This is a genomic window from Methylobacterium sp. J-076 (assembly GCF_022829405.1).
Taxonomy (GTDB): Bacteria; Pseudomonadota; Alphaproteobacteria; order Rhizobiales; family Beijerinckiaceae; genus Methylobacterium.
In genome coordinates this window covers 1-50,354 of record NZ_JAKSXW010000050.1, presented here as the reverse complement: position 1 = coordinate 50,354, position 50,354 = coordinate 1, and the positions used below count along the sequence as shown (strand labels likewise).

The window sequence follows — 50,354 nt, the reverse complement described above, 5'->3', positions numbered from 1 at the left end:
GCACCGGCGGTGCGGCGGCTGCCGGGGGTCGCGGCGGCGTCCCGGGCGAGGCGGCGTAGGTCGAGGCGGGGGCGCTGGGCCATGGCAATGCCCTAGCAGAGCGGGGATTGCCAGGGCGTGCAGCCGATCGCTCGAATGCCGAGGGCGACGGCAAGCTCACGTTAGGATCCGGCCGAGGACGGCAGACTACGGCTGCAAACGGCAACCATACGGTAACGGTACGGTAACGTGTACGGCAAGGAGAAGGCTATCACACCACACGCACTGAAGTGACCCGGCGTTAACCGAGCGGGTTCACAAGCCTCGCCGATCGAGCCCGAGGGTGTCAGGCTGCCCAGCCCGAACCACCCCTATCAGGTGCGCCAATGGCCGACGAGGTCTCCTTCACCATTATCCTGGCGGCCCCCCTCGCCTCCCGCCTGACTGCCGCCGCGGCCGAGCATGGCTGGTCCAGCGAAAGCCTCGCGGCCGAGTGCGTGGCCCAACGCCTGGAGGTGGCGATCCGCCACCGCGTTCTGATCGAGCGCGCCGAACGGATCGACGCCGCCCTGCTCGATATGGCCCAGGCCGTGGGCGAACTCGGTGCGCCCTCCGGCGCCATCGACCTCACCAAGGTCTGTCGTTTTCGAGCCAAAGACGGTACCGGGGCCCCGGCGGCGTGACCGCCTCGCTGCACCGGCTCGGGGCCGGCTCGGCGGCCGGGCTGTATTACACCAACGACGGCCAGCGTGAGGCGCGCCCGGACCGACGCGACGACTATTATGCCAAGGATGGCGATGGCATGTGGTGGAGTTCTGGTGGGACGGTCGTGCGCCACGGCGCGCCGATCGCCGCCAGCTCGTTCCGCGACCTGTGTGCCGGATATCATCCCGGCACCGGCAAGCCGCTAGTGCGTGGCGCTGGCCCGGGCCACTGGGCCGGTCAGGACCTCACCCTAACCCCCGGGAAATCCGTTTCCGTGCTGTGGATGGCGGGCACGCCCGAGCAGCGCGCCGCGATCGAGGCGGCGCACCGCGCCGCGGTCGAGCGGGCGCTCACCTTTGTCGCGGCGGAGGTATTGGTCACCGTCCGGACCGGTGCGGGGGGCGTCGAACGACACCGGCCGAGCGATCTGATCGTCGGCCGCTTCGATCATTACACGACGCGTGAAGGTGATCCAAACATTCATACGCATTGTGTATTTATCAATGTTGCCGGTGCGCCGAAACATTCCGGATCCGGTCGATACAAATCTCAGACGCACCTGACCATCGAGGTCGAGCAACTCTACGCCTACCAGATCGCCGTCGGTGCCGCCTATCGTGCCGCCCTGGCGGAGAACCTGCGGGAGCGGTTCGGCCTGCGCTACCGCGAGGCCGGGCGCGGGCAATGGGAGGTCGCCGGGCCGCCTGAGGCGCTGCTGGCGGCCTTCTCCAAGCGCTCGGAGCAGATCCTCGACTATGCCGGCGCCGGGGCCACATCCGCCCAGCGCGAGGTCGCCGCGCTCGCCACCCGCCGGGGCAAGCACGAGCTGCCGACCGGTGCGGAGCTGGAGGCGCGCTGGCGCGAAGAACTCGCCGCCTGCGCGCTCGATCCGTGGGACGCCGCGCGCCATCCCGAGGACACGCGCGCGGCCGCGCGCGATGCGGAACGCGAACCCCCGTTCGACCCGCCCGAGATCCCCGGCGACGGCCCGGTCGCGCGCGCCGCCTCGGCCCTGTTCCGGCACGAGAGCGTCGTGACGCGCAAGGATCTGCTCCAGCGCGCCCTGGAACTCGCGGGGGTGCAGGGGCTCGGGGTCGAGGTGGTGGAGGCGGAACTCGCCGACTTGGAGCGGGACGGCACGCTGCTGCCGCTGGCGGCCGCCGAGATGGTGCCGGGGGCGAGCGCGTGCTGGACCAGCCCGGGCATCGCAACCTGCGAGGCAGCGATGCTGCGCGCCGCCGATCGCCCGTTGGACCGGCGCTGGATCGCCCCCGAGGCGGTGACGACGGCTCTGGCCCGGGACGGCCGCCTCAGCGCGGAACAGGCCGAAGCCGTGCGCCATGCCGCCGGCCCGGATGGGGTATCGCTGCTCCAGGCCGGTGCGGGCACCGGGAAAACGACGACGGCCGCGGTCCTGGTCGCGGCCGCGCACGACTCCGGGATGCGCGTGATCGGCCTGGCGCCCTCCTGGGTCGCGGCCGACGAACTCGGACGCTCGACCGGGATCCCCACACAGGCGATCGCCCGCTGGCGCCACGACCGCGCCCGGGCGACCCGCTCGGATGCCGAGTCCCAAACCAACCCCGCGGCGCTCGACCGCGACACCCTGGTCCTGGTCGACGAGGCCGGCATGGTGTCGAGCCGCGACCTGGAGGCGGTGCTGAGCGCGGCGCAGGCGGCCGGTGCGAAGGTCGTGCTGATCGGCGATCGACGGCAACTCGCCTCGGTCGGGGGCGCGAGTGCGCTGCGGGCGGTGGCCGAGGTGGTTGGGCGCTCCGCGGTGCTCGGCGAGGTCCGCCGTCAGACGGTGGCGTGGCAGCGCGCCGCCTCGGTGGTGATGGCGCGCGGCGATGCCGAGGCAGGTCTGCGCGCCTACGCGGCGGAGGGACAGGTCGAGCTGGTCGCGGGGGCCGAGGCGGCGCAGGCGCGCGTGATCGCGACTTGGACCGAGCAGCGCGTGAGCTACGGCGACGACGTGCTGATCGTCACCCGGCGCAACGCCGACGCGGCGACGCTGAACGCCCGGGCGCGGGCTGCGCTGCGGGCCGAGGGCCGGCTCGGGCCGGACCTGATCGCTCCGCCGGCGCGCGACCGCGAGGATCGGCTAGTGCCACTCGCGCTCGCGCTCGGCGATACTCTCCGGTTCGGCGAGAGCCTGCCGCACCTCGGCCTGCGCAACGGTACCCGCGCCCGGATCGAGGCGCTGGTCACGGACTCGGATGGCGGTGCGCGCCTGCATCTGGCGCTGGAGGACGGGCGGGTGATCGAGGCGGCGTGGGACGAGCTCCGGCGCGTCCCCCGGTTCGGCCGTCGGCCGGCCCATCCCAAGGTCGTCCACGCCTACGCCGGCACATCTTACGCGGCGCAGGGCCGGACCTGTTCCGCGGCGGTGGTGTACCTCGGGGCCGGCACCGACGCGCGCGAGGTCTATGTCGGCCTGACCCGGCACCGGCACGCGGCGCGGGTGGTGGTCGAGCGTGACCGGCTCGACGCCCTGTGTCGGCAACGCCAAGCGGATCCACGCATGCCGGCCAACGACACGATGGTCCTGGAGCGACTGTTCCGGGAAGCGCGTGGCTACCGCGAGAAGGCCAACGTGGTCGACTACGCCGCCGACCGGGTGGCGTTCGTGCGCGACGGGGTGCTCGGGCTGCCCGAGCGTGTCGCCCCGGGGATCGACGTCGGCCGGGCGGTACGCGCGGCCCGGGCGCTGCGCGAGGCGGCAGCGTGGCTCGGGGTCGGCCATATGATCGTGCCGGCCTTTCGCCTGATCGACGCCTTTGGGCGCCGGCTCGGCCGCGCGCCGGCCCCGGCGGTTCGACGCCTAGTGGCGCAGCTCGCGCGCCATCTCGGTCGCCCCGATCCGGAACGCGGTCGCGAGCCCGGGATCGAGCGGTGATCGTCAGCCCGCGGGCATGACCGATCGCCTCACGGGCGTGCTGATCTCAGCCGCCTGGGATCACCCGTAGGGCCCGCGGAACAGGTCACCCAGCGCTTTGCGTCGGAACAGAGTGGTCCAGCGGCGGCGACGGTGCTCGGGCCGATCGTGGATCATGTGGCAGCGCTGACAGAACGCGGCGAGATTGGCGTTCGCGTTGTTGGCGGTGTCGTGGTCGCGGTGGGCCGCGGCCAGCACCACCCGGGTCCGACGCACGCTCCCGAGGATGTCGACCGCCCCGGGCGCGACGCGCACCCGCCGCCCTCGCCCGTCACGCCAGGCGGCGACCGCCTCGTCCCACCAGCGGCCATCGCCGAGGTGGACCACGGTTCGCCCGTGCGGTCGCCTACAACCCTCGCAAGCGCCCCGGGCACGCCCGAACCGGATCGCGGCCGAGAGCTGCGGCCAGTCGATCGGGTAGAAGAAGCGGTGCTCGCGCCGGATCGGCATGGTGCGGTTCGACGCTCGGATCGGATGCGTGAGCGTAGAGCGAAATGGATCGTCCTCCCAGGGCCTGCGCGGGGATGGCGTTCGGTCAGTAGAAAGCTGATGGGCTTCTGGTCGAAGAAGCCCAAGCCTCCTCCCGAGGAGAGAGGGGCGTTCGTCAGACCGTACGAGCTCAGACCCTCAGCGCATGGCTCGGCCCGTGCCACGACCCACGCGGATTCGCGTTCGGTCTGATCGGTCGAGGTCACTCGCTGCCCGTCGGCAGCATTTTGACGGGTCCGTTTCCCCCGATTCTGACAGGATTAGAACTTCAGTACTCGTGCGCTTCGCGGATTTGCACCCTCCCCCACTGCTCAGCGTGGCCCGGTGAACCTCAGCACCCGAGAGTTCTCTGCCCGGCTTACGCGCCAGCCGCATCCAGGCCTGCCACTCGGGTGAGACGATGCGCACGACGTTGGTGTCGTTCCTGAAGCCCGTCACCCGCCGCTCCTCGACGGTGACTAGCCCGAGCTTCTTAGCCTCGCGCAGGGCGTTGCGGACGGTGGTCTCGGCCACGCCCGCGATCGCCGCGAGCTGCCCCACGGCCAGTCGGCAATCGCCTCGTTTTGAGGTTTCCGTGGCGACCAGGGCCAGCACCGCCTGCTCGGCCACGGTGAACTGCGCCGCGAGCCCCGGCGGAAGCCGCCCCGAGGCGGCCCAGCGGCGGCGGCGCTTCAGAGAGGAGTCCGTGCGAGGGCGCGAGCCGATATCTCTCTTGGGAGGTTTTGCTCTGTCCTGGGTCGGGGATGAGATTGCAGCGTCGGTGCTGGGTCGCGAGCTCGCCGGTAGCCTGCGAGCCGCAGGCGCGTCCGTGCGCGCCTCGATCAGCCCAGACAGCGCTTCGGCCTCAGCTTCCGTGACCTTCCCCTCCCCGAAGGCGCGCCACAGCAGCGCCGTCACTTGCGGCAGGGTGATTCGGCTCGACGCCTCAATGGCGCGGCGGATCTCGTCTACAAACACGTCTCTCGGCCCTCATCGGGCCGCAACAGGTCGTTCCGGGCCACCGCAGGGGCGTCCGGTCCACAGGGCAAAGCCTCATCGTCGCGAGAATTGGCGTTCCCGCTTGACGCCCGGGGGCGTCTCATGGCTTGTGGGGAGTGCGTTGTGGCCCCACAGGCCCTTTTCGATTTCGACGGCCCTCCAGTTTGGCGACTGGGGGGCCGTTGGCTTTTCAGAGGTCGACTTGCGGCGGCGTGGTCTCCTGATGCTGCCGACGACTCGCACAGAGAGCGCGTCAGCCGGACATGGCATGTCGGCTGGGTCGCACGGCTAAGTCAATGTTGCCGGTTCACTCACTGCGCTTGATACGCATTCCATGCAACCACATTTCCACACAAGCTAGCTTGTGTTTTTTCATTCATGTTGACGTTCCGGCAGTTTGGATGGTGTAGATGTAGGATTGTCGGTAGCTGTGCCGGACAACCTGTGTGGGGTCACACTGATGAAGGTGGTTGCGTTGCTAGCCTGGAAGGGTGGGGTCGGCAAAAGCACCCTAACGATCAACCTTGCCGCCGCAGCGATTGAGGACGGTCATAAGGTCGGCATTATCGATCTCGACCCGCAGTCGTCGTTGTCTGAGTGGTCAGACCGGCGGGAAGCCGAGCAGCCGTTCGTATCTGACGCCAAGCCCCGCGCGGTGGCGCAGATTGTTGAGGCCGGGCGCGGGCTCGGCCTAGATCTAATGTTGATCGACACCCCGCCCAACGCGACAGATGAGGTGGAAGCCGCCCTGGCGGTAGCAGATGCTGTCGTGATACCGACCGGCGTCGCCCTGTTCGATCTGAAGGCCGTCACCCGCACGGTGCGTGCTGCCACACAGGCCAACAAGCCAACTTGCGTGGTGCTCAACAGGGTCGGAAATCGCAGTGACCGCGAGGCGGCCCGGATCCGCCGCGAGCTGAATCACATCGGTATGCCGATTTTGCGATCTGTAATCCACGATCTGAAGGTGTTCCCGCGGTCAGCCGACGCCGGCCAGACCGCGATTGAGGTCGAGCCGGAAGGGAAGGGGGCCCTCGACGTACGAGCTGTGTGGAAGCATGTTTCAAAACAAGCTAGCCTGCGTGCTAAGACACGGACACGCAAGAATGCGAGTGAGATTGTGTGATGGCTAAGCCGAACCCCCTGTCGATGGCTGCGCAGGTGGCCGAGTCGTTGAAAGCCCCAGAAAAGGCAAAGGCTGTACCGCCGGTCGTACCGGCAGTAGCGGAGCCGGTTCCGGCCAAGACTACGCGCGAGGGAAAGCGGTTCCTCGGCTACTATGTTGAGCCGCAGCGACACGATGAAATCAAGCAGGCTGCGTTAGATGAAGGCATTCAAATCCAGGAGCTTCTCCGCCAAGCTGTAGATGCCTGGATGGAGGCAAATGGCACTGAAGCCGTAGCGACTGTAGAACGGCGACGCGCACGGCGGGCCGGGAAGCAGTAAGGGAAAAGAATAGTCGACCTTTCTCCCACCCGTCACGATAACCCGACCGCTTGAATAGAACCGTTTTTGAGCGGCTTTTCGGCCACCCGCTAAGCCATTGCGAAATTTAAGGCTGGATCGCGCGAAAACGTGCGCTTATAATTTAAGCATGAAAACCGGCTATGCCCGTGTCTCCACCGACGAGCAGACTCTAGCCTTGCAGCATGACGCGTTGCAGGCGAACGGGTGCGATGTCGTCTATGACGACCAGGGCGTTTCCGGCACCGCCATGAAGCGGCCCGGCCTCGCCGCCGCCCTGGCAGCGGCCAAGGCCGGTGACATGCTGACCGTCTGGCGGATCGACCGCCTCGGCCGCACCACGGCCGGGCTTGCCCTGCTTCTGGACGAGCTGCACGGGCGCGGCGTCGAGTTTCACTCGATCATGGACGGGATGGATACCCGCACGGCCGCAGGCAAGGCGCTGTATGGCATCATGAGCGTCCTGGCCCAGCTAGAGCGCGACCTGATTTCCGAACGCACCAAGGCTGGGCTGAAAGCCGCCAAGCGGCGCGGCAAGCGGGCAGGGCGTCCGCCTTCCTTCACACTGGAGAAGCGAGAGCTTGCCGTCCGTCTGATTGAGGATGGCAAGGGCAGGGCGGAGATTGCCCGCTTGGTCGGCGTCGCGCCTGCGACGCTACGTCGGCACATCAACGCCACTGGCGCGAGGCTATAGCCAGCCATGGAGAGAGCCGAGAACATCAACCCGAGTATCCTGGCATGGGCGCGGCAGTCGGCTGGCCTGTCCCTTGAGGACGCGGCCAGCAAGATCGGCATCCAGCCGAGCGCGGTCAGCTCCGCCGCCGAGAAGTTGCAGGCCCTTGAAAGCGGCGAGCGGTTTCCGACCCGCAACCAGCTCGCCAAGATCGCGAGTGTCTATCGCCGCCCGGTTGTGACCTTCTATCTCAAACAGCCCCCGGCCCAGGCTTCGCGGGGCGAGGACTTCCGCACCCTGCCTTTCGACGTGCCGCCGCGCGAGAGCGCCAAGCTGGACGCGCTGCTCCGGGACATCCGGGCGCGGCAGGAGATGGTCAAAAGCATCCTCGAAGATGAGGACGAGGCCGCACCGCTTGATTTCGTCGGCTCCGCCACCGTCCAGCAGGGCGTTCAGGCTGTCATCGACAGCATCGCCGCAAAGCTGGAAATCCGGCTTGATACGCTGAGCCGCCGCAACGGCTCGGCCGACGACCTGTTCAAGGATCTTCGTAGCCGGTCCGAACACATCGGCGTGTTTGTCCTCCTAGTCGGGGACCTAGGATCGCATCACCACACGATCAGCGAGCGCGTGTTCCGAGGCTTCGCCATTGCGGATCGCGTTGCGCCGTTCGTGGTCATCAACGATCAGGACGCCAAAGCCGCTCGTGCCTTCACGCTCCTGCATGAGCTGGCGCATATCTGGTTGGGCCAAACCGGCGTCAGCGGCATGGTCGGAGAAGGCGAGGCCAAGACGCCCCAAGGTGCCATCGAGCTGTTCTGCAACGATGTCGCCGGGCGGTTCCTGCTGCCCGACCAGGCGTTCGCCGCCGGACCGGACTTCACCCCGGCCGATCTGCCGCGCGCCATGGCTGCCATCGCCAGAATGGCAGAGGCTTGGCGCGTCAGTGAGCCTATGGTTGCCTATCGCATGCACCGCATGAAGTGGATCAGCGGTCCGGCCTATCGCGACCTTGCCAGCCAGTACGCCGCTCGCTGGCAAGGCCAGAAGGCGCGTGCCAAGGACGACGCCAAGGAGTCCGAAGGCGGCCCCAGCTACTACACCGTCAAGCAGTTCAAGCTAGGTGCTGCGCTTGTCGGGCTGGTGCAGCGGTCCGTCCGCGATAACCTCCTGTCACACACTAAGGCCGCGAAAGTCTTGGGTGTCAGTCCAGGCGTCGTCGAGCCACTTATCAAACGATACGAATATGCCAGGGGTGCCATGGTGCCCGGCATCGGGAGGGACTGATTGCTCTACCTCCTTGATGCGAACGTGTTGATCCGAGCGGATGAAGAATATTACGGCTTCGACCTCGTACCGCAGTTCTGGGATTGGCTGCTTGGCCAATGCCAGGCGGGGCATGTCAAAATGCCACTCGAAATCTGGCAGGAAGTCTGTGGCTCGCGGACCCAGCTCGGCCAGTGGATCAACGACAAGGACGTAAAGGCCGCACTGATCCTGGATGAGGAAGCCGACCCCGCGATACTGAACGACGTTCTTGATAGCGGCTATGGCCCGAACCTCACCGACACCGAAATTGAGAAGATCGGTCAGGATATGTTTTTGGTCGCCTACGGCCTTGCCGCGCCCAATCGCACGATCGTGACAAAGGAAGTTTCTGCTCCCTCTAAGAAGCGGGCCAACCGCAAGGTGCCGGATGTCTGCAACTCGTTCGGCCAGGTTTGGATCAAAGACTTCGACCTCTATCGCACCCTCGGCTTTAAGGCGTAATTCGCACCGGCAATCTGCACCGAAGAAGCCCAACGACTTCAACGTGTGCGGCATGGTGCGGAAGTCTTGAGTTTAGCATCGGCCCTGTTGCGCGCTCTGCCGAACAGCGAAACAATGGCATAAGATAGCTCGGTCGATTAGTCGTTCTTTCGCCAGATCTCTTCGGCGAGCAGCGTCGCGAACGATACCCAGGCCACCAGTGGAATGCCAAGCTGGCCTGCGGTCTTATCGACCTGACCGGCCGTTGCCACGTAACCGACTGCGCTTGCGCCTAGGGCGGCCGATGTGACGGTGGCCCATCCCGTCGATCGCTGACCAAAGAAGACTTCGCTCCAGCCGGCGATACCGATTTGGTTCGCGGCCCAGAACGCCAAAGCCGTCGTCCGCTCAGGCGATCCCTCAGCGCGAAGCAGTCGATAACCGCCATAGGCGAGCGACGCCTGGATGCCCGTCCAGGCAACCGGGTAGACCGGCGACGGCGGTGTGTAGTCTGGCTTTGAAAGGTGTCGATACCAGCGCCTTGTCCGGGGGTGGTCAGGCGTCGGGCTAGCGCGCCGCCCGATGAGTAGGGCTGCCGTGACAGCGCCGACCGCCAGGGCCGCAGCCTGGAGTGGCGATAGGCCTCCCGTTCGAGCGTGTGATGCCATGCGGGTACTCCTCAACGGGTGTCGATCATCCATGTGGGACGAGCGCGGGCATCCACCCAGGGCATCGACTGGGCAGTGACGAGTTTTTGTTCGGAAAGGTCGGCGGCTCGCTATCAACCAGTTCCGCCGAACAAATCGCCTATCGCCTTACGGGCACGAAGGGTCACCCGCCTGCACCGCTGATGCTCCGGCCGATCGTGGTTCATGTGACACCGTTGGCAGAACGCCACGAGGTTGGCGTCTGTGTTGTCGGCTGTATCGTGGTTGCGATGTGCCGTCGCCAGCACTACGCGCGTCACCTTCACCAGTCCCGGCTCCATGCTCTCGGGAAGGGATAAGGCGCGACGCACGAAGCGACCTCGATCATCACGCCACCGCTCTGCTTCGGCATCCCACCATCTGCCGTCGCCTAGGTGCTGCACATCCTCCATGTGCGGCCGGCCGCATCCCTCGCACCGACCCTCTGCCCGCACGAAGCGGATCATGGCCGAGAGTTGCTTCCAGTCGATCGGGTAGAAGTAGCGATGCTCGCGACGGATCGGCATCAGTGACCCGCGTCCTGCATCAGGCCAGCCTTCACCCGCTTGGCGATCCGGGCAAGGGTCGAGCGGCTGCATCCGGTGGCGGCCTGGATCTGGCTCCAGGGCGAACCGGCTTTCAGCATGGCCGCGATGCCCTCATTCCGCTTCGTATCCTCCTGGCGGCCTCTGTATAGGCCCGCAGCCTTTGCCCGGGCCTGCCCTTGCGCCTGGCGACGGCGCCGATCGTCGTAATCCTTGCGGGCGACCGCCGCGAGGACATCGAGTAGCATGCCATTGATTGCCTGAAAGACCCGACCCGTGAACTCGTCGGCCGGCGTCGCCAGGCTCCAAGAGGTCGGCAGGTCGAGCGCCACGATCCGCACGCGCTTGGCGTCGATCTCCGCCCGGAGCTTCGTCCAATCGTCTGAGGTTAGGCGGGACAGGCGGTCGACCTGCTCGATCAGCAGCACGTCCCCCGGTCGGCAGTCCTTCAGAAGGCGGAAAAGTTCCGGCCGGGCCAGCGTCGCCCCGCTCTCGTTCTCGACATAGGCCGCCGCGATCGCCAGGCCGCGCTCATGCGCGAAGGCGTCGAGCTGCGCCCGCGCCCGGGTCGCGTCCTGTTCGGAGGTGGAAGCGCGCAAATAGGCGCGGACGAACATGAAACCCGCCAACCGGTTCGATTAGAATAGGTATCATGATAGTGGTTCGATTTGAATGGTCAAGCTGATTATATGAGACTGCTAATCGTCCAGTTCGATTGAGGCATACCCAAATCGAACCATGAGGATCGACTGCCTCGGGTGGGCAGCAGCTATGTTCGGTTGGGTTGGTCGCTATGATTCCGAGCAGCAGCGCGCAGGTTGTCCGCTCTCACGGGCCTCTTGGATCGGCGGACAGGGTACGTCGCCGAAGGAACAGAAGACGCAGCAGTCGCCTGCATTCGGGCGCAGGAGCGCACCGCATCCGGTGCACTCGTAGAAGAACTGGCATGCGTCGGTCGGCATCGTTTCCGTCGCCTGATGGCCGCAGCGGGGGCATGTGAGAGTGGACTGAAGCTGCATCCGCTTCACCGCATGGCCCTGAGCACCGCGGGCTCAAGGTAGGGTTCCCATACAAGCGCCAAGGCAACCAGCGCCGTCCCCATCCCGAGCAAGACAGCCGTGCGCCGTGATGGTCCGGTGCTGGCATATGGACCAGCCATGGCGCAGGCCGTTGCCCGGCGGCGGAAGAACAGCGCCCAGCCCACAAGGAGGGCCAGAGCGGCCCCGCCGAGCAGGAGCGGCCGTATGCTCGCCAACATCGTCAACCCGCCGAACACAGCCCCCGTCGCGCCGAGACCGGCGAGCGCCATCGGCAGGGCGCAGCAGGATGATGCCGCAAGCGCCCCCAGCCCGGCGACCGTGCCCAGCCCGGCAAACCAGCTCCCCGCAGGAACCGGCAGGCTGTCCCGCGGACGTGGGGCGGATCTCGCAGAGGCCGCTATGGATGGTGTGTCGGTCATGATCGTGCCACTCTGCATCCCGTAGCCACTACGGGATCAAGAGGAAAATGGTCACGGGTCCGCGCGGCCTCTCCATCGGGCAGCTTGCGGCGGCAGCCGGGGTCAATCTGGAGACGGTCCGCTACTACGAGCGCATCGGGCTCATGCCACCGCCTGCCCGCACCGGAGGCGGTCACCGGGCCTACGATTCGGCCCACGTCCAGCGCTTGGCGTTCATCCGTCACGCTCGCGCGTTGGGTTTCGGGATCGAGGATATCCGGGCCTTGCTGACGTTGGCCGCGCCCGGTCACCGATCCTGTGCCGAGGTCCGGGACATTGCCAGTGCGCACCTATCCGAGGTCCGCACCAAACTCGCCCATCTCGCACGGCTTGAGAGCATCCTGAGCAACACGATCGACCAGTGCAGCGGTACGCCGACGCCTGCCTGCCCGGTCCTCGATATGCTCGATGCTCCGATGTGATAGCCCAACCCTTTTGAAGGTCCGAATTAGGTTAGAGCAGCCGAGAATAGCGGTCCGTTAAAGGCGCATCCATAACGAACCGATGGTGCGAGTTGCGATCCGCATACCCTAATCGAGCCGTTTTGAGCGCACCCTTCTGCGCGATCGGGACTGTGTTCTGTCAAAGGCTTGTCGGGCAGGCTGCAACCGCGCGAAACCGTACCATTTTGCGCGATCAATATGTTGTGCTGGTCGCATAACGGATGCAGCGGACCGTAAGAGCCAGGACTAGAAGCGTTATGCGGCCTCAACCGGTAGCCCAGCAGCCTTCCACTCCGGAAAACCGTCCTCCAGCCGGTGCACCGTGAAGCCGCGCGCGCGGAGGACCGCGACCGTCTCGAACGACAGAACGCAGTACGGCCCCCGGCAGTAGGCAACCACCTCACGATCCGGCGGCAGCTCGTTTAATCGCTGCTCCAGTTCCGGCCAGGGGATGTTGAGCGCGCGCGGCAAATGCCCCAACCGGAACTCGCTTTCCGGGCGCACATCCAGCACCGTTACCAGCTCGCTTTCCAGGCGCTCGGTCAACTCGGACCGGGAGACCGGCTCCATCGCATCGCGGGCGCGGAAGTAGGCGGTCATCACCCGCTCGACCTCCGCCATATTGCGCTCGCCAACCTGGCTGAGAGCTTTCAGCAACGCGATCACCTCACCTTCCCCAGCCAGGCGGTAGAGCACACGCTTGCCGTCGCGGCGCGTCGCGACCAGGGAGGCCCGCCGCAGGATTTGCAGGTGCCGAGAGGCGTTGGCGAACGTCAGCGAGGCCCTTGCGGCCAACTCCTCCACGCTGCGCTCGCCCTGGCCCAGGTGCTCTAGGAGTTCCAATCGGTTCGCGTGACCGAGCGCCTGCGCGATTTCGGCCAGGCTGGCGAAGATCGCCTGTTTCGGTCCCACACTTGACACGACACCTCTCAACGTCAGAACATTCAGCAGAACGATTGAATGAGTTTGAGCCTCTCAAGGGAGGAGTGATCTGCCCCCAGTGAAGTGGTCCGCCCTGAGGTATGGCTTTCGGGCCAGGTGGAGTTGACCCGGTTTGTGGTCCACGACCTATGCAATTTCTCGGGCTGTGACAGCTTGGTTGGCGAAGGCTCGGGGCGTCAAGCCGCCCAGGGCTGTATGGGGTCGATCTTCGTTGTAGTGGCACCTCCAGTCCTCGATGCGTTCACGGGCATCGGCTAGCGATAGGAACCACGAAGCGTTCAAGCACTCTGCCCGTAGGCGGCCGTTGAACGACTCGATGTAGGCGTTGTCGGTCGGCTTACCCGGTCGGGAGAAGTCGATCTCAACCCCGTTCAGATAAGCCCATTGGTCGAGCATGCGCCCGGCGAATTCCGGCCCATAGCACATCAGGAAGATGGCTCGACGGTTCGGGGGCGGCGCGCGAAGCCATGCTGAGCGCAGCGCGCCGCCTTGGGCGGTCATGGCCGACCGGCAGGTCTCTAGAGTGACGGTGTTCGAAGCCTCATTCCGGAGACGGATCGACCATGACCAGACCACAGCTTACGCCGCCGGCCGGCGTTCTCGTAGCCATCGACGTCGCCAAGGCCCGCAACGAGGTCCTGATCGAGGTGCCCGGCTCCGGCCGACGACGCCGGTTGAGCGTCCTCAACACCCGCGCCGAGCACGACCGTCTGATCGCGCTGCTATCGGACCTCGGTCAGCCGGTGACCTGCGGCTTCGAGGCCACCGGCAACTATCACCGCCCGATCGCCTGGCGCCTGCTCCAGGCCGGCTTTGCCGTGCGCCTGATCTCCTCCGTAGGGCTCGCCCGCACCCGCGAGGCCCTGCACAACGGCTGGGACAAGAACGACCCGAAGGACGCCCAGGTCATGCTGCACATGATCCGCATCGGCGCCTCGCAGGTGTACCACGACCCGCTCGCCGCCGGCATCAACGACGTGCAGGAACTGTCCAAGACGCACGACGCCGTCTCAAAGGCCAAGACCGAGGTGCTGCATCGGATCCTGACCCACTACCTGCCGCTGTACTTCCCGGAGGTCGACCGCTTCCGCCACAACAGCCGCTCGGACTGGTTCTTCGCCTTCCTCGACCGCTTCCCCACGCCCGCCTGCATCACCGCGCTGAGCAAGGAGGCCTTCATCGCCGCCGCCTGGGATGTCGTCGGGCGCAAGGTCGCCAAGGCGCAACTGCTCGGCGACATCTACGAGACGGCCCGCAGCTCGATTGGCCTGCCGGTGCCGCCTGACGCTCCGGCGGTGAGCATGTTCCGGCTCGTCATCGGCGAGGCGCGCGGGCTGATCCAGCAGCGCGACGCCATCGAGGCCACGGCCGACGCCCTCCTGACGGACAGCTCCGACTACAAGCTGCTGCGCCGCATCCCCGGCATCGGCCCGATCAACGCCCTGACCATCCTGGCTGAGGCCGGCGACCTGCGCCGCTTCGGCCATCACCGGCAGTTCCTGAAGTTCTGCGGGCTCGATCTGGCCACCCAGCAATCCGGCACCTTCCGTGGCCAGACCAAGCTGTCGAAGTACGGCAACGCCCGGCTCCGGCGTACGCTCTGGCTGGCTGGGCAGGTGGCCATCCGACAGCGGGAGAACGGCTTCCGTGACAAGTTCGAGCGCTACATCGCCCGCGACCGGCACGATGCCGACCTGCGGCGCAAGGCGCTGACCGCGATCACCGCCAAGATGGCGCGCGTGGTGCACGCCGTCATCAAGACCGGTGCCGACTACCGGCCCTTCGTCGAGGGGCCGGTGCCAGGTGGGAGAACCCCTCTCAGCAGAGCCGTGAGGGCGTGAGAGCCACGACCCTGTAGACAATGCTCGGGTCTCCTGCCTGGATCGACATCTCGTGTTGAGGACGGTGAGGACCACGGTGCCGCGTGCATCGGCTGGATCCTGTGTTCGCTATGGCCGAGAGTTCTTCCGGATCGGCAGGAGCCGCCTGGATCGACGTTGACGACAAACACACCGCGGGCGCATGTTCGCGGACAGAGACCTGTTGCCCGACCAGCCGTCCTTCCTCGCTACGTAGGACGTTGTCAACCCGTAGGCTCTTTGGACGACCGCGGAGCTTCACCAGTGCGTCCAGGGCCTCGGTCACCTGGAAGGCGCGGAAATTGGCTCTCGGTGTGAGCGAGAGCGCCTCTCGCGTATGGCAATCGACGACCGTCAGGATCCGGAATGGACGCCCGTCGAACAGGCGATCGGACATGAAGTCCATGGCCCAGACCTCGTTGGGACCGCCGATCGCGGGCCGCCCTTGTCGGTAGCGCCAGGCCCGTTTGCGCTTGGGTAGCTTGGGCCGGATCGACAGCCCTTCGTCCCGGTAGATCCGGTAGGTGCGCTTGTGGTTCACCTCCCAGCCCTCCCGTCGCAACAGGATGTGCAGCCGCCGGTAGCCGTAGCGCACCCGTGCGGCAGCGAGTTCCTTCAGCCGCATGCGCAGTGCCACCTGAGGGTCGGCGCGCTTGCGGTAACGCTGAGACGAGCGGCCGAAACCGGTGGCCTGACAGGCCCGACGCTCGCTGATGCCGTAGGTCACCTGCAGGTGACCGGCGACCTCACGGCGAACGGCGGGCCTCACCACTTTCGCTTGAGCACATCCTGCAGCATGGAGCGGTCCAGCGTCAGGTCGGCCACCAGCCGTTTGAGCTTGCTGTTCTCGTCCTCCAGCTGCTTCAGCCGCCGGATCTCCGGCACGCCCATGCCGACGAACTGCTTCTTCCAGCGGTAAAACGTCGGCTCAGACACGCCCATCTTCCGGCAGACCTCATCCACCGAGGCGCCGTTCTCCGCCTGCCGCAGGGCAAAGGCGATCTGTTCGTTCGTGAAGCGTTTGCGAGGCATGGCATCCACCCTCCTTCAGGGTTCAGGATGCCCGAAAAACTTGCGCTCGGCGCGGACCAGTTTGCTGGGTCAGGGTCAGCCGACCCTGCACTAATTTTGAACTCGGACCACCTCGTGGGGGCAGGTCACAATGGCCCCGCTGCGTAACGCTCTCTGTTTAATGTCCGGGGCGCCGGTGGGTTGCGCCGACCTTCGACTAACGGCACTTACTTCCATGAAAGCGCGCTCGAGGCGAGCGAACGCGGTTTGATCTGCAGCCAGATTTGCCGGGCTTGGATGCGGTGCCATAAAGACGATCGGCACGCGTTCTTGCACCCGATCGGCCAGGGTGCTTGCTTCAGCTCCCAGAAGGACCACCGCCTCCAGTCGAGGCAATAGTTCGAGCAGATCGGGAAGAACTGCACGAGCCGCCGCCCTATCGTGTGCGGAAGGCACGCCGAGGGTCCGCCCCCTGCGCAGGAGGATCCATGGTACCGCGTTCCAGAGCACGCTTTCACGGCGCGGAATTCCTGCGGCCGCAAAAAGCCGTCTTAAAGTTCTCGCTGTGCCCGTCGGATTGTCTCGCGAGGTAAATCGAATCGGTGCCAAGCTCGGCCCCGGGGTTGCAAGGAGAAACAGCAGCCGGGCGTCGACCCCACCGTCGAACGGATCGAAGTGTGGGACCTCTCCGTGCGACGCGCGCAAAGTTTCTGCATAAGCTTCTAACCGCGTGATATGTGCCGAGCCGAGCGCTGCGATGCGCTCAGCGATCGCGGAGGAGCTGTCCAGTAGTCGCTCGGTCATGCACTTGGATACCGATGTGATTACGCAAGCATGAGAAGGACCCTTTACGGCGTTCCGGCGAAGGCACGAAGAAAGAGGGCAACGCTCGCAACGCCGCCGGGCGAGAGCAGCATGAACCAGCAGAACCGGATGGCCAAGCCTGGGGTCTGTTCGAGCTTATACCGATGTTGCATCGTGTTCCACTAATCCTCCCTCGGCATCGTGGTTCTCCCGCACTTTGCATGGAACGGTCGCGGTGAGGGGGATGGCACGGGCTGATTCACTAGGGGGATGATCCTGTCCTCTTCCCTGCCGGGCTGCACCATCGAGTGCGTCATCCGGAACGACGGTCGTCTTGTTGTCTTCGCCCAGGCGCGACGTGTGCATGGGCGTTGCTCAACCTGTGGCACGACCAGCTCTGCCGTTCACAGCCGCTATGAACGCTGCCCGGCCGATCTACCGAGCGTCGGTCAGCCCATGACGCTGCGTCTGCGCATCCGACGCTTCTACTGCCATTATCGTGCCTGCCGCCATCGCACCTTCGCTGAGTCACTCCCGCAGCTGATGCCGCCGCGAGCATGCCGGACGCGCCGCCTTGCACAGGCCCAGACTCGCATCGGGCTTACCGCCGAGGGCGAGCCCGTGGACTACAAGCGGGGTCAACTCCAACATGGCGCGAAGCCATACCTCACGGAGGACCACTTCCCAGGGGGCAGGCCACGCGAGGGGGCGGCCAGCGGAAGAAAAAAACGCTTGCGAGGCACTGCACAATTTGAGGCCTACATCGTAGCAATAATTGCTCGCTACAATTATTGTAAGCCAAAAGATTACTATTTGGATTGATCCGACCATTGACATGTCAGAAATAATTCGCTGGGTTCTCGGTGCCATTTCTTATCTTACCTCCATCGGAACCGTTGCCGGATTGAGGCGAACTCGAACACGAAAGAGTATCCATCGAATCAAACGAACAGAATAATCTCATTAATGAGTTGGACTGATTGCTCGTCGGGATGTGAGGTAGGCCGCAGACGAAAGGCCAAAATTCATGTCCGCCGCCCCATCACTCGTCTCGTCGAAAGTTCACAACTCCTCTGTCGGACAGCAATTCGTGGGATGGATCCGCCGTGTGGGACCTGGCCTGCTGCTCTGTCTCGTCGTCACGGGCATCGCGATCGGGCTCGAGTATGTCGAGACCGATCTGCTTGGCCGGGCTTGGCTCGAGGCTTTGGTGCTGGCTATCCTCCTCGGTACGGCTATCCGCACCATTTGGACGCCCTCGTCACGTTGGCGATACGGCATCGCCTTCTCGGCCAAGACGCTCCTCGAAATCGCCGTCGTGCTCCTCGGCGCGTCCTTGAGCGTTGGCACCATCGTCGCGGCCGGCCCGGCCCTACTAATCGGCATCGCTGCCGTTGTGGCGATAGCGATTGCAGTCAGCTACGGCCTCGGTAGAGCTTTCGGCCTTCCGCGTCGCATGGCGGTGCTGGTGGCCTGTGGTAACTCGATCTGCGGCAACTCAGCCATCGCCGCCGTCGCCCCTGTAGTTGGTGCGGACAGCGAAGATGTGGCGGCCTCGATCGCCTTTACCGCCGTGCTCGGCGTACTCGTGGTGCTTGGCCTGCCCATCCTCGTTCCACTCCTGCACTTAACGAACATGCAGTACGGCGTGCTCGCCGGCCTGACAGTCTATGCGGTGCCGCAGGTGCTGGCCGCCACTGCTTCTGTGGCTGCGCTCAGCGTGCAGATCGGCACGCTCGTCAAGCTTGTGCGTGTGCTGATGCTCGGCCCCGTAGTTCTCATGCTGTCCATGCTGGCAAGCCGGCTGCGCGAGGAGACCGATGAACCTGCCCCCGATGTCACGGCGGGCGACCGGCCGGCGCCGGGCCGCGTCGCGATCCACCGTTTGGTTCCCTGGTTCATCCTCGCCTTCCTAGGCATGGCAGGCCTACGCTCTCTTGGCCTGATCCCGCAGGTCATGCTCGTCCCGATCGCCACAGTGGCCACCATGCTTACCATCGTCTCGATGGCGGCGCTGGGCCTCGGTGTCGACGTGAGGGTCGTGGCCCAGGCCGGTGGGCGGGTCACAGCTGCAGTCACGCTCTCCCTGTTGGCTTTGGCCGCGATCAGCCTCTGCCTGATCCATCTGATAGGTATCACGTGAGCCAGACCGTTAGATCCGATGCCCGTAGTGCCCGGGGGCAATCGCATCCTCGAACCGCTTCAGGTATCCCTTTCCCTCACCGCCGCCGCGGTGGCCATCACAGGCGGCAGTCTGTTGTTCGAGCACGGCCTGGGCTACCTGCCCAGCTAGCTATGCCTGATCGAGCGCCAGCTCTACTAGACGGCAATGCTCGTGGCAGCTGGAGCAACGATCCTGCCCCGCATACGCCTCTAGCTGCCGAGCGCGGCACTACTCGTGTTCCTGCTAAAGACATGTCTCGGTATCTACCACGCACGCGCGGAACAGGGGCATGGCCCGATGCCGCCGATTGCATTGGATCTGGCGACCCTGTCGCAAGGCCAGTAGACGTACTCCTACAATATCGATCGAATGCCAATCGTCAGCTTCACCGAGGCAGCGTGGCTTTTTCTCGACTTTTCAATGGCTGGCTGAAACGCTGTGCTTTTACTAGGCTTTTAGCATAACTCGCCTCGTATGATCTGCGCATGACAGCCGATAGCGCTATTAAAATCTGTGACAACAACCATCGCTATTCTAGAAAGATGATTATGATGAAAATCTTTGGGGATTCTATGATGATGTCTCGACGGGATGCCATGCGGATCGGCGGTTTTGCCCTGAGTGCGACGGTGACGCTGCCTCAGCTGGCAGGCCTCGCTCAAGCTGCGACCCCCTCCATACCATTGGCAGACCTGATGCGACCGGGGCCGCTTAACGACCTATGGCTCGGTCCTGAAACTGCAAAGTGCACCATCATCGAGTATGCCTCGCTGACGTGTTCCCACTGCGCCCAATTCCATACCGAGACCTGGCCGAAGCTCAAGGAGGAGTACGTCGACAAAGGCCTCGTGCGTTTCACCTTACGCGACTTTCCGCTTGATCCACTTGCAACTGCAGGCTCCATGCTGGCACGAGCCGATAATGGAGTCAGATACTATCCAGTTAGCAATCTGCTCTTTGAGCATCAGCGTGACTGGGCCTTTGTAGACAAGCCACTCGACGCGTTACAGGTTATGATGCGCCAAGCCGGCTTTTCACAAGCGAAGTTCGAAGCGACACTGAAAGATCAGAGCCTTTACGAGGCAATCAACACCGCGAAAGACCGAGCTTACAAAACTTTCAAAGTCGACTCGACGCCATTTTTTTTCATCAACGGCGCCCCACTGCCGGGTGCTCTTTCGTTTGCTGATTTGGAAAAGATCATCAAACCAATTATCGGCTCCTGAGACGAGCGCATGCCGAGTGATAAATGATCGAATGCTTGATTGAGATATTCACTGTCAGCCCTCGTAAAAGGGACTAGCAGGAATTTGGGTGAATGGTCCCGCCCTCCGTTCGGCCGGGCTGATCCCGCAGGCGGCGCTCCATCCGATCGCCGCGACCGCCGACGTGCTCACCATCGTCTCGATGGCGGCGCTCGGGTTGGGCGTCGATGTGCGCAGCGTCGCGGGTGCCGGCGCCCGGGTGACGCTGGCGGTGGTCGCCTCGCTCGTCGCGCTGACCGCGGTCAGCCTCGGCCTGATCCGCATCCTCGGCATCGCCTGACCCGAGTTATCGAAAATACAGAACGAAACGTGCTGAACAAACCGTTTTTCAGAACGGCAAGGGAAGTCCATCTTGAACCCAAGGCGGTCGATCGAAGGAGCCGGGACCGCCGATCCGGAGGAGGGGGCCATGACCGAGCCGGCCATCATCGAGACCGCCGAGCAGGCCCGCGAGGGCGAGACCAGCGGGCACATGCGCTGGGTCTTCCTGTGGAGCCTCGCCCTGTCCATCGCGGCCATCGCCATCGCCGGCCTCGCCATCGTCGGCTGACCGCCGACGCCCCGATCCCGATCCAGCAGGAGGATACAACATGACGTTCAAGACCGGACGGCGCGGAGCGCTGCAGATTCTCGGCCTCGGCCTCGCCGCGGGAGCGGCGGGCGGCACGGCCCTCACGCCGGCGGCGGCCCGGGCCGCGAGCCCCGACAAGCCCCCCCTGGTCGAGGCCGGGGCGGGCGACCTGCGCGCCTTGATGGAGCGCCTCGCCAAGGCGCCGCGGCGGCGCGACTTCAAGACCGTGCCGATGATTCTCACCAAGACCGAGGAGTGGGACCACGAGGCGCTCACGGAGGTGATGGCCTACAGACCCAAACCGAAGCAGGTCTGGGACAACACCGACATCGCCAGCCCCTGGCTCAACCTGATGCGCAACGCGCTGAACGCGCAGGTCTGGTCGTTCCGCCACCCGGACTTCCTCGCGGTCTCGGCGACCCACGGCACGGCCCACCTCGCGCTCTACGACCAGGAGACCTGGGACAAATACAAGCTCGCCGACCTCGCCGGGCCGAAGTTCAAGTCGAACACCCTGATCGTCGAGGGCAAGGCGGCCTCGGCCGACCCGAAGAACTTCGAGGATCCGGCCGGCGTGTTCTCGCCCGAGGACAACGCGATCCCGGTTCTGATGCGGCGCGGCGTGGTGTTCACCTCCTGTCACAACGCGATCTGGGAGGAGGCCGGCGGCCTGATCGCCAAGGGCGTCAACCCGGACAAGCTCAGCCACGAGGCGCTCGCGGCCGAGCTGACCAACCATCTCATCCCCGGCGTGATCCTCACGCCCGGCGCCGTCGGCACGCTGCCCGAGCTGCAGCAGGCCGGTTTTCACTACGCGAAGTGAGGAGGGCTCGATGCACCATTTCCACAAAGCGATGCTCGCCGGCTGCGCCGTCGCCCTCGCGCTGTCCTCCGCCGCGCGGGCCGAGGACGCGAAGGGCCCACCCGGCCCGTTCCCACCTTGGCAGCACGGCGACAACAACGACGCCACGCCCCGCGGTCTGCCGTTCACCGTGCCCGAGGTCGACGTGCTCGCCGACTTCCACGGCAGCCTGGACGATCCGAAGCTCGTGCTGTTCGTGGGCGGCAACTACTTCTTCGCGATGGCGCCGCTGGTGAAGGCGTTCGAGGCGAGCCACCCGGAGTACAAGGGTCGGATCTTCTGGGAGACGATCCCGCCGGGCCTGCTCGTCAAGCAGATCGAGGCGGGCGGTACCGTCACGGTCGGCAACATGACCTTCACGGTCAAGCCCGACGCCTATTTCGCCGGGCTCAAGAAGGTCGAGGCGCTGATCCACGAGGGTAAGCTCGTCGGGCCGGCGGTGCCCTACGTGACCAACACGCTGACCATCATGGTGCCCAAGGACAACCCGGCGGGCGTGAAGGGTCTGTCTGATCTCGGCAAACCGGGCATCCGGCTCGCGATGCCCAACCCCGAGTTCGAGGGCATCGCGCGGCAGATCAAGATGTCGCTGGCCAAGGCGGGCGGGAAGGATCTGGAGACAGCGGTCTACGACACCAAGGTCAAGGACGGCTCGACGATCCTCACGCATATCCACCATCGCCAGACGCCGCTGTTCCTGATGCAGGGCCGGGCACAGGCCGGCGTGACGTGGCAGTCCGAGGCGCTGTTCCAGCAGCAGGTCGGCAATCCCATCGGCCACGTCGACATCCCGGACGCGGACAACGCCACGGCCGTCTACGCCGGCGCCGAGGTGAAGGGAGCGGCCCATCCCGAAGCGGCCAAGGCGTGGCTCGCCTTCATCCGGTCTCCCGACGCCCTGCAGATTTTCGAGCGGTACGGCTTCAAGCCGTACCTCGGCGGTTGAGGAGGCGGCGATGGGAGGCAGGATCATGACCCTGCACCAGCTTCGCGTCTTCGTGGCGGTGGCCGAGCGGGAGCACCTGACGCAGGCCGCGGCGGCGCTGCACGCGGCACCCTCCGCCGTCAGCGCCTCGATCGCCGCGTTGGAGACCGAGTACGGGCTGTCGCTGTTCGACCGAGCCGGGCGCGGCCTGCGCCTGACGCCGCACGGCACGGTGATGCTGGAGGAAGCCCGCGGGGTTCTGACGCGGGCCGACGCCGCTCGGGCGCGACTCGCGACGCTGCGGGCCGGGTCGGGCACAGGGGAGGCGTCGCCGTGAGCGGCACGCCGCGCCCGAGCCGACCCGGCGGATCGGCGGCCGTGCGGTCAACCACAGGTGTACGGCCAGCCCAGACACTACCGGTGTCACGCGGCGATCACGTTCAGACAGGACCGACAGCTTATGATCGGCACACCGTGCTCGTTCCACCGTGTGCGACGGACCTTATGGTTGTCGCTCGCGACCTCGGCGCTCGCTGTCCCGGCACCGACGATGGCGGCACCGGCCTGCTCCCCGGGTTATCGGACGGTGGGGGCGGCCTGCCGGTCGATCCACGCCAGAGCCGACCTGGATCGCCGGACGGAAACCCACGGTCCTACGGGCCCTCAGGGGGAGTGCCCGCCGGGCCTGAAGCAGGTGGCCGGGACATGCCTTCAAGCGTGTCCGGGGGGCTACGAGGACCGCGGGGCGACTTGTCTTTATCGCAACCAGTCGAACTGACGCGCGATGGGTCGTCGCCACCGCTGGCGGCGGGTTGCAGCGTTCGGATCAAACGAATGGACCGCAACACGGCGAAAGCTCACACACACGTGATGACAGGCTGCTCGAATACGTCTGCGTGGTGGGGCTTCGTGGGCATTCGCGGCTGGATGTCTCGCGCAGGCCTCGCCCTGACGCTCGCGCTCCTCGCCCCTGCGCCAGTCTTCGCGGGGGACGATCCGGCTACCGGCGCGACCGTCGCGATGCAGCCCGGTTCTTCCGGACGGCCGGCCTGCGCCGCCTGCCACGGCGCCGACGGCGCCGGACAGGCGGACGTGGGCATCCCACGGCTGGCCGGACTCCACGCCTCCTACATCGCCGACCAACTCGGCCACTTCGCCACGGGGGTACGCGCCAACGCGATCATGGCCCCCTACGCCGCCTCGCTCTCGGCCGATGAGCGCCGGGCCGTCGCTGAGTATTTTGCGGCCCTGCCCATCCCCGCACCGGTCGATCCGATCCCGGAGCCGGTCGCCAAGCTCGATCGCGGCATGGCCCTGTTCCAGCGCGGGGACGCGCGCACAGGCCTGATCGCTTGTACCCAGTGCCACGGCCCGAACGGCGTCGGCGTCGGCAGCTTCACGCCGCGGCTGGCCGGCCAGTCCGGCCCCTACATCGCCGAGCAACTCCATCGCTGGCGCGCTGGCGACATCCGCGATCCGCGCGGCGCATACATGCGGGCGATCGCCGCGCGCCTGTCCCCGGCCGACATCGAGGCGGTGGCCGCCTACGCAGCCGGCCTGAAAACGGGCGAGACGATCGAAAACACGGCGGGAGGGAAGCCATGAGGTTCATGCAAGCGGCCGCGACCGCCTGCGCCGTCTCGGCCCTGGCCGTGGCGGGGCTGGCCGCGGAGACGGCGTGGTTCCCGCGTGCGGCCGGGGCAACGGAGACGCCGGCGCCCTTCACGCCGCCGGCCGAGGACGCGATTCCCGCCGGCAAGTTCGGCGACGAAGTCCGGCTGGGCGAGCAGATCTTCCGCGAGCCGGGGGAACACGCGGCCGCCTATGTCGGCAACGACCTGCGCTGCTCGAACTGCCACCTCGACGCCGGGCGGCTGGCCGGCTCGGCGCCGATGTGGGCGGCCTACGTCTCCTATCCCGCCTACCGGTCCAAGAACGGTCATGTGAACTCGTTCCAGGAGCGCCTGCAGGGTTGCTTCCGTTACAGCATGAACGGGAAAGTGCCCCCGCTCGGCGACCCGGTGCTCGTCGCCCTGGAAAGCTACTCCTTCTTCCTCGCCAAAGGCCTGCCGACCGGCGAGAAGCCCGAAGGCCGCGGTTTCCCCGCGCTCCCTAAGCCCGCGCTGGCGCCGGACTACGCCCGCGGCGCGCAGGTCTATGCCGAGAACTGCGCCGCCTGCCACGGAGCCGACGGGCTCGGCCAGTCGGCCGACGGCAAGGTTGTGTTCCCGCCGCTCTGGGGTCCGCGCTCGTTCAACTGGGGCGCCGGCATGGGCTCGATCAAGAACGCCGCCGAGTTCATCCACGCCAACATGCCGCTGGGCATGGGCGGGACGTTGACGCCGCAGCAATCCTGGGACGTGGCGACCTACATCGACAGCCAGGTCCGCCCGCAGGATCCGCGCTTCACCGGCGACGTGGCCGAGACGCGTGCCAAGTTCCACGACAACCCGAACTCCATGTACGGCCGCACGGTCGACGGCGCCGTGCTCGGCGATCCGAAGGTGACGCCCCCGGCTGGCACCGTCCCGGCCTCCAAGGCGGAGCACAAGTGATGAGCGGAGAGGGTATTCCTCCGTCGCCCGCGGAGGAGTCCGCCCCGACCGAACCCGTGCGGCCGGTCGGCACCTGGGTTGTGGCGGCCTTCCTGGTCGCCTCGATCGTCGTCGTCTGGTGCCTGGCGGCGCTGGTCTTCCATACCCGGAGCTGAGAACCCGCGATGAGCGAGACCGGCGCGTCGTCCGCCTTCGAGGACGCTTTTCACAAAGCCGCGGAGCGCCACGAGCGCGCTTGGGTTTTCCTGGCCGTCACGATGCTGACCCTGCTGCTCGCCGGCACGATGTTCCTCGTCGTCTACGCCTACGGAATCGTCGTGCGTACCGACGGCTTCCGCCGCGATCCGGCCGCGCTCGATACCCCCGAGGGCAGCATCGTGAAGACCGGTCCGAACGCCTACACCGTCACCGTGGTCGCCCACCTCTGGCGCTGGAGCCCGAGCCCGCTGCGCATCCCCAAGGGCGCGACCGTCACCTTCCGCGTGACCAGCGCCGACGTGCTGCACGGGTTCGCCATCCAGGGTACCACCGTCAACGTCACGGCGGTGCCGGGCATCACCGGCAGCGTCACCTACACCTTCAACCGGCCCGGCACCTTCAACATCGTCTGCAACGAGTATTGCGGGCTGGAGCATCAGGGCATGCTCGGGCGCATCGTCGTCACGGGAGATCCGGCATGACCGCCACCGCGATCCCCGGCACGCTGCCGGCTTCCGTCGCCGCACCCGCTGACGTCTTGGCGCCGCAGCGGCGCACGATGCTGGCCTTCCTGGTCTGGGGCTTCTCGGCCCTGATGATCGGGGCGATGATCGGCCCGCTCCAGGCGCTCAACTACGGCGGCATCAACGCCTACCCGGCCCTCACGCCGATCCTGAAGTCCTACTACCAGGGCCTGACCATCCACGGCGTGCTCAACGCCTACATCTTCACGTTCTTCGTGACCTGCGGCCTGCTGGTCTATCTGCCGGCGCGCGAACTCGGGCTCGCGCCGAGCATGGCGCTGTGGCGCGGCTGCTTCGCGACGATGGCGCTCGGCACGCTGATGCTGCTGCTCGCCATGTTCGACAACTCGTCGAGCGTGCTGTGGACGTTCTATCCGCCGCTCAAGGGCAGCGCGTGGTTCTACCTCGGCATGACGCTGGTCGTCCTCGGCAGCCTGATGCCGCTGCCGATCCTCCTAGACCTACGTGCCCGCTGGAAGGCGCGCCGGCCCGGCGAGGTCACGCCGCTCGTCACCTACATGAGCCTGACGACCATGCTGATGTGGGCGCTGGCCGGGGGCGGCGCGCTGATCGAGCTCGTCGTCCAGCTCAACCCGTGGGCGCTGGGGCTGACCGATACGGTCGACCCGATCGTGGCCCGCACCCTGTTCTGGTGGACCGGACACCCGATCGTCTACTTTTGGCTGATGCCCGCCTACGTGAGCTGGTACGGGCTGCTCTCGAAGCAGATCGGCGGCAAGCTCGTGTCCGACCCGATGGCGCGGCTGACCTTCGCGCTGCTGCTCGTGTTCTCCCTGCCAGTCGGCAGCCACCATCAGTTCACCGATCCCGGCTTCTCGCCGGTCTGGCGCGGCATCCTCACCGCGCTCACCCTGTCGGTGGCGCTGCCGAGCTTGGTCACCGCCTTCACCATCGGGCTCAGCCTCGAATACGCCGGGCGACTGCGCGGCGGCCGGGGCTGGCTCGGCTGGTTCACCGCTCTGCCCTGGCGCGACCCCAGTGTCGCCGCGCAGGTGCTGGCGATGCTCACCTTCATCTTCGGCGGGGCCGGCGGCATCGTGAACGGCAGCTGGGAGCTCAACAACATCGTCCACAACACCACGTGGGTGCCGGGCCACTTCCACATCACGGTCGGGACCGCCTCGGCGCTGACCTTCATGGGCGTGGCATTCTGGATGCTGCCGCATCTCACCGGCCGCGCGCTCCTCAGCCGGCGGCTGGCGCTCGCGGCCGCGTGGCTGTGGTTTACCGGGATGTCGGTGTTCGCCCTCGGCATGCACTGGGCGGGCCTCTTCGGCGTGCCGCGCCGGGCCTGGGTGTCGATGCTGCCGCGCTCGGTCTACGACCGGGTCTACGGCGACGCCCATCTCGCCCTGATCCTCGTGGCGGTGGGCGGCTGCATCCTGTGGCTCGCGACGATCGCCTTCTACACGGTCTTCCTCGGCAGCCTCGGCACGCGCCGCCTCGACCGGCGCCCGGCGATCCCCTTCGCCCAGGCCTTCGGCGGCCGCGAGAGCTACGCCCTCGACGGCGGCGAGCCGGTCGGCATCGTCGCCCATCAGGAAGCCTCGAAGCTCGCCCGCGCCCTGGAGCATCTCGGGCTCATCACCGCCTTCACCGCGCTCGCCACCGCCGCGGCCTATGTGCCGATCTTCTGGCCATTCCTCCGGAACGTCACCGCCGCCCGCGGGTGGGTCGTCTGGTGAGAGGTGCCGGCATCACGCGACGGGCCGTCCTGAGCGCGCTGCCGCCTGTCGCGCTCATCACGCTGTCGCCCGTCGCGCTGCGGTGGGGACGCTCCGGCGGTGCGCTCATCGGTACGCCGGTCCCCGCCGGTCCGACGCCGCCGCTCGCCTTATCGAAGACCGATGGCCGGCCGTTCGACCTCGCCGCCGAGCACGGTCGCCTGGTCCTGGTCTATTTCGGCTACACGCGCTGCCCGGACGTGTGCCCGACGACGCTGGCCGACGTGGCGGCCGCGCTCGCCCACCTGAGCGCCGGAGAGGCCGCAAGGGTGCGTGTAGCCTTCGTGAGCCTCGACCCCGCGGCGGATCCAGCCCCGGCGTTGCAAGGCTACCTCGGAAGCTTCGGTCCCAGCCCGCCCTTCGTCGGCTTGACCGGCTCGCCCACGGCGGTCGCGCGGGCCGCCGCTGCATGGGGCGTCACGTGGCGGAAGGCGGAAGGTGGCTTCTTCGACCATAGCTCATTCGTGACGGTGGTCGATCCGGGCGGAATTCGCCGCCTCCGCTACGGATACGCGCAAACCCAGGATCCGATCGCGCTCGCTCACGATCTCAGCGTCCTTCTACACGATGCCTGAGCGAGCGCTTCCTTCCCTCCGCCGCGCGGCCGGTGCCACGGGCATCGTCGTGACGGTGGTGGCCAGCCTCGGTCTACGCGACCCGCTGGCCTCGATGGCGAGCTACACCGCCGCTCTGATGGCGCTCAACCAGATCGCTCCCCCACTCCTTCTCCTCGCCCTCGACCGCCCGGGACCGCGCGCGGCGAGATTCCTCGCCGCGACGCTGGATCCAATCCTGGCGTTTACGGCCTTCTGCACCCTGAGCGTCGCGGTCAGCCTGCCCGGCATCTTCGAACCGACGCTGGCCAACGCGCTGTACGCGGCCCCGCTCGGGCTGCTCGAACTCGGGACCGGCCTCATGATGTGGGCGCAGGCGATGCCGGCGACGCGTCAGGTCCACTCGGCCTGGCGGGTGGCTCTGCTCCTCTGGATCGCGAGCGTCCCGATGACCGCGGTCGCCGTCGTGTGGATGCTCAGCCCCGACGTCCTCTACACGCCCTATCTCGACGTCATCTGTCGATGGAACGTGCCGCCGCTCGTCGACCAGAAATGGGCGGGGTTCGTGATGTTCGCAGCCGGCATGCCGATGCAACTCGCGGCCGTCTGGCTTTTGCTGGGCCTGTCAGGGGCGCAACGCGATGCCGCCTGAGCCCGCATCCGAGTCACTCCCCACCTTGCGTGGCATCGACTGGCTCGCCGCCCTGCTGGCCGGCATCGCCGGCGCGACGGATGCCACCGGCATCCTCGCCTTCGGCCGCTACACGGCGCACATGTCGGGCACGACCTCGCAGACCGTCGCGCACGCCCTCTCGAACATGGGCCCGGTGGCACTCGGCATCCTCGCGATCCTGTGCTTCGTCGCCGGCGCCGCGCTGTGCGGCTTCGTGGCCGAGGCGTTCGCCGCGCGGGCGGCCCGGCGGACTCTGGCGGGCCTGCTCGCGGTCGAAGGGCTGCTGCTCGCCCTGGCCGCGACGCTGCTGACCGCCGCACCGGAACCGATCCTCGCTCTGGCGCCGATGGCCTTCGCGATGGGCCTCCAGAACGCGACGAGCTCACGCCTGCTCGGACCGACGATCCGCACCACCCACGTCACCGGGACGCTGACCGACCTCGGCGACGCGCTCGGCGCCTTGGCACGGCGCGGCCTCGGGCGGCGCGCGGCGCTCACGGACGTGGCGGTGCGCAAGGGCCTGCTGTTCTGCGCCTTCGCGGGCGGCGGGGCGTTGGGCGGAGGCGGATACGTCTGGGTCGGCTTGTACAGCCTCTTCGCCTCTGCGGCCCTTCTCGGCCTCGCTGCTGTCGCCCTCGCGCGGTCCGGCCGCGCAGGGATGGCGACGCGGCCCTGACCGATCCTGCTTCGTCAGGCCGATCCCGCCGAAGCGGGATTACTGGCGCTCTCGATCGCCTCGCGGATCATCCGGCGGGCGGCCGCCGGGCCGTCCCAGCCCAGGATCCGCGCCCACTTGCCGGGCTCCAGGTCCTTGTAGTGCTCGAAGAAGTGCTGGATCTGCTGGCGCGTGATCTCCGGCAGGTCGGTGTGGTCGCGCACGGCATCGTAGCAGCGGGTCAGGCGCGCGGCCGGCACGGCGACGATCTTCTCGTCCGTCCCGTGCTCGTCCTGCATCAGCAGGACGCCGACCGGCCGCGCGCGCAGCACTGCGCCCGGCACGATGGCGCGCGTATTGGCCACGAGCACCTCGCAGGGGTCGCCGTCTGGTACCTCACCAGCTGCCAGGGTGGGAGCTGCCATCATGGCGAACAGCGACAGGGCCACGGTGAACGTCCGGTGTCTCATGGGCATCTTCCTTCCGATGTTCGTGGTGCGGTGGCGGATCAGGCGGCGGCTTTCGGCTTGGCCATCCATTCCCGGCCCTTGAGCATCCCGCTCCAGTAGATGGGCGGAAGCATGCGTTCCTTGAGGAACCAAGCCATAGCACTCGGTTTCGTGCCGTCGATGAACCAAGACGGAAAGCTTGGGAGGAGCTTGCCGCCGTAGCCGAACTCGGCGAGCAGGATCTTGCCCCGCTCGACCGTCAACGGACATGAGCCGTAGCCGTCATAGACGGCCTCGGGCTCCTTCACGAAGCCCATCTCATGCAGGAGGTTGTGCGCCACGATGGGTGCCTGCTTGCGCGCGGCCGCGGCGGTCTTGGCGTTGGGGGCGCTGCAAGCGTCCCCCAGGGCGTAGACATCAGGGAAGCGCGCGTGACGGAGGGTGGCGTGATCGACCTCGATCCACCCGGCGGCGTCGGCCAAGGGCGAAGCCCGCACGAAGTCCGGGGCCTGCTGCGGCGGCACGACATGCAGCATATCGAAGTCCGTCTCGACCTCGGAGGTCGCGCCGTCCACGCCGGTCCGGGTGAACCAGGCCCGACGGCCGGGCCCATCAATTCGCGTGAGGTTGTGCCTCAGGTGCAGGCCGGCCCGGTAGCGTTCGATGTATTCCATCAGGGGCGGCACGTACTCCTTGACCCCGAACAGAGTGGGCGTGGCTGTGAAGAAATCGATCGTTACGTCGCCCAGCAGGCTGGCCCGCTGCCAATGGTCGGCCGAGAGGTACATCGCCTTCTGGGGGGCACCGGCGCACTTGATCGGCATCGGCGGCTGCGTGAACACGGCACGCCCCTTCCGCAGGCCCTGCACGAGTTCCCAAGTGTAGGGCGCGAGGTCGTAGCGGTAGTTCGACGTGACGCCATTCCGCCCAAGCGTACCCGCGAGCCCGTTGATCCCATCCCAATTCAACTTCAGGCCCGGGGCCGCGACGAGCCGGTCGTAGCGGACGACGCGGCCGTCCTCCAGGACGACCGCCTTACGGTCAGGCTCGAAGGCCGCCACGCCGGCCTTGATCCAATGCACTCCCTCGGGAATCAGCGACCCCATCGTGCGGGCGGTCTCGTCGGCCGTGAACACGCCGCATCCGACCAGGGTCCAACCAGGCTGGTAGTAGTGCACGTCCGCCGGGTCGATGATCGCGACCGTGAGGTCGGGCTTGCGCACCTTCAGGCTCGCGGCGACAGCGATGCCGGCCGCCCCGGCCCCTACGATGACCACGGTATAGCTCGTCCCGCCATCGTCGCTCGGCGAGCGCCTCCCGGCCGCGATGCGCCGGGCGGAGCCGGCCATGTCATACCCAGCGGCCTTCGTCGCCGCGAGGATGTCCGGAAGCGGACGACCACGCCGGCCTTCGGCGAGCGACCACAACGTCGCCGAACGGGTGCCGGTCCGGCAGTAGGCCAACACGGGCTTCGGCGAGGTGCGCATCGCCTCGGTGAAGGCGGCGACATCGTTCTCGGTGATGCCGCCTGACACGGCAGGCAGGTAGGTCATTTCCAGCCCAGCCTTGCGAGCCTGAGTGGCGACCTCCTCATAGGCCGGCTGGTCGGCGGCCTCGCCGTCAGGACGGTTGCAGATGATCGAGCGGAAGCCGGCCTCGACGATGGCACCGACCTCGCTCGGCGCAAGCTGCCCCGAGACGGAGAGGTCCTGCGTGATCCGTTTCGCGTCCATGGATACCTCCGGGCGGGCAGTGATCGATCCGATCAATATATATTAATATATATCGACTTCTAAGTCACAAGACGAACATATATTGACAGGGCGCGCAAGGGCCTGCACTGTCATGTCATCGATGGATCTGTGCCGTGGATACGTCATTTCATGAATTTAGAAAGCGACATCGTCCGACCTGACGTGGTCAATGCCGCGGGCCCGCCCGTCCTGTGTGACGTGGCGCCTCCCTTCCGCGCGAGGACGACGATGGGCGAGCGCTCGCTCGACATGTACCGAGGGCGCTGGCTGGTGTTCTTTTCGCATCCGGCCGACTTCACGCCGGTCTGCACCAGCGAGTTCGTGGCCTTCGCGAAGGCATCGGACCGCTTCCGGGAGCTCGGGTGCGACCTGCTCGCCCTGTCGGTCGACAGCCTGTCCTCCCACCTCGCTTGGAAGCACAGCATCGAGCATCGCTTCGGCGTGCGCGTGCCGTTCCCCATCGTGGAGGACCCGGCGATGGGCATCGCCAGGGCCTACGGCATGCTCCCGGCGAACGCGACGTCGAGCGCCACGGTGCGGACGACCTTCGTGATCGATACGCAGGGCGTCGTCCGGGCGACGGTGTCCTACCCGATGACCGTGGGCCGCAGCGTCGACGAGGTCCTGCGCCTGGTGGCGGCCCTCCAGGCGACCGACGCGGCCGACGTCTCGACCCCCGAGGGCTGGATGCCGGGCGACCCCGTCATCGTCGCACCGCCCCTCACCTTCGACGAGATCACGGCCCAGCCCGAGACCGGGGCGTCGGACTGGTACTACCGACTGGGGAGCGCATGACCATGGCCGGCCCCGATCCCAGACCCGTCGTGCAGGGCTTCCACGAGGCCACCAGCGGCAGCGTCCAGTACGTCGTGTCGTGCCCGGTGACGCGCCGCTGCGCCATCATCGATCCTGTGCTGGACTTCGACGAGAAGGCGGGGACCACCTCGACGCGATCGGCCGATGCGATCCTCGCCTATGTCCATGGCGAGGGATTGCGGGTCGAGTGGATCGTCGACACCCACCCCCATGCCGACCACCTCTCGGCGGCACGGTACCTGAAGGAGGCCACCGACGCCCCGACGGCGACGGGCGAGCACGTCGTCGACGTCCAGGCGCTGTGGAAGGGCATCTACAATCTGCCCGCCGATTTCCCCACGGACGGCTCGCAGTGGGACAGGATTTTCGCCGACGGAGAGACCTTCCAGATCGGCGAACTCGACGCCCGCGTGATGCATTCGCCGGGACATACGCTCGCCTCCATCACGGTCGTGGTCGGAGACGCCGCCTTCGTCCACGACACGCTGTTCATGCCGGACTCCGGGACGGCGCGCTGCGACTTCCCCGGCGGCGACGCCGCGAGGCTCTGGCGCTCGATCCAACGCATCCTCGCGCTTCCGGACGGGACCCGTGTCTTCACCGGCCACGACTACGGCCAAGGTGGCCGGGAGCCACGTTGGGAGAGTACGGTCGCGGAGCAGCGGGCGACCAACACGCACATGGTCGCCGCGGGCACGGAGGACGAGTTCGTGGCCGTCCGGAAGGCCCGCGACGCGACCCTCCCGATGCCGAAGCTGATCCTGCACGCCCTGCAGGTGAACATTCGCGGCGGTCGGCTCCCCGAGCCGGAGGCGAACGGCAAGCGCTACCTCAAGATCCCCCTCGACGCCTTCGGGAGGACCGCCCCTTGACGGAGGAGCTCACGCTTCGGATCGGCGACGCGCTCAAGGTCCTGGCGAACCCCAACCGGCTGCGCATCGCCTTCCTCCTGCTGGAGGGCGAACGCTCGGTCACCGACATCGAGCGCGAACTCGGCATTCGGCAGCCGACCCTGTCGCAACAACTCGGCGAGTTCCGAGAGGCCGGGTTCGTCTCGACCAGGCGGGAGCACAAGTCCGTCTTCTATCGCGTCACGGAACCGAGGGTCGTGGCGGTGCTGAACGAGCTTCGCCGGATCTACTCGGCCGCGCCGGACAGCCTGCCCGCGATGCGGGCGGCACCTGCCGGACGCCCCCGCCCTCAGCAGGCCGCGATGTTCGGGCTGGTCGGAAGTCGGGCGTGAGCGCCTTCCTGTCGCCGCTCGTGGGTGGCCTCCTCATCGGCGCGTCCGCCGTCGTCCTGCTCCTGGGCAATGGGAGGATCGCAGGCATCAGCGGCATCGCTGGCGGTCTGCTTGGACCATCCAGACGCGACACCCTTTGGCGCGGTGCCTTCCTCGTCGGCCTGCTTCTCGGCCCGATCCTTTATCGGATGCAGGCCGGGCATTGGCCCGAAGTCCGGATGGAGGCGTCCTGGCCGATGTTGATCGCGGCCGGCCTCCTCGTCGGCTACGGCACCCGCCTCGGGTCGGGCTGCACAAGCGGGCACGGGGTGTGCGGAATAGCCCGGCTATCGCCGCGCTCGATTACGGCGGTGGCCGTCTTCATGGTCGTGGCCGCAGTGACGGTGTTCATTGTCCGTCATGGGATCGGCACATGACCGGCGCCCTTCGTCTGGCGGTCGCCCTCTTAGCCGGCCTCCTCTTCGGCCTCGGTCTCGCCATCTCAGGCATGATGGACCCGGCCAAGGTTCTCGGGTTCCTCGACGTGGCGGGGCCATGGGACCCGAGCCTCGCCTTCGTCCTCGGCGGTGCGGTCGGCGTCTCCGCCCTCGGCTACGTGATGGCGGCCTGGATGGGGAAACCGGCGACGGCCCCGCGGTTCGACATCCCGACGACACGCACCGTCGACGCCCGGCTGGTCGGCGGCGCAACGCTGTTCGGGATCGGATGGGGCCTAGTGGGCCTGTGTCCCGGTCCGGCACTGGCGGCGCTTACCCTCGGCCTGCCTTCGATCGGCGTGTTCGTCGTCGCGATGCTCGCGGGCATGGTTCTGTTTCGTCTCACGCCGGGCATGACGCCACGAACCGGCGAGGTCCGACGGTGAGCGCGCTTCCCGCCCTGCTGTCTGGGGGTGGCGTCGGCTTTACGCTCGGGCTGATCGGCGGCGGCGGGTCGATCCTGGCGACGCCCCTTCTGCTCTACGTCGTCGGGATGTCCCAACCTCACCTGGCCATCGGGACCGGGGCGCTGGCGGTGTCGGCGAACGCCTTCATGACCCTCGGTGGCCATGCCAAGGCCGGCAACGTCCGATGGGGCTGCGCGGCGGGTTTTGCGCTTGTCGGGGTGCTCGGGGCCCTCGTCGGATCGACCCTTGGCAAGGCGTTCGACGGAGAGAGGTTGCTGTTCCTGTTCGCCGTGCTGATGGTCGTGGTCGGCGGCCTGATGCTGCGTCCGGCAAGTGACGGTGGCCCTGCCGACGAGCATGCGCCGGTGTCGGTGCCGAAGGTCGTGGCCTCGGCCCTGGCCGTCGGGATGCTGTCGGGGTTTTTCGGCATCGGCGGCGGCTTCCTGATCGTGCCGGGGCTCCTGTTCGCCACCGGCATGCCGATGATCAACGCGGTCGGCTCGTCGCTCCTCGCCGTGGGGGCCTTCGGATTGGCCACGGCGGCGTCCTACGCGCTGTCGGGCCTGGTGGACTGGGTCGTGGCCGCGGAGTTCATCGCGGGGGGCCTCATCGGAGGCTTCATCGGCATGCGGCTGGCCTGCCGGCTGGCCAACCAAAAGAGGCTCCTGAATCGGATCTTTGCCGGGGTCATCTTCGCGGTAGCGGGGTACATGCTCTACCGGAACGCCAGCGCGTGGGGACTCTAGCCCAGCTAAGCATGAGCGGCTTTGCCTTGCCTAGCTGACGCCCACCCGAACGCGGTGCCGAGCGGCACGCAGCCTCCGTGGTTTCAACCATAGACCTCCGCGAAGATCTGGCCGGTATCTCGAAGGTAAGACTTCCGATCTCCTAGCTTTTACTGACTCTACGTTTATATGATGCGGATTTTTAAGTCAGATATCGATAGATGTTCGCCATAACTGCGAATAATAGCAGATTAACTATGCTGGCAATCCTAGTTACAGAGTTGGCAGCGAGTGCCAAAGCACCTCTTAAGAGGTTACCGATACTGGCTGCGTCGTGGCATGTAGCGACCAGCGGAGCGTTGAAGGGAAGCACACTGTGCCCAGTACCAGCCCGTAGATGCTCCTCGATCGACGAGAATAATGATCTATAAAATCGATTAAAAATATAAGAATATTCTATTGGAAGACACGCTGTAGAGAAGATATCCCTTGCACATCGTGGTGCGGGTGCTCAGTGCGCCGCGCCCGCAAGGCGGAGAACACCCTTGAACCACCACGCCCTGTCACGTCGTGTAGTCCTCGCCGGTCTCGGCTTCGGCAGCCTCGGTGCCGCCGCGCCTGCCTGGGCCACTGGCTCAGTCAGGCTACCGCTGCCCGGCGGCCCCGACGCGCGCGACCTCACCACGGGGTTTCCCGGTAAGGGGTCGATGATCCTGCAGCGCACCCGCCCACCCTTGTTGGAGACGCCGTTCGAGGTGTTCGACCAGGGTGTATTCACCCCCAACGACCGCTTCTACGTGCGTTGGCACTGGGCCTCGATCCCCACCGAAGTCGATGCCCCGAGCTTCCGCCTCAAGATCCACGGCCATGTCGAGAAGGAACTCTCCCTCTCGCTCGACGAGATCGCCCGCCTGCCGCAGTTCGAGATCGCCGCGGTCAACCAATGCTCGGGCAACTCGCGCGGTCTGTTCGAGCCGCGTGTCTCCGGCGCGCAATGGGCTAACGGCGCCATGGGTAACGCGCTCTGGACCGGCGTGCGGCTCAAGGACGTGCTCGACCGGGCCGGCGTGAAGGCTGGCGCCGTGCAGGTGCGTTTCAATGGCCTCGACGAGCCTGTGGTCGCCGACGCGCCCGACTTTAAGAAGTCTCTGGATCTCGATCACGCCCGCGATGGCGAGGTGATGATTGCCTACGCGATGAACGGCGAGCAGCTGCCACTGCTCAACGGCTTCCCGCTCCGGCTCGTCGTGCCAGGCTGGTACTCGACCTACTGGGTCAAGATGCTGTCCGACATCGAGGTGCTCGATCATGCTGACGAGCAGTTCTGGACGAAGACCGCCTACCGTATCCCCGCCACTCCTGGCGCGAATGTTCGGCCCGGAGAGACCGGCTACGCCACCGTGCCGATCAACCGGATGGTGCCGCGTTCCCTGCTGACCAACGTCAAGGCTGACGCCTTGGTGAAGGCCGAGGCTCCGCTCAATCTGCGGGGCATCGCTTTTGGGGGCGATTGTGGGGTGAGGACCGTCGAGGTCTCCTCTGATGGCGGGCAGAGCTGGCTTGCCGCTGCTCTCGGCAAAGACGAGGGCAGCTACAGCTTCCGTCGCTTCGAGGCGAGCCTTCCTGCCCTAATCGCTGGCCGGCACGAACTGAAGGTCCGCTGCACCAATACGAAGGGCGTGGCCCAGCCACTGGAGCCGACCTGGAATCCGAATGGCTTCATGCGCAGCGTGGCCGAAACCACGCCCGTCGTGGCATCCTGAGGCGAGGAGCAGAGCATGTCCCCGATGATCCTGCCCCGCCTCGCGCTCGCCGCGCTGTTCGCCGTCTCGCTCGTCGGAGGAGCCGCCCTGGCTGGCGAGGCGATGCGGTTCAAGTCTGTCTCGGTCCAGCTGCCGCAGAGCGACCGGACCTTCCCGGGCGGCCACGAGGCAGAGGCAATCAACAACAACTGTCTGGCCTGCCACTCGGCCGCGATGGTGCTGACTCAACCCAAGCGCTCCAGGACTGAATGGAGTGAGACGGTTAACAAGATGATCCACACCTACAAAGCACCGATCGACGATACGGACGTGCCCGCTATCGTCGATTACCTCGCCAGCATGAAACCACAGCCTTAGCAGTCAGGCCGTTCTCGCAGGAGCGGCCTTGATCAGGTCGAGGAGCGCGTCGGCGGCCCGGCTGCGGTAGCGCTCCTTGTGACGCAGCATCCGGTACGCCCGCTTCGGCAGGTCGAACGGTACATGACAGAGCGTCTCGGCCTTGAGGCTTGCCGCAGCCACACAGGCCGAGAGCACGGTCGCGCCACCGCCCGCCTCGACCGCGGACCGCACCGCCTCGTTCGAGGGCAGTTCAAGCATCACCGTCAGACGTGTCGGGTTGAAACCGCGCTGGGCCAGTGTCTCCTCGAAGGCCGAGCGCGTGCCAGAGCCCGGCTCGCGCAACACCCAGCTGCCCTCCGCAAGCTCGTCCAGCGACAGCTCACTGCGCCTTGCCCAGGGGTGGTCAGGGGCGACGAGGAGCATGAGCTGATCCTCGGCCACCGTCGTGCTGGTCAGCGCCGGATCGTCGAGCGCGCCTTCGACGAAGCCCAGTTCGGCCCCACCCTCGCGCACAGCGGCCGCGGCCTGAGTGGTGTTGCCGACCGTCAGATTGAGGGTAATCTCCGGATAGGCACGGCGAAAGGCGACCAGGTAGCGGGGCAGCCAGTCACTCGCGATCGTCTGGCTGGCCTGGATGCTCAGCGTGCCCCGTCGAAGTCCGCTGAGTTCAGCCAGCACCAGCTCGGCACGCGCTGCGCGGGCGAGCACGGCCCGCGCCTCCCCGAGGAAAAGGCGACCTGTTTCGGTGAGCTCGATGCCGCGCCCAACCCGGTGGAAGAGCTTGACGGCGTGCCGCCCCTCGATGGCGCTGACAGCCGAGCTGACGGCGGATTGAACCAGATTGAGCGCTTCAGCGGCACGCGTGACGTGCTCGCGTTCGGCGACCGCCACGAAAATCCGGAGTTGGTCGAGGGTCATGTAGCCACCTTGGGTGGGATCCTGGCTCGGGTCCTCGACTTGAGCACTGAGACGTTCGGCCTGGCGGAACCGAAGGTCCACATCGCTGAACCGAGCAGCTTAGATCTAATCGAATTTTCAGATCAGAGTCAGCGTAAAAATGCGTTGGATCGAACCATTTTCAGGTGAGATCCTTGGTCCGAACCACGAGGCTCCTATGACAAACCGCAGTCCCAGTTTGATTGCTCAGGTCAACGGCTATCCGCCTGGACTGACGCTGTGGGTAGCGGTTGCTGCCGCGGCGACCTAGTTCCGGGGGTAGAAGAGCGGATGTTCGACCGGGCTTAACTCGAAGCTCTGGTTCGCACCAACCTGATCAACACCCACGTGCGCATCGTCTGGACGCCCGCGACCGGCGCTTCTTTCCTGGCATTGCGCTCGGGGCGCCCGCAGCATGCCGCTTTTCTTCCGGGGCGGTATGATTGCGAAGCTACACAGGACAGGCCCTGATCATGACTAGGATCCAGGCGAACGATCAAGCTGCCGAATGGGCGGCACGATTGACGAAGGGCTGCGCGATCTCGGCGATACCCAAGCCGACATATGCGCAACTGGAGGAGTTGCGTCATGACCTCTACACGGTCACGGACCGTCTTCTGGTGCTGGATGTACCCGCGGAGAGCTGGCCGGATTCACTCAATCTGACGATCGAGGATTGGGAAGCGCGGCAAAGCCTAACCTGTCATCGGGTGGTCGCTGTTCAGGTCAACTCCGGATATTTTAAGATGTCGCCAAAATGTTCTTAGATAGATAATAGTAAGTTCGATTTATAGTCGCATCTGACGCGCGCACTCACGGCCCGGAACGACAAATACCTAGGTCAATCTGCCTTCAATCCATCACCTTCTGAACGGGCAATGTCGCTTGCAAGACGTAGCCGCTGGCGGGGCTCAAGCTGGAGGATTGAACTGGGTGCGTCGGGATAAAGGTTTGGTGGATTGGGTGGGACGAACATCTCCATGCCCGATGGCGGCGCATGAGCGGCCTGGATGCCTCCTGCTCGCTGACGCGGATCCGGTCAGCCGAGAGCAACGAGGGCGGGAGTTGGCCGAACTGGACTACCACGTCTGGGTGGCCTCATCTCTCGGTGAGGCATCCGCGATCATCGCGGCTGAACAGCCACACTTCGCCATCATCGATTACAAGCTGTCGGACGGCAGCGGAGTCAGCCTGATCCCGAGGCTCGTCACAGCAGATCCCGCTGCCCGCATCGTCGTCCTATCGTTCTATGCCACCTTCCAAGGTGCAGTTACCGCCTTACGCATGGGCGCGACCGATTTCCTGGCTCGGCCAGCGGCAACCGCCGAGATCGATGCGATCCTGCGCAAACTACCGGACGGATGTAGGCTCAGCGGTGCGCCGGACAGCTCGCTGGAAGCTATCACCCGACGCCACGCTCAGGAAATCTTGCGCGTCATGGCCGATGACATCTGCGCCACAGCGCGTGTGCTGGGCATCGGCACCCGTACGCTACGAAAACTGCTCGTGCGTGCCTAGCCGTCGATACTTCAAAACGTGACCGGGCCTTTGATCTGTAAGGTTCGCCGGCTCTTCGGCTGGATACCGATGGGGCTGGTACCGATGGCGAAGTCTGGACAAAGGAGGGGCGGCTGCAATATCCCTCCGCCTCGGCAGTTCGGATGTCATCGCCGACGACGTCGCACGATGGCCCACCCTGCTTGTCCTGGCCACGCCAAGCGACGCGAAGGCCTGCTCTTCCAGCCATACGCGTCAGGCCAGTACCACAGGAGAGGATGCTTGCGCGACGTGCACAGCACCGGATCGTTCTACCGTGACCTGGACCGGCAATAGAGCCGCTTCCTCGGCTGTGTCCGTCACGACCAGAAGACTCTCAGGCGCGAGCGGGCCCGACGTGAGCGCCTCGATCACGCCTGCACAGTCCTCAAGGTGCCGCAGCGTGCCGTCCAGAACGAGGAGATCTGGCTGGCGCAGGACGGCACGGGCAAGCTCGATCGACGCTTGCTGCCGCACCGTGAGGAGCCGGCCACGGTTTCCGACGCCGTAGTCGAGCCCGCGGACCCGCACGTCGCCTTCAAGCCCGAAGTGCCGCACGGCGGCTCGGACGTGCTCTTGGATGTCGACTTCGGCGTTCATCTGCGTCGTGTCGATGCGTCCGAACAGGAGATTGTCCAGCATCGAGCTGCGCATATTGATGCGGCCCGGATCGAACGGCGCGATATCGGGCTTGCCTCCCGAATGCAGCCGCGTCTGGAGCGGTCCGCGTGCACCCACGATCCGCCGGCACAACGGTCTGTCCAGCAGCCCGAGCCGGTGGGACGGCTCGATATAGGACAGTGCGAGGGTGAGGAAGACGTCGTCGCCGGGCCTATCGGGAAGCGCGCGATCTCCGAGCACGGCGAGACGTCGCTCGATCTCGGGTAGAGCCTCTTGGTCGATCACTGGGAGGCAACGGAACAGGGCATGTCCCGGCGGAAGGCCCCGGGAGATCTCGACGAGCGTGCGAGCGACCGCTACGCCAAGACGGTCGAGGTCTCTGAGCAGGCCATGTTCCGCCAGCACAGCGCGGAAGCGCGGCTCCGACGCGAGGCGTTGGCCAACGAGGGCTGGATCTGTAGGCACGCCGAACAGGAGGTTCTCCGCAACTGTCGCGCGCTGGTTGTATTCCTCCAGGTCGAACGGCAGGACGAGATCAGTCTTGCCGGTGGCGACGAGCCGGCGGTGCAGGTGCCGGCGCGCCGCGATCATGCGCTCGCCCAAAGGCGTACCCTCGCAGCGCGAGGTCGCGGTCAGGCCGAACCGGTAGAGATCCTCATCCATGCCGAGTCGGGAAAGCAGATCCAGCATCCGCAGGTCGAGCGCGCGGGTGTCAGACGCACCGAGCGCGGCAAGGTCGACCCATTGCGTGTCCACTGGGTCTGGGGAGTTGCCCGCGCGATGCGCCTCGAACAGGGGCCGAGTGTCCTCCAGGTCCGACTGTGGGGCTGTGCGCAGTCCATAGACGAGGTTGTCACGGATGGTGCCGGGGAACAGGACCGGATCGCGGCCGGCGTAACCGATGCGCCGCGCTCGTGCGGCACGCCCGGCCGTTACAAGGTTGAGGGCGCCGATGGAGACCGCCCCGGCCACAGGTGATTGCAGCCCGGCAAGTGCGCGTGCGAACTGGTGCGCGAGGCCGGTCCCGGGCGAGTGAAGCCCGACTTGCGCCGGCAGGGCGATGTGCAGGTCCGCGATCGTCACCGACCGACCCTCCTTCGGGTCACGCAGGACGAGCCCATCCGACGTCACGGCGCGGGTTTGGTCCTGCGGCAGATCCGATCGAGTCGCATCGGCCAGCCGCAGGCGCTGTGCACCAAAATGTGCGGCGATCGCCTCGTACTTCACCTCAACGTCCAGGCGCTGCTGGTCCCAGTCGATCAGTCCCTTCAGGGGAGGAGGCAAATCGCGGTAAGCTGCCAAAACCGCGACCAGCTGGCCGATGCTGAGCTCGCCCTTAAGGGCGAGCAGGCCGCCGACGGCATAGAACAGGAACGGTGTCACCTGTGCGAGCAGGTTGTTGAGGTACTTGATCGCAAACTTGCGCCGATAGATCTGCAGGCGCAGGTCATAGAGCCCATGGAGCCGGCCGCTGATCTCGGCTCTCTCCCAGCGGACGCTGTCATTGACCGTCACGGCATCGAGCCCGTCCAGCACCTCCGCGACACGGCCGGCGAGGTTGCGAGACTCGATCTGACGCTGACGACTGAGGCGTAGGATCGCGTGCCTGAGCCGAGGAATGACGGCTATCTGCACGCCGGCTATCGCGCCGGCGGCCAGTCCGAGCCACACGTTCTGCATCAGAATGAAGGCCAGCGCAGTCGCGGCGTGCGTGCCGAGTTGGGCGGGCACCACGATCGCGTCGCCGATGAAGGAGCCGATCGGCTCGACCTCGTCGCGGATGATGGTCGCGGTCTCAGAGGATTTCACCTCGCGCTGGGTTTCAGGGGTAAAGCGCAACATCAGCGAGAACAGCTGGAAGCGTAGGCGGCGCAGCATCCGCTCACCCAAAACCCCCTTCTGCAGGTTGATCCGGAACTTGAAGGCACCGTTGATCAGGACGAGGATGAGGAACAGCCCGGACAACCAGAGCAACAGTCCCTGGCGGTCGGCGTGGAAGCCATTGAAAATCTCGGTCCAACCGCCACCGAGGAAGGCAGGCCACGCGATCTCGAAATTCAGGAACGGCGCGGTCGCCTCGCCGTGGGCGAACGCCTTGCCGATGATCGCGTCGTTGACGATGCGCTTGGGCAGGTCGAGGGAGGCGAAGTAGAACGGCACCGAGGCCAGGACGACCATGCAGATGGCAAGTTGGTCGCGCTTCGAGTGGCGCCAGATGTACGGGAACAGCCGCGGCTCCAGGCCTGGTGTCGGGGCGTCCCTGTCTCGGTCGGGGGACCACTCACCACCCGGCGGACGAGCATTCGTCTTCTCCTGTGCCACCGTAGCACCGCCGCGGCAATGCGGACGATCCTGTTCGGTGACCGGGGGCAAAAACGCGTCTTGGATCAAGGGGGGCTCCACTCTGGCGTTCTCCACCATCGTCGAGCTTGAAAGTTCGATCCAACGGAACCTCTCGATGTTTCCGTTCTGTAAAAACGATCGGTCTTCTGGGAGGCGCTTCCTCGTCGATGTCGCCCGTGAAAGTCGCCGTGCGGGGCGCTCTGAAGCATGGCACGATTACTGAACTGTCAAGTCTTAGCTGTAAGAACCGCCGTGGCCTTGCTGTCGAGCATAAGGAGGCTTCGCCGGGATGCACTCTGTATAAGACCCTGCGGCTAATGTCTCGCTGTGCTCGGCGGATCGACGAAGAACATTGTATTGACCGCGCGCACGGCGACAGCGGCACGGTTCAACTCGGGTTCCACGGCAGTGCAGAAGCCATCGGCCTTGGCGATCCTGCGTTGGTTCGACGAACGGAGCGCAGCTTCGCGAAGCCGCATCCCCTTGGCTTGGAGGCGTTCAATTTCGGCCGATACCGCGGTACTCCATGCCGCGACCTCCGCAGGCGTGCTGAGTGTCGCGGCAGCATCCGTAAGGCGCGCGAGGTGATGGGCGGGATTGGTGGAGGGCATCGTTAATCGGCCTGAGATCTACAAGTGCGTGCTCCCGGAAATCAAGACGCCAGCCTTTACGCTCCGGGGACACCGCACGCCAGCCAATGCCGGGCAAAGCACGAACAAATTCCACTCGCGAGAGATCCTTGCCGAGCGTACGACAGGGCCGCATCCCGGAATATATGCTCGAGCCAAACCGTGTGCCGGAACCATGTCCGCATCTCGACAAACAAGGAGCGGGTCGGGCGGAATTTGAAACAATGTCATTTCTTTCAGGAAAACTCGTAAGCGTTTCTATTCTTGAACAAACATCATCCTCGCACGGGTCTGACCGACTCACCGATGACATTCGGGGGCCCATATTCGTTTTGTCGATTTAAAAAGGCTCTCAGCGGATCATCTCGACGACAACATCGGCGGCCTCGGCGATCGTCGTCCAACGCCGTTCGGCGGTAAGGGCAGGCCGATCTTCCTGCTTGGCAAGGGCCAGACAATATCGGTCCCCGAGTGACAGACCACCCTCGACAGTGAGAGGGCGCAGCATGCCGGCCTCGTACGACAGCGCGGCATCGACGGTGACCCACCGGATCGGCAAGGGGCGTAACAACGCGTCGATCTCCGCGCGCGCCGCGCCGAGCTTGGCGTAGTGGCTGACGACTTCGGCCAGATTGACGGTCGTCATGACCGAGCCGTCGAGCGCGGCTTTCACCCGATCCGCTCCCGGCTCCCCTAGCAAGAGCGCGAGTAGTGCGGACGCGTCGAGGACGACGCCCGTCATTCGGCTTCAGCCTCACGAGCGCGATCCGCGAGGAAATCCGCCACGGTCGCGCCTGCCGTGTCACCGACCAGTCTACGGCTCAAGGCCTGCGCCCGGGCGACGACCTGATCGAGGGTCCGGAGCACGATGGCGTCGCCCATATCCTCGACGATGACCTCACCGCCACGAGCAAGACCATGCCGCTTGCGTAAATCGGCCGGCAAGCTCACGCGCCCGTCAGGCATCACCCTCGCTTTCATGGGACGTCTCCATCGTGTGCCATGGGCATAAGCATACGCCATAAGCCTCGATCCATGCCAGGACGAACTTTGAATGTCAGTTACGCAAGAAGCTGGCTCCCCTGAGCTGCATCGTGGTTCCCCCTTTGTGTCCGCAAGGGGATCGGTCAGCGGACGCTCGGGTGATCCACGCACAAAGGCTCGATATGCCTGCGCGGGCCGCGTCTCAATCGATTGGTACGATAAAAATTGCGGTGAGGGGACCTTATACGTTACAGCCCCACGCATGACGCACGTGCTGATCGGCTACGCTCGCTGCTCGACCGACAAGCAGGACCTCGCCGCCCAGCGCCACGCGCTGGTCCAGCTCGGGGTGGCGGCCGATCGCATCTACACCGACAAGGGCTTCACCGGGACGAACCGGGCCCGCCCGGGTCTCGACCAGGCGCTGGCTGCGGTCCGGAGTGGCGACACCCTGGTAGTGCCCAAGCTCGACCGGCTCGCCCGTTCCGTGCCAGACGCGCGCGCGATCGGCGACGCGCTCGCGGCACGGGGCGTGAAGCTGCAGCTCGGCGCCAGCGTGCACGATCCGCTCGATCCGATGGGCAAGCTGTTCTTCAACATCCTGGCCACCTTCGCCGAGTTCGAGGCCGACCTGATCCGGCTGCGCACGCGCGAGGGCATGGCGATGGCCCGCGCCAAGGGGAAGCTGCGGGGCAAGAAGCCCAAGCTCTCAGATCGCCAGCAGAAGGAGCTGCGCCGGATGTACGACACAGGCGACTACGCGATCAGCGACTTGGCCGAGCTGTTTTCGATCTCACGGCCAACCGTTTACCGTACCCTGGAGCGCCAATCTACCATGCCTGCTGTCGTGGCGACCTAAGTAGACGCGGCACGGCGCCCGGGACTAGGTTCACGTATCACCGGTTTCTCTCAATCCAGACCGATAGAGATCGCCAAGGATTAATGCAAAATAACACCAGATGACTTCCCGATGGGTCCCGATTACATTTATGCGCTCGCAAATATCTTAACCATTGCAGGCATAGAGCTCTCTAAATATTGAATAATATGCAAGGCGAGAGGCGACGCGCATCTAAAGATTATATATTGATTAATATTTGGATCTCTTCAAAGATTATGTGAACTGAGTAAATCATATCAATTTTACCGATTTGCCCGCCGTTTCAGAAACACGATCCTTTTATTGCGACTGTCATCGTTCATGCAGATAGGGTGCAAGGATCGTTATGCCTCCCATGGACAAAGGCGCACTGCTGAGAGCGCTGTTCAAGGACTTACTTATCGTCAACACGGAGATCCACCCCGACGTGCGGCAGGCCGAGGTCCGCTGGGCGTCAGAACTTGGTCTCGTGCGCCAGAACTATAACGTGGTGTCGGCACGTCCCGGCCAGGATCTGAGCGGCTTTGGGGCCATCTGGACAGAGGCCGACGAAATGCTCTTTCGGACGCGGGGCGTGGTTGTGCTCAAGCCGCAGGTGCAGGGTCATGCCTGAACAGACAATGCCAGCAAAGACCGGGCGCGACATCATCCTCATCGACGACGCACGCCATCCTCAGTGGGTCGCTGCGGCGAACGCTTTCGCCCGGCGGATGGGCTCGACGACCTATATCATACTCCAGGTCCACCAGCCCGACACGCGCTGGTTCGAGAGCAACCGGCTCGCGATGCCGCAACCTGAGCAACTGGAGTCTTTCGCAAGAGACGGGATAGTGCTGCTGCCCACATGGCATCAGGTTCAGATGTTGGCCTACAATCCGAATTCTTTCGCCAGCATCGCAGTCACGACATGTATCAACGAGGCGGTGTCACGCTACGCGGGTCGTCAGGTCCGCCTCGCGAAGTTGGGAGGATCCGAGACGGATCTCATCGAGCAGCGCCTGTTGGCCACACGCGTGCTCCACGCATTCGACGCCCTTGATGCTGATGGTCTTGCTGCACTGTGCGAAGCGGCCTTTCTGAACGATCCGGAGGTCGCATCGATGCACCTAAGATTTGATGATCTCAGGACTCATCATCGTCCCTTGTGGCTAGAAAAACTCAATGCTGCTTGGCTGAAAGAAAAAATAAATCTCGAAAAATTAGCATCTCTAAATTATAGATAATCTATTCTAAGCGTTTTGCTTTGCAATGATATGCCGTTATCGATCCCAAAGGGCAAGATGTGCTTGTAACGATGCTGTCTACTTTTCTCGTGACTGACCCGCAATGCGCATAATCTTCTCAGCCTTTCTCGCGACCGTGCTCCTGGCCTACCCAGTCGCGGGTTTGATCCAGAACGGGCTCGACCCAGCGTATTGGCCCGCAGAGGTGACGCGCCCCGGGGCCTGGTTCGAGGCCCTATTCTCCGTGCGTGCCGGTGACGCGCTCGCGATGCCGTACCTCATGCTGATCGGTCGTGCGCCCGAATTCGCCAACAACGGCTGGTCGCTAGCCCCACTCCTCGCCTTCTTCCCCCTCTTGATCCTGTTCGGAGCCGAGCTGCTGCGGCGCGCCAAACCCAAACAGAAGCGGGACACCTCCGACTTGTTCGGCTCGGCCCGCTTCGCCACTGCAACCGAGCGCGGTCGGCTCCGCAACGGGCTCGAACTCGGCCGTGATCCGGAGACCGGCCGTGCCGTCCGCATCGCCGTGCAAGGCACGCTTGTCACCATCGCGCCGCCGCGCAAGGGCAAGACGTCGGGCTTGCTCATCCCCAATCTCGCTTTTCCCGAGCCGCAGGGTTGGGGTGGCCCCGCTGTCGTGTTCGATCCGAAGGGCGAGGTCTACCGCTCCGTGGCCGCACGACGCCGCTCGCTCGGGCGCCGCGTCGTCTGCCTCGATCCCATGGGCTTGGCCGGCGGCACCGACCACTGGAACCCGCTCCAGGGCCGCGACCCGGACGACGTCCTCTACCTCCAGAGTACCGCGCTGGCGCTCCTGCCCGAGGCCTCCGGTGACGGCGAGGCCTCCGCCTACTTCCGCAACCGGGCCGTCGATCTGATCACCGGTGCGCTGTTGGTCGCCCTGCGTCAGCCGCAGGCGTGCACGGTCGTGGAGGTTCAGGACTTGCTAACCGACGAGGCCCGCTTCCGCGGCCTCCTGCAGCAGTACGTCACGCACTGGCCCGAGCCCGCGGCCTACGCGGCGATCGAGATCCTAGAGGCCGATCCCAAGACCAAGGACCCGATCAAATCCACCGCCCTGCAGGCCTTCCAGTGGCTCGCCGACCGGCGCCTGCGCGACCTCGTCGGCGACTCGACCTTCCAGCTGTCCGAGCTGTCCACCGGCGCCGTCGACTTGTTCGTGGCGGTGCCGACCGAGTACAAGACTGTGCTCGCCCCGTTGCTGCGCTGGCTGTTGTCCGACCTGTTCGCCTCGGTGCGTCGCCACCGTCCGGCTGAGCGGTTGATGATCTTCGTCGACGAGGCCGCGGTACTCGGCCGGTTCGATGCGCTTCTCACCGCGGCGGGCGAGCTGCCGGGCTACGGCGCCAGCCTTTGGACGATGTGGCAGGACCGCGCCCAACTCGTCGGGCTCTACGGCGAGGCCGGAGCGGACGTGCTGCTTAACACCGCGGAGGTTGTCACCGTCTTCGACGTCCCGGCCGTCGATCCGGATGAGGCCGAGCGCTGGTCGCGGTCGATCGGCGACTACACCGCCTTCGTCGAGACCCGGACGGCCCCGACCGGCGATGCCAAGGGCACGCCGTCCACGGCCCGTGCGTCGCAGGGCGCGCGCCTGATGACCAAGGAGGCGCTGATCGCGATGCCGGGCGACGAACTCCTGGTGTTTCCCAACAGCGGCGGCCACGCGCGCCATCCGTTGCGCCTGAAGAAGACGGTCGCGCACACCGATCCGCGCTTCCGCAAGCTGATCACCTCCGTACCGCCGGTCGGCCGGACGCGGTGAACCGCATCGGATCGAGAGATCCGGACCTCAGCGTGATGGTCCGGAGCGGGTCCGCAGCCAATCCGAAGGCACGCGGGTCGTGGCATAGCCGTCGCTCGGGTGCCAGTCGCGCAGCTCAGCCACGCCGTCGGCGTCCCGCATCAACGCATAGGCGCGCCCCGCCACGAGGCGGTCCCCGCCGGATCGCCCGTCCGGCATGACCCAGGCGGCGGTCACATCCCGGTCGCCCCGCACCTCGACCCAGGAGATCGGCGTGCGGCGGTAGGCCAGGACCAGCCCGAGCAAGAGGCAGAGCGCGAGCAAGGCGTCACGGGTGAGCCGGTGCATGTGGAACGGCAGGCGCCCGCGCCAGACCGCGATGCGGCTCGCGTGGCGCGGCGCGGACCGGACGCTAGGCTCCGCCTCGTCGGAGCGGTCGCGGATCGAGAGCAGGAGCTCGCGCCGATGTTCGGGCAGGAGCTGTGCTGCGCCCTCCTCCAAGGCCGCGAACCGCTCGTGGATCGGGCGCGTCTTCAGCCGGGTGAGCGCGGCGCGGCTGTCCCGCTCGAACCCGGCCGCGGCCTCACGCGCGGCGCGGTCGGCCCGCGCGAGGCGGGCTTTCACGTCCTCAGGCGTTGCGGGCACGCTTGGCTCCCCCTGCCGGCGTCCCGGCCCGACCTGCGACCGGCGCCTCCTCGACCAGCCACAGGGCCGCCGGCTTGACCGCCTCCATCACGGCGAGGCGGAACGCGGTGAGATCGCGCAGGATCCGCCCGGCCTTGGCCTGCGAGGTCTGCTTGACCAGGCCCGCCCGGTCGAGCCGTCCGACGCCGCGCAGCTGACCGGCCGCCAACACCCCGCGCGTCTCATCCTCCAGCTCGAAGGCGCGCAGGTGCGTGACCCCCGCGTCGCCGACCACGCGCTCCAGGATCGTCGGGTCGATCGCGCCGCGCACGCCGTTGGCCACGACGAACCGGGCACCGGTCCAGTCCCGCGCGGCCTGCAGCAGCTTGCCCGCATCCGCGAGCGAGCCGGCCTCGGCGGCCACCACCACCACGAGCCCGAGTTCGATCCCGGCCTTGCCCAGCTCCGGCGCCTCGTCCCTCAGCACCCCGAGCAGGCTCGCCGAGGTGTTGGCGCCGATGTCGACGAGGGTGGGGGCCGCGACCGCGTAGAGCGCGTTGATCACCTCGTCGAGCTCGGACCGCGCGGCCTTGCCGCCGCTGGCCTCGATCGCCTCGCGCGTGGCGCGCATCTCGAAGTAGCGCACGCCGCCGGGTTCGTTGGCGGCCGTCGCGGTCTTGAACTCGGTCAGGCGATGCACCGACTCGATCTCCAGGATCGGCGCGTCCGGCACGGCCTCCGCCAGGCCGCGGGTCACGGTCGACTTGCCGACGCCGCCGGTTTCCTGGGCGACGAGGAGGACGCGAGGCATGGGTGTCAGTCCTTCTTGAACAGGTGGCTGTGCTTCTCGGCCTGCAGGTGCTGGATCTCCGCCTCGGTGAGCGGCGCATCCGCGGCCGATGGGGTTGGCCTCTCGCGATCCGGACGGAGCTCCGGTGCGAGCCGTGACGCCCGGGGGGTCGAGCCGGTCGGGGGCGGTACGGGATGCGATGAGGTCGGCCGATCTGGCCGGGCCGCCCGCGCCTCCGCCCTGGCTGCGCGGGCGGCGGCCTGCCGCCGAACGCTGGAGATGATGCCGGTGAGATTGCGCCCGGTGATCGGCTGGCCGTCGGCGGTGGTGAACCCCTGCGCCGTGAGGCCGGCCGCGACCGCATCCCAGGTCAATCCGCCGGCCTGGAGGGCGACCAGGGCGTCGAGGTGGCCGCGCACGATGTCCATCAAGCCCGTGGCGGCCCGACCGCCCGGAGCACCGGCGGTGCGGCGGCTGCCGGGGGTCGCGGCGGCGTCCCGGGCGAGGCGGCGTAGGTCGAGGCGGGGGCGCTGGGCCATGGCAATGCCCTAGCAGAGCGGGGATTGCCAGGGCGTGCAGCCGATCGCTCGAATGCCG

General features: G+C 66.1%; 56 protein-coding genes and 4 pseudogenes. 39 read left to right on the top strand and 21 right to left on the bottom strand.

Annotated elements, in window-relative coordinates; translation table 11 throughout:
• Nucleotides 1–365: 365 nt before the first annotated feature.
• Nucleotides 366–662 (top strand): hypothetical protein, encoded by a 297-nt coding sequence (locus MKK53_RS03945; protein ID WP_053610978.1) that lies wholly within the window; start codon nt 366–368, stop codon nt 660–662.
• A complete protein-coding gene (mobF, locus tag MKK53_RS03940) occupies nt 659–3,583 on the top strand; it encodes a MobF family relaxase (RefSeq protein WP_007568942.1) in 2,925 nt (974 codons plus the stop codon). The genes MKK53_RS03945 and mobF overlap by 4 nt, the downstream gene beginning before the upstream one ends.
• 60 nt (nt 3,584–3,643) lie before the next feature.
• On the opposite strand, the gene MKK53_RS03935 is transcribed toward mobF, so the two are convergent.
• A complete protein-coding gene (locus MKK53_RS03935; RefSeq protein WP_007568940.1) occupies nt 3,644–4,072 on the bottom strand; it encodes a hypothetical protein in 429 nt (142 codons plus the stop codon).
• Between the two features lie 177 nt (nt 4,073–4,249).
• Nucleotides 4,250–5,068: a GntR family transcriptional regulator gene (locus MKK53_RS03930; protein ID WP_007568938.1), complete on the bottom strand. Its 819-nt coding sequence runs from the start codon at nt 5,066–5,068 to the stop codon at nt 4,250–4,252.
• Nucleotides 5,069–5,519: 451 nt separating this feature from the next.
• Between MKK53_RS03930 and MKK53_RS03925 the strand changes: the two genes are divergently transcribed.
• The 5 genes from MKK53_RS03925 (at nt 5,520) to MKK53_RS03905 (ending at nt 8,996) form a co-directional block, all read left to right on the top strand.
• Complete coding sequence (locus tag MKK53_RS03925) at nt 5,520–6,215, top strand: ParA family protein (RefSeq protein WP_007568936.1); 696 nt, start codon at nt 5,520–5,522, stop codon at nt 6,213–6,215.
• Complete coding sequence (locus MKK53_RS03920) at nt 6,215–6,535, top strand: ribbon-helix-helix domain-containing protein (protein ID WP_078947311.1); 321 nt, start codon at nt 6,215–6,217, stop codon at nt 6,533–6,535. The genes MKK53_RS03925 and MKK53_RS03920 overlap by 1 nt, the downstream gene beginning before the upstream one ends.
• Before the next feature lie 148 nt (nt 6,536–6,683).
• Nucleotides 6,684–7,247 carry a recombinase family protein gene (locus tag MKK53_RS03915; RefSeq protein WP_007568934.1) on the top strand — a complete coding sequence of 188 codons (564 nt, stop codon included), beginning with the start codon at nt 6,684–6,686 and terminating at the stop codon, nt 7,245–7,247.
• A 6-nt stretch (nt 7,248–7,253) separates the two neighbouring features.
• On the top strand, nt 7,254–8,513 hold the full coding sequence (locus MKK53_RS03910) for an ImmA/IrrE family metallo-endopeptidase (RefSeq protein ID WP_007568932.1): 1,260 nt from the start codon (nt 7,254–7,256) through the stop codon (nt 8,511–8,513).
• Nucleotides 8,514–8,996, top strand: coding sequence for a DUF4411 family protein (locus MKK53_RS03905; protein ID WP_007568929.1), 483 nt, complete (start codon nt 8,514–8,516; stop codon nt 8,994–8,996). It begins immediately after the preceding gene.
• A gap of 137 nt (nt 8,997–9,133) precedes the next feature.
• Here MKK53_RS03905 and MKK53_RS03900 read toward each other — a convergent pair whose 3' ends face one another.
• The 5 genes from MKK53_RS03900 to MKK53_RS25640 form a co-directional block, all read right to left on the bottom strand.
• Entirely contained in the window at nt 9,134–9,643 is a 510-nt protein-coding gene (locus MKK53_RS03900; RefSeq protein WP_165486585.1) for a TspO/MBR family protein, read from the bottom strand.
• A gap of 113 nt (nt 9,644–9,756) precedes the next feature.
• Complete coding sequence (locus MKK53_RS03895; protein WP_007568927.1) at nt 9,757–10,188, bottom strand: hypothetical protein; 432 nt, start codon at nt 10,186–10,188, stop codon at nt 9,757–9,759.
• Nucleotides 10,188–10,823: a recombinase family protein gene (locus MKK53_RS03890; RefSeq protein WP_007568925.1), complete on the bottom strand. Its 636-nt coding sequence runs from the start codon at nt 10,821–10,823 to the stop codon at nt 10,188–10,190. The genes MKK53_RS03895 and MKK53_RS03890 overlap by 1 nt, the downstream gene beginning before the upstream one ends.
• A gap of 174 nt (nt 10,824–10,997) precedes the next feature.
• Nucleotides 10,998–11,225 carry a GDCCVxC domain-containing (seleno)protein gene (locus MKK53_RS03885; protein WP_081497060.1) on the bottom strand — a complete coding sequence of 76 codons (228 nt, stop codon included), beginning with the start codon at nt 11,223–11,225 and terminating at the stop codon, nt 10,998–11,000.
• 5 nt (nt 11,226–11,230) lie between these two features.
• Nucleotides 11,231–11,665 carry a mercuric transporter MerT family protein gene (locus MKK53_RS25640; protein ID WP_081497064.1) on the bottom strand — a complete coding sequence of 145 codons (435 nt, stop codon included), beginning with the start codon at nt 11,663–11,665 and terminating at the stop codon, nt 11,231–11,233.
• A 47-nt stretch (nt 11,666–11,712) separates the two neighbouring features.
• Between MKK53_RS25640 and MKK53_RS03880 the strand changes: the two genes are divergently transcribed.
• Nucleotides 11,713–12,126 carry a MerR family transcriptional regulator gene (locus MKK53_RS03880; RefSeq protein ID WP_007568921.1) on the top strand — a complete coding sequence of 138 codons (414 nt, stop codon included), beginning with the start codon at nt 11,713–11,715 and terminating at the stop codon, nt 12,124–12,126.
• A gap of 276 nt (nt 12,127–12,402) precedes the next feature.
• Here the strand turns inward: MKK53_RS03880 and MKK53_RS03875 are convergent, their stop codons facing one another.
• Together MKK53_RS03875 and MKK53_RS03870 are read right to left on the bottom strand one after the other, a co-directional pair.
• Nucleotides 12,403–13,068: an ArsR/SmtB family transcription factor gene (locus MKK53_RS03875; protein ID WP_007568919.1), complete on the bottom strand. Its 666-nt coding sequence runs from the start codon at nt 13,066–13,068 to the stop codon at nt 12,403–12,405.
• Nucleotides 13,069–13,215: 147 nt separating this feature from the next.
• Nucleotides 13,216–13,506: pseudogene (locus MKK53_RS03870) on the bottom strand (integrase core domain-containing protein); the annotation flags it as partial.
• A gap of 146 nt (nt 13,507–13,652) precedes the next feature.
• Between MKK53_RS03870 and MKK53_RS03865 the strand changes: the two are divergent.
• Nucleotides 13,653–14,930, top strand: coding sequence for an IS110 family transposase (locus MKK53_RS03865; RefSeq protein ID WP_243927030.1), 1,278 nt, complete (start codon nt 13,653–13,655; stop codon nt 14,928–14,930).
• A gap of 238 nt (nt 14,931–15,168) precedes the next feature.
• Here the strand turns inward: MKK53_RS03865 and MKK53_RS03860 are convergent.
• Together MKK53_RS03860 and MKK53_RS25635 are read right to left on the bottom strand one after the other, a co-directional pair.
• Nucleotides 15,169–15,980: pseudogene (locus MKK53_RS03860) on the bottom strand (IS3-like element ISMra1 family transposase); the annotation flags it as partial.
• A gap of 90 nt (nt 15,981–16,070) precedes the next feature.
• Nucleotides 16,071–16,763, bottom strand: a complete 693-nt coding sequence (locus MKK53_RS25635; protein ID WP_409564265.1) for a uracil-DNA glycosylase — start codon at nt 16,761–16,763, stop codon at nt 16,071–16,073.
• A gap of 270 nt (nt 16,764–17,033) precedes the next feature.
• On the opposite strand from MKK53_RS25635, the pseudogene MKK53_RS03855 reads away from it, so the two are divergent.
• The 16 genes and pseudogenes from MKK53_RS03855 to MKK53_RS03780 form a co-directional block, all read left to right on the top strand.
• Nucleotides 17,034–17,381, top strand: a pseudogene (locus tag MKK53_RS03855) (transposase family protein); the annotation flags it as partial.
• 409 nt (nt 17,382–17,790) lie between these two features.
• Nucleotides 17,791–18,906, top strand: a complete 1,116-nt coding sequence (locus tag MKK53_RS03850; protein ID WP_007568908.1) for a YeiH family protein — start codon at nt 17,791–17,793, stop codon at nt 18,904–18,906.
• Nucleotides 18,907–19,502: 596 nt separating this feature from the next.
• Nucleotides 19,503–20,153: a thioredoxin domain-containing protein gene (locus MKK53_RS03845; RefSeq protein ID WP_230368354.1), complete on the top strand. Its 651-nt coding sequence runs from the start codon at nt 19,503–19,505 to the stop codon at nt 20,151–20,153.
• 103 nt (nt 20,154–20,256) lie between these two features.
• A pseudogene (locus MKK53_RS03840) lies at nt 20,257–20,472 on the top strand (hypothetical protein); the annotation flags it as partial.
• Nucleotides 20,473–20,601: 129 nt separating this feature from the next.
• Nucleotides 20,602–20,742, top strand: coding sequence for a hypothetical protein (locus MKK53_RS03835; RefSeq protein WP_007569004.1), 141 nt, complete (start codon nt 20,602–20,604; stop codon nt 20,740–20,742).
• 40 nt (nt 20,743–20,782) lie between these two features.
• Complete coding sequence (locus tag MKK53_RS03830) at nt 20,783–21,586, top strand: hypothetical protein (protein WP_007569003.1); 804 nt, start codon at nt 20,783–20,785, stop codon at nt 21,584–21,586.
• A gap of 10 nt (nt 21,587–21,596) precedes the next feature.
• Nucleotides 21,597–22,571 (top strand): molybdate ABC transporter substrate-binding protein, encoded by a 975-nt coding sequence (locus MKK53_RS03825; RefSeq protein ID WP_007569002.1) that lies wholly within the window; start codon nt 21,597–21,599, stop codon nt 22,569–22,571.
• A 10-nt stretch (nt 22,572–22,581) separates the two neighbouring features.
• Nucleotides 22,582–22,887 carry a LysR family transcriptional regulator gene (locus MKK53_RS03820; RefSeq protein WP_007569001.1) on the top strand — a complete coding sequence of 102 codons (306 nt, stop codon included), beginning with the start codon at nt 22,582–22,584 and terminating at the stop codon, nt 22,885–22,887.
• 497 nt (nt 22,888–23,384) lie between these two features.
• A complete protein-coding gene (locus MKK53_RS03815) occupies nt 23,385–24,155 on the top strand; it encodes a c-type cytochrome (RefSeq protein ID WP_007569000.1) in 771 nt (256 codons plus the stop codon).
• Complete coding sequence (locus MKK53_RS03810) at nt 24,152–25,105, top strand: c-type cytochrome (protein ID WP_007568999.1); 954 nt, start codon at nt 24,152–24,154, stop codon at nt 25,103–25,105. The genes MKK53_RS03815 and MKK53_RS03810 overlap by 4 nt, the downstream gene beginning before the upstream one ends.
• A complete protein-coding gene (locus MKK53_RS03805) occupies nt 25,105–25,260 on the top strand; it encodes a hypothetical protein (protein ID WP_007568998.1) in 156 nt (51 codons plus the stop codon). Before MKK53_RS03810 ends, MKK53_RS03805 begins: the two co-directional genes overlap by 1 nt.
• Before the next feature lie 9 nt (nt 25,261–25,269).
• Nucleotides 25,270–25,785 carry a cytochrome c oxidase subunit II gene (locus MKK53_RS03800; protein WP_007568996.1) on the top strand — a complete coding sequence of 172 codons (516 nt, stop codon included), beginning with the start codon at nt 25,270–25,272 and terminating at the stop codon, nt 25,783–25,785.
• Nucleotides 25,782–27,533, top strand: coding sequence for a cbb3-type cytochrome c oxidase subunit I (locus tag MKK53_RS03795; protein WP_007568994.1), 1,752 nt, complete (start codon nt 25,782–25,784; stop codon nt 27,531–27,533). The genes MKK53_RS03800 and MKK53_RS03795 overlap by 4 nt, the downstream gene beginning before the upstream one ends.
• Complete coding sequence (locus MKK53_RS03790; RefSeq protein ID WP_007568992.1) at nt 27,530–28,147, top strand: SCO family protein; 618 nt, start codon at nt 27,530–27,532, stop codon at nt 28,145–28,147. Before MKK53_RS03795 ends, MKK53_RS03790 begins: the two co-directional genes overlap by 4 nt.
• Nucleotides 28,140–28,778, top strand: a complete 639-nt coding sequence (locus MKK53_RS03785; protein ID WP_007568989.1) for a cytochrome c oxidase assembly protein — start codon at nt 28,140–28,142, stop codon at nt 28,776–28,778. Before MKK53_RS03790 ends, MKK53_RS03785 begins: the two co-directional genes overlap by 8 nt.
• A gap of 25 nt (nt 28,779–28,803) precedes the next feature.
• Nucleotides 28,804–29,475, top strand: coding sequence for a YoaK family protein (locus MKK53_RS03780; RefSeq protein WP_052311458.1), 672 nt, complete (start codon nt 28,804–28,806; stop codon nt 29,473–29,475).
• A gap of 14 nt (nt 29,476–29,489) precedes the next feature.
• Here the strand turns inward: MKK53_RS03780 and MKK53_RS03775 are convergent, their stop codons facing one another.
• On the bottom strand, nt 29,490–30,056 hold the full coding sequence (locus MKK53_RS03775) for an inorganic diphosphatase (protein WP_409564264.1): 567 nt from the start codon (nt 30,054–30,056) through the stop codon (nt 29,490–29,492).
• Complete coding sequence (locus MKK53_RS03770; RefSeq protein ID WP_007568984.1) at nt 29,963–31,636, bottom strand: bifunctional protein tyrosine phosphatase family protein/NAD(P)/FAD-dependent oxidoreductase; 1,674 nt, start codon at nt 31,634–31,636, stop codon at nt 29,963–29,965. Before MKK53_RS03770 ends, MKK53_RS03775 begins: the two co-directional genes overlap by 94 nt.
• 150 nt (nt 31,637–31,786) lie before the next feature.
• Between MKK53_RS03770 and MKK53_RS03765 the strand changes: the two genes are divergently transcribed.
• The 8 genes from MKK53_RS03765 to MKK53_RS03730 all read left to right on the top strand — a co-directional run bounded on the left by MKK53_RS03765 (nt 31,787) and on the right by MKK53_RS03730 (nt 37,444).
• Complete coding sequence (locus MKK53_RS03765) at nt 31,787–32,452, top strand: peroxiredoxin (RefSeq protein WP_043075144.1); 666 nt, start codon at nt 31,787–31,789, stop codon at nt 32,450–32,452.
• Nucleotides 32,449–33,345 carry an MBL fold metallo-hydrolase gene (locus MKK53_RS03760; RefSeq protein WP_085985826.1) on the top strand — a complete coding sequence of 299 codons (897 nt, stop codon included), beginning with the start codon at nt 32,449–32,451 and terminating at the stop codon, nt 33,343–33,345. The genes MKK53_RS03765 and MKK53_RS03760 overlap by 4 nt, the downstream gene beginning before the upstream one ends.
• Entirely contained in the window at nt 33,342–33,716 is a 375-nt protein-coding gene (locus tag MKK53_RS03755) for an ArsR/SmtB family transcription factor (protein WP_007568978.1), read from the top strand. The genes MKK53_RS03760 and MKK53_RS03755 overlap by 4 nt, the downstream gene beginning before the upstream one ends.
• Nucleotides 33,713–34,132: a YeeE/YedE family protein gene (locus MKK53_RS03750; RefSeq protein WP_007568976.1), complete on the top strand. Its 420-nt coding sequence runs from the start codon at nt 33,713–33,715 to the stop codon at nt 34,130–34,132. The genes MKK53_RS03755 and MKK53_RS03750 overlap by 4 nt, the downstream gene beginning before the upstream one ends.
• The gene (locus tag MKK53_RS03745; RefSeq protein ID WP_007568975.1) at nt 34,129–34,578 is read left to right on the top strand and encodes a YeeE/YedE family protein; all 450 of its coding nucleotides are present in this window, start codon (nt 34,129–34,131) and stop codon (nt 34,576–34,578) included. Before MKK53_RS03750 ends, MKK53_RS03745 begins: the two co-directional genes overlap by 4 nt.
• Nucleotides 34,575–35,345 (top strand): sulfite exporter TauE/SafE family protein, encoded by a 771-nt coding sequence (locus tag MKK53_RS03740; RefSeq protein ID WP_007568973.1) that lies wholly within the window; start codon nt 34,575–34,577, stop codon nt 35,343–35,345. The genes MKK53_RS03745 and MKK53_RS03740 overlap by 4 nt, the downstream gene beginning before the upstream one ends.
• Nucleotides 35,346–35,869: 524 nt before the next feature.
• Nucleotides 35,870–37,087: a molybdopterin-dependent oxidoreductase gene (locus tag MKK53_RS03735; protein WP_007568971.1), complete on the top strand. Its 1,218-nt coding sequence runs from the start codon at nt 35,870–35,872 to the stop codon at nt 37,085–37,087.
• A gap of 15 nt (nt 37,088–37,102) precedes the next feature.
• Complete coding sequence (locus MKK53_RS03730) at nt 37,103–37,444, top strand: hypothetical protein (RefSeq protein WP_007568969.1); 342 nt, start codon at nt 37,103–37,105, stop codon at nt 37,442–37,444.
• A 3-nt stretch (nt 37,445–37,447) separates the two neighbouring features.
• On the opposite strand, the gene MKK53_RS03725 is transcribed toward MKK53_RS03730, so the two are convergent.
• Nucleotides 37,448–38,344, bottom strand: coding sequence for a LysR family transcriptional regulator (locus tag MKK53_RS03725; RefSeq protein ID WP_043075146.1), 897 nt, complete (start codon nt 38,342–38,344; stop codon nt 37,448–37,450).
• 491 nt (nt 38,345–38,835) lie between these two features.
• On the opposite strand from MKK53_RS03725, the gene MKK53_RS03720 reads away from it, so the two are divergent.
• Nucleotides 38,836–39,129 carry a hypothetical protein gene (locus MKK53_RS03720; RefSeq protein ID WP_234742497.1) on the top strand — a complete coding sequence of 98 codons (294 nt, stop codon included), beginning with the start codon at nt 38,836–38,838 and terminating at the stop codon, nt 39,127–39,129.
• 220 nt (nt 39,130–39,349) lie between these two features.
• Nucleotides 39,350–39,880, top strand: coding sequence for a response regulator transcription factor (locus MKK53_RS03715; RefSeq protein ID WP_043075147.1), 531 nt, complete (start codon nt 39,350–39,352; stop codon nt 39,878–39,880).
• Nucleotides 39,881–40,114: 234 nt separating this feature from the next.
• On the opposite strand, the gene MKK53_RS03710 is transcribed toward MKK53_RS03715, so the two are convergent.
• The 4 genes from MKK53_RS03710 to MKK53_RS03695 all read right to left on the bottom strand — a co-directional run bounded on the left by MKK53_RS03710 (nt 40,115) and on the right by MKK53_RS03695 (nt 44,472).
• Nucleotides 40,115–42,910, bottom strand: a complete 2,796-nt coding sequence (locus MKK53_RS03710; RefSeq protein WP_234742495.1) for an ABC transporter ATP-binding protein — start codon at nt 42,908–42,910, stop codon at nt 40,115–40,117.
• Between the two features lie 266 nt (nt 42,911–43,176).
• On the bottom strand, nt 43,177–43,473 hold the full coding sequence (locus MKK53_RS03705; RefSeq protein ID WP_128755108.1) for a hypothetical protein: 297 nt from the start codon (nt 43,471–43,473) through the stop codon (nt 43,177–43,179).
• 370 nt (nt 43,474–43,843) lie between these two features.
• Nucleotides 43,844–44,233, bottom strand: a complete 390-nt coding sequence (locus MKK53_RS03700; RefSeq protein WP_007568961.1) for a type II toxin-antitoxin system VapC family toxin — start codon at nt 44,231–44,233, stop codon at nt 43,844–43,846.
• Nucleotides 44,230–44,472, bottom strand: coding sequence for an AbrB/MazE/SpoVT family DNA-binding domain-containing protein (locus tag MKK53_RS03695; protein WP_043075148.1), 243 nt, complete (start codon nt 44,470–44,472; stop codon nt 44,230–44,232). Before MKK53_RS03695 ends, MKK53_RS03700 begins: the two co-directional genes overlap by 4 nt.
• 265 nt (nt 44,473–44,737) lie before the next feature.
• On the opposite strand from MKK53_RS03695, the gene MKK53_RS03690 reads away from it, so the two are divergent.
• From MKK53_RS03690 to MKK53_RS03675, 4 genes are all read left to right on the top strand, one after another.
• Nucleotides 44,738–45,334, top strand: coding sequence for a recombinase family protein (locus MKK53_RS03690; protein ID WP_007568958.1), 597 nt, complete (start codon nt 44,738–44,740; stop codon nt 45,332–45,334).
• Nucleotides 45,335–45,710: 376 nt separating this feature from the next.
• The gene (locus tag MKK53_RS03685) at nt 45,711–45,968 is read left to right on the top strand and encodes a hypothetical protein (protein WP_039904500.1); all 258 of its coding nucleotides are present in this window, start codon (nt 45,711–45,713) and stop codon (nt 45,966–45,968) included.
• On the top strand, nt 45,961–46,578 hold the full coding sequence (locus MKK53_RS03680) for a hypothetical protein (protein WP_007568954.1): 618 nt from the start codon (nt 45,961–45,963) through the stop codon (nt 46,576–46,578). Before MKK53_RS03685 ends, MKK53_RS03680 begins: the two co-directional genes overlap by 8 nt.
• Before the next feature lie 244 nt (nt 46,579–46,822).
• A complete protein-coding gene (locus MKK53_RS03675) occupies nt 46,823–48,364 on the top strand; it encodes a type IV secretory system conjugative DNA transfer family protein (RefSeq protein WP_243927028.1) in 1,542 nt (513 codons plus the stop codon).
• Between the two features lie 27 nt (nt 48,365–48,391).
• Here MKK53_RS03675 and MKK53_RS03670 read toward each other — a convergent pair whose 3' ends face one another.
• From MKK53_RS03670 to MKK53_RS03660, 3 genes are read right to left on the bottom strand one after another with little or no spacing between them, the layout of a single operon-like run.
• Nucleotides 48,392–48,988: a hypothetical protein gene (locus MKK53_RS03670; protein WP_007568949.1), complete on the bottom strand. Its 597-nt coding sequence runs from the start codon at nt 48,986–48,988 to the stop codon at nt 48,392–48,394.
• A complete protein-coding gene (locus MKK53_RS03665) occupies nt 48,972–49,778 on the bottom strand; it encodes a chromosome partitioning protein (protein WP_230368351.1) in 807 nt (268 codons plus the stop codon). Before MKK53_RS03665 ends, MKK53_RS03670 begins: the two co-directional genes overlap by 17 nt.
• A 5-nt stretch (nt 49,779–49,783) precedes the next feature.
• Entirely contained in the window at nt 49,784–50,296 is a 513-nt protein-coding gene (locus MKK53_RS03660; protein ID WP_007568946.1) for a hypothetical protein, read from the bottom strand.
• Nucleotides 50,297–50,354: the final 58 nt, after the last annotated feature.

Excerpts from the sequence above, each read along its gene's own strand:
- MKK53_RS03945 (WP_053610978.1), top strand. The coding sequence starts at position 366 with ATGGCCGACGAGGTCTCCTTCACCATTATCCTGGCGGCCCCCCTCGCC.
- MKK53_RS03935 (WP_007568940.1), bottom strand. The coding sequence starts at position 4,072 with ATGCCGATCCGGCGCGAGCACCGCTTCTTCTACCCGATCGACTGGCCG.
- MKK53_RS03920 (WP_078947311.1), top strand. The coding sequence starts at position 6,215 with ATGGCTAAGCCGAACCCCCTGTCGATGGCTGCGCAGGTGGCCGAGTCG.
- MKK53_RS03915 (WP_007568934.1), top strand. The coding sequence starts at position 6,684 with ATGAAAACCGGCTATGCCCGTGTCTCCACCGACGAGCAGACTCTAGCC.
- MKK53_RS03910 (WP_007568932.1), top strand. The coding sequence starts at position 7,254 with ATGGAGAGAGCCGAGAACATCAACCCGAGTATCCTGGCATGGGCGCGG.
- MKK53_RS03900 (WP_165486585.1), bottom strand. The coding sequence starts at position 9,643 with ATGGCATCACACGCTCGAACGGGAGGCCTATCGCCACTCCAGGCTGCG.
- MKK53_RS03895 (WP_007568927.1), bottom strand. The coding sequence starts at position 10,188 with ATGCCGATCCGTCGCGAGCATCGCTACTTCTACCCGATCGACTGGAAG.
- MKK53_RS03890 (WP_007568925.1), bottom strand. The coding sequence starts at position 10,823 with ATGTTCGTCCGCGCCTATTTGCGCGCTTCCACCTCCGAACAGGACGCG.
- MKK53_RS03885 (WP_081497060.1), bottom strand. The coding sequence starts at position 11,225 with ATGCAGCTTCAGTCCACTCTCACATGCCCCCGCTGCGGCCATCAGGCG.
- MKK53_RS25640 (WP_081497064.1), bottom strand. The coding sequence starts at position 11,665 with ATGACCGACACACCATCCATAGCGGCCTCTGCGAGATCCGCCCCACGT.
- MKK53_RS03880 (WP_007568921.1), top strand. The coding sequence starts at position 11,713 with ATGGTCACGGGTCCGCGCGGCCTCTCCATCGGGCAGCTTGCGGCGGCA.
- MKK53_RS03865 (WP_243927030.1), top strand. The coding sequence starts at position 13,653 with ATGACCAGACCACAGCTTACGCCGCCGGCCGGCGTTCTCGTAGCCATC.
- MKK53_RS25635 (WP_409564265.1), bottom strand. The coding sequence starts at position 16,763 with ATGACCGAGCGACTACTGGACAGCTCCTCCGCGATCGCTGAGCGCATC.
- MKK53_RS03850 (WP_007568908.1), top strand. The coding sequence starts at position 17,791 with ATGTCCGCCGCCCCATCACTCGTCTCGTCGAAAGTTCACAACTCCTCT.
- MKK53_RS03845 (WP_230368354.1), top strand. The coding sequence starts at position 19,503 with ATGATGTCTCGACGGGATGCCATGCGGATCGGCGGTTTTGCCCTGAGT.
- MKK53_RS03835 (WP_007569004.1), top strand. The coding sequence starts at position 20,602 with ATGACCGAGCCGGCCATCATCGAGACCGCCGAGCAGGCCCGCGAGGGC.
- MKK53_RS03830 (WP_007569003.1), top strand. The coding sequence starts at position 20,783 with ATGACGTTCAAGACCGGACGGCGCGGAGCGCTGCAGATTCTCGGCCTC.
- MKK53_RS03825 (WP_007569002.1), top strand. The coding sequence starts at position 21,597 with ATGCACCATTTCCACAAAGCGATGCTCGCCGGCTGCGCCGTCGCCCTC.
- MKK53_RS03820 (WP_007569001.1), top strand. The coding sequence starts at position 22,582 with ATGGGAGGCAGGATCATGACCCTGCACCAGCTTCGCGTCTTCGTGGCG.
- MKK53_RS03815 (WP_007569000.1), top strand. The coding sequence starts at position 23,385 with ATGGACCGCAACACGGCGAAAGCTCACACACACGTGATGACAGGCTGC.
- MKK53_RS03810 (WP_007568999.1), top strand. The coding sequence starts at position 24,152 with ATGAGGTTCATGCAAGCGGCCGCGACCGCCTGCGCCGTCTCGGCCCTG.
- MKK53_RS03805 (WP_007568998.1), top strand. The coding sequence starts at position 25,105 with ATGAGCGGAGAGGGTATTCCTCCGTCGCCCGCGGAGGAGTCCGCCCCG.
- MKK53_RS03800 (WP_007568996.1), top strand. The coding sequence starts at position 25,270 with ATGAGCGAGACCGGCGCGTCGTCCGCCTTCGAGGACGCTTTTCACAAA.
- MKK53_RS03795 (WP_007568994.1), top strand. The coding sequence starts at position 25,782 with ATGACCGCCACCGCGATCCCCGGCACGCTGCCGGCTTCCGTCGCCGCA.
- MKK53_RS03785 (WP_007568989.1), top strand. The coding sequence starts at position 28,140 with ATGCCTGAGCGAGCGCTTCCTTCCCTCCGCCGCGCGGCCGGTGCCACG.
- MKK53_RS03770 (WP_007568984.1), bottom strand. The coding sequence starts at position 31,636 with ATGGACGCGAAACGGATCACGCAGGACCTCTCCGTCTCGGGGCAGCTT.
- MKK53_RS03765 (WP_043075144.1), top strand. The coding sequence starts at position 31,787 with ATGAATTTAGAAAGCGACATCGTCCGACCTGACGTGGTCAATGCCGCG.
- MKK53_RS03760 (WP_085985826.1), top strand. The coding sequence starts at position 32,449 with ATGACCATGGCCGGCCCCGATCCCAGACCCGTCGTGCAGGGCTTCCAC.
- MKK53_RS03745 (WP_007568975.1), top strand. The coding sequence starts at position 34,129 with ATGACCGGCGCCCTTCGTCTGGCGGTCGCCCTCTTAGCCGGCCTCCTC.
- MKK53_RS03730 (WP_007568969.1), top strand. The coding sequence starts at position 37,103 with ATGTCCCCGATGATCCTGCCCCGCCTCGCGCTCGCCGCGCTGTTCGCC.
- MKK53_RS03725 (WP_043075146.1), bottom strand. The coding sequence starts at position 38,344 with ATGACCCTCGACCAACTCCGGATTTTCGTGGCGGTCGCCGAACGCGAG.
- MKK53_RS03720 (WP_234742497.1), top strand. The coding sequence starts at position 38,836 with ATGACTAGGATCCAGGCGAACGATCAAGCTGCCGAATGGGCGGCACGA.
- MKK53_RS03715 (WP_043075147.1), top strand. The coding sequence starts at position 39,350 with ATGGCGGCGCATGAGCGGCCTGGATGCCTCCTGCTCGCTGACGCGGAT.
- MKK53_RS03705 (WP_128755108.1), bottom strand. The coding sequence starts at position 43,473 with ATGCCCTCCACCAATCCCGCCCATCACCTCGCGCGCCTTACGGATGCT.
- MKK53_RS03700 (WP_007568961.1), bottom strand. The coding sequence starts at position 44,233 with ATGACGGGCGTCGTCCTCGACGCGTCCGCACTACTCGCGCTCTTGCTA.
- MKK53_RS03695 (WP_043075148.1), bottom strand. The coding sequence starts at position 44,472 with ATGAAAGCGAGGGTGATGCCTGACGGGCGCGTGAGCTTGCCGGCCGAT.
- MKK53_RS03690 (WP_007568958.1), top strand. The coding sequence starts at position 44,738 with ATGACGCACGTGCTGATCGGCTACGCTCGCTGCTCGACCGACAAGCAG.
- MKK53_RS03685 (WP_039904500.1), top strand. The coding sequence starts at position 45,711 with ATGGACAAAGGCGCACTGCTGAGAGCGCTGTTCAAGGACTTACTTATC.
- MKK53_RS03680 (WP_007568954.1), top strand. The coding sequence starts at position 45,961 with ATGCCTGAACAGACAATGCCAGCAAAGACCGGGCGCGACATCATCCTC.
- MKK53_RS03665 (WP_230368351.1), bottom strand. The coding sequence starts at position 49,778 with ATGCCTCGCGTCCTCCTCGTCGCCCAGGAAACCGGCGGCGTCGGCAAG.
- MKK53_RS03660 (WP_007568946.1), bottom strand. The coding sequence starts at position 50,296 with ATGGCCCAGCGCCCCCGCCTCGACCTACGCCGCCTCGCCCGGGACGCC.